Origin of the sequence: Planotetraspora thailandica, from assembly GCF_016863335.1 — a bacterium.
Taxonomy (GTDB): Bacteria; Actinomycetota; Actinomycetes; order Streptosporangiales; family Streptosporangiaceae; genus Planotetraspora; species Planotetraspora thailandica.
In genome coordinates, this window is the sequence record NZ_BOOR01000007.1 from 344,518 (window position 1) to 402,188 (window position 57,671).

At 70.3% G+C, this 57,671-nt stretch carries 49 protein-coding genes (2 of these 49 only partly in view); 21 read left to right on the forward strand and 28 right to left on the reverse strand.

Features of this window, described 5'->3' with window-relative positions; all coding sequences use genetic code 11:
* From Pth03_RS06560 to Pth03_RS06570, 3 genes are all read right to left on the reverse strand, one after another.
* On the reverse strand, positions 1-700 hold the 5' portion of the coding sequence (locus Pth03_RS06560; protein ID WP_203943211.1) for an acetyl-CoA C-acetyltransferase. Its footprint begins 521 nt before the window's first position; the window shows 700 of its 1,221 coding nt (coding positions 1-700); its start codon is at positions 698-700; its stop codon lies off the left edge, out of view.
* 238 nt (positions 701-938) lie between these two features.
* Positions 939-2,309 carry a PQQ-binding-like beta-propeller repeat protein gene (locus Pth03_RS06565; protein WP_203943212.1) on the reverse strand — a complete coding sequence of 457 codons (1,371 nt, stop codon included), beginning with the start codon at positions 2,307-2,309 and terminating at the stop codon, positions 939-941.
* 47 nt (positions 2,310-2,356) lie between these two features.
* Positions 2,357-3,259, reverse strand: coding sequence for an SGNH/GDSL hydrolase family protein (locus Pth03_RS06570; protein WP_308442338.1), 903 nt, complete (start codon positions 3,257-3,259; stop codon positions 2,357-2,359).
* A gap of 188 nt (positions 3,260-3,447) precedes the next feature.
* Between Pth03_RS06570 and Pth03_RS06575 the strand changes: the two genes are divergently transcribed.
* Together Pth03_RS06575 and Pth03_RS06580 are read left to right on the forward strand one after the other, a co-directional pair.
* On the forward strand, positions 3,448-4,818 hold the full coding sequence (locus tag Pth03_RS06575; protein WP_203943214.1) for a cystathionine beta-synthase: 1,371 nt from the start codon (positions 3,448-3,450) through the stop codon (positions 4,816-4,818).
* A 52-nt stretch (positions 4,819-4,870) separates the two neighbouring features.
* On the forward strand, positions 4,871-6,010 hold the full coding sequence (locus Pth03_RS06580) for a cystathionine gamma-synthase (RefSeq protein WP_203943215.1): 1,140 nt from the start codon (positions 4,871-4,873) through the stop codon (positions 6,008-6,010).
* A 57-nt stretch (positions 6,011-6,067) separates the two neighbouring features.
* On the opposite strand, the gene Pth03_RS06585 is transcribed toward Pth03_RS06580, so the two are convergent.
* The 4 genes from Pth03_RS06585 to Pth03_RS06600 form a co-directional block, all read right to left on the reverse strand.
* Positions 6,068-7,276 (reverse strand): MFS transporter, encoded by a 1,209-nt coding sequence (locus Pth03_RS06585; RefSeq protein WP_203943216.1) that lies wholly within the window; start codon positions 7,274-7,276, stop codon positions 6,068-6,070.
* On the reverse strand, positions 7,273-7,707 hold the full coding sequence (locus Pth03_RS06590; protein WP_203943217.1) for a hypothetical protein: 435 nt from the start codon (positions 7,705-7,707) through the stop codon (positions 7,273-7,275). Before Pth03_RS06590 ends, Pth03_RS06585 begins: the two co-directional genes overlap by 4 nt.
* 255 nt (positions 7,708-7,962) lie before the next feature.
* Complete coding sequence (locus tag Pth03_RS06595) at positions 7,963-9,912, reverse strand: vWA domain-containing protein (protein ID WP_203943218.1); 1,950 nt, start codon at positions 9,910-9,912, stop codon at positions 7,963-7,965.
* Positions 9,913-9,957: 45 nt separating this feature from the next.
* Positions 9,958-11,367 carry a sigma 54-interacting transcriptional regulator gene (locus Pth03_RS06600; protein WP_203943219.1) on the reverse strand — a complete coding sequence of 470 codons (1,410 nt, stop codon included), beginning with the start codon at positions 11,365-11,367 and terminating at the stop codon, positions 9,958-9,960.
* Between the two features lie 157 nt (positions 11,368-11,524).
* Between Pth03_RS06600 and Pth03_RS06605 the strand changes: the two genes are divergently transcribed.
* The 4 genes from Pth03_RS06605 to ilvA are packed head-to-tail and all read left to right on the forward strand — an operon-like array spanning position 11,525 to position 15,641.
* Positions 11,525-12,694, forward strand: a complete 1,170-nt coding sequence (locus Pth03_RS06605) for an FIST signal transduction protein (RefSeq protein WP_203943220.1) — start codon at positions 11,525-11,527, stop codon at positions 12,692-12,694.
* A gap of 20 nt (positions 12,695-12,714) precedes the next feature.
* Positions 12,715-13,722 carry an ROK family protein gene (locus tag Pth03_RS06610; protein ID WP_239118799.1) on the forward strand — a complete coding sequence of 336 codons (1,008 nt, stop codon included), beginning with the start codon at positions 12,715-12,717 and terminating at the stop codon, positions 13,720-13,722.
* A gap of 36 nt (positions 13,723-13,758) precedes the next feature.
* Positions 13,759-14,406, forward strand: coding sequence for a LysE family translocator (locus tag Pth03_RS06615; RefSeq protein ID WP_203943221.1), 648 nt, complete (start codon positions 13,759-13,761; stop codon positions 14,404-14,406).
* Between the two features lie 20 nt (positions 14,407-14,426).
* Positions 14,427-15,641: a threonine ammonia-lyase gene (ilvA, locus tag Pth03_RS06620; RefSeq protein ID WP_203943222.1), complete on the forward strand. Its 1,215-nt coding sequence runs from the start codon at positions 14,427-14,429 to the stop codon at positions 15,639-15,641.
* Between the two features lie 24 nt (positions 15,642-15,665).
* Here ilvA and Pth03_RS06625 read toward each other — a convergent pair whose 3' ends face one another.
* A complete protein-coding gene (locus tag Pth03_RS06625) occupies positions 15,666-17,123 on the reverse strand; it encodes a M1 family metallopeptidase (RefSeq protein WP_203943223.1) in 1,458 nt (485 codons plus the stop codon).
* 94 nt (positions 17,124-17,217) lie between these two features.
* Positions 17,218-18,321, reverse strand: coding sequence for a 4-hydroxyphenylpyruvate dioxygenase (gene hppD / locus Pth03_RS06630; RefSeq protein WP_203943224.1), 1,104 nt, complete (start codon positions 18,319-18,321; stop codon positions 17,218-17,220).
* Positions 18,322-18,420: 99 nt separating this feature from the next.
* On the opposite strand from hppD, the gene Pth03_RS06635 reads away from it, so the two are divergent.
* Positions 18,421-18,885 (forward strand): Lrp/AsnC family transcriptional regulator, encoded by a 465-nt coding sequence (locus tag Pth03_RS06635; RefSeq protein WP_239118800.1) that lies wholly within the window; start codon positions 18,421-18,423, stop codon positions 18,883-18,885.
* 138 nt (positions 18,886-19,023) lie between these two features.
* Positions 19,024-21,345 carry a transglycosylase domain-containing protein gene (locus Pth03_RS06640; protein WP_239118801.1) on the forward strand — a complete coding sequence of 774 codons (2,322 nt, stop codon included), beginning with the start codon at positions 19,024-19,026 and terminating at the stop codon, positions 21,343-21,345.
* Positions 21,346-21,361: 16 nt separating this feature from the next.
* Here the strand turns inward: Pth03_RS06640 and Pth03_RS06645 are convergent, their stop codons facing one another.
* Complete coding sequence (locus tag Pth03_RS06645) at positions 21,362-23,350, reverse strand: thioredoxin domain-containing protein (RefSeq protein WP_203943226.1); 1,989 nt, start codon at positions 23,348-23,350, stop codon at positions 21,362-21,364.
* A gap of 129 nt (positions 23,351-23,479) precedes the next feature.
* On the opposite strand from Pth03_RS06645, the gene Pth03_RS06650 reads away from it, so the two are divergent.
* Positions 23,480-24,628: a hypothetical protein gene (locus Pth03_RS06650; RefSeq protein ID WP_239118802.1), complete on the forward strand. Its 1,149-nt coding sequence runs from the start codon at positions 23,480-23,482 to the stop codon at positions 24,626-24,628.
* Positions 24,629-24,634: 6 nt separating this feature from the next.
* On the opposite strand, the gene Pth03_RS06655 is transcribed toward Pth03_RS06650, so the two are convergent.
* Genes Pth03_RS06655 through mca form a run of 3 tightly spaced genes read right to left on the reverse strand, consistent with a single transcriptional unit; the run spans position 24,635 to position 26,023 of the window.
* Entirely contained in the window at positions 24,635-24,943 is a 309-nt protein-coding gene (locus Pth03_RS06655) for a GNAT family N-acetyltransferase (RefSeq protein WP_203943227.1), read from the reverse strand.
* Positions 24,940-25,131, reverse strand: coding sequence for a hypothetical protein (locus Pth03_RS06660; protein WP_203943228.1), 192 nt, complete (start codon positions 25,129-25,131; stop codon positions 24,940-24,942). Before Pth03_RS06660 ends, Pth03_RS06655 begins: the two co-directional genes overlap by 4 nt.
* Before the next feature lie 10 nt (positions 25,132-25,141).
* On the reverse strand, positions 25,142-26,023 hold the full coding sequence (gene mca / locus Pth03_RS06665; protein WP_239118803.1) for a mycothiol conjugate amidase Mca: 882 nt from the start codon (positions 26,021-26,023) through the stop codon (positions 25,142-25,144).
* A 149-nt stretch (positions 26,024-26,172) separates the two neighbouring features.
* Between mca and Pth03_RS06670 the strand changes: the two genes are divergently transcribed.
* From Pth03_RS06670 to Pth03_RS06680, 3 genes are all read left to right on the forward strand, one after another.
* On the forward strand, positions 26,173-26,610 hold the full coding sequence (locus Pth03_RS06670) for a DUF4307 domain-containing protein (RefSeq protein WP_203943229.1): 438 nt from the start codon (positions 26,173-26,175) through the stop codon (positions 26,608-26,610).
* A gap of 75 nt (positions 26,611-26,685) precedes the next feature.
* Positions 26,686-27,186, forward strand: a complete 501-nt coding sequence (gene greA / locus Pth03_RS06675) for a transcription elongation factor GreA (RefSeq protein ID WP_203943230.1) — start codon at positions 26,686-26,688, stop codon at positions 27,184-27,186.
* Between the two features lie 109 nt (positions 27,187-27,295).
* The gene (locus Pth03_RS06680; protein ID WP_239118804.1) at positions 27,296-28,603 is read left to right on the forward strand and encodes a C40 family peptidase; all 1,308 of its coding nucleotides are present in this window, start codon (positions 27,296-27,298) and stop codon (positions 28,601-28,603) included.
* Between the two features lie 18 nt (positions 28,604-28,621).
* Here the strand turns inward: Pth03_RS06680 and Pth03_RS06685 are convergent, their stop codons facing one another.
* Together Pth03_RS06685 and Pth03_RS06690 are read right to left on the reverse strand one after the other, a co-directional pair.
* Positions 28,622-29,254, reverse strand: a complete 633-nt coding sequence (locus Pth03_RS06685; protein WP_239118805.1) for an acyl-CoA-like ligand-binding transcription factor — start codon at positions 29,252-29,254, stop codon at positions 28,622-28,624.
* On the reverse strand, positions 29,232-30,731 hold the full coding sequence (locus Pth03_RS06690; protein WP_203943231.1) for an MFS transporter: 1,500 nt from the start codon (positions 30,729-30,731) through the stop codon (positions 29,232-29,234). The genes Pth03_RS06685 and Pth03_RS06690 overlap by 23 nt, the downstream gene beginning before the upstream one ends.
* Before the next feature lie 77 nt (positions 30,732-30,808).
* Between Pth03_RS06690 and abmR the strand changes: the two genes are divergently transcribed.
* The 7 genes from abmR to phoH2 all read left to right on the forward strand — a co-directional run bounded on the left by abmR (position 30,809) and on the right by phoH2 (position 38,312).
* A complete protein-coding gene (gene abmR, locus Pth03_RS06695; RefSeq protein ID WP_203943232.1) occupies positions 30,809-31,327 on the forward strand; it encodes an ATP-binding transcription factor AbmR in 519 nt (172 codons plus the stop codon).
* A gap of 280 nt (positions 31,328-31,607) precedes the next feature.
* Positions 31,608-33,593, forward strand: coding sequence for a phosphoenolpyruvate carboxykinase (GTP) (locus Pth03_RS06705; protein ID WP_239118806.1), 1,986 nt, complete (start codon positions 31,608-31,610; stop codon positions 33,591-33,593).
* 110 nt (positions 33,594-33,703) lie between these two features.
* Complete coding sequence (locus Pth03_RS06710; RefSeq protein ID WP_203943233.1) at positions 33,704-34,699, forward strand: TIGR04222 domain-containing membrane protein; 996 nt, start codon at positions 33,704-33,706, stop codon at positions 34,697-34,699.
* Complete coding sequence (locus Pth03_RS06715; RefSeq protein WP_239118807.1) at positions 34,671-35,516, forward strand: MbnB/TglH/ChrH family RiPP precursor modification enzyme; 846 nt, start codon at positions 34,671-34,673, stop codon at positions 35,514-35,516. Before Pth03_RS06710 ends, Pth03_RS06715 begins: the two co-directional genes overlap by 29 nt.
* On the forward strand, positions 35,509-35,934 hold the full coding sequence (locus tag Pth03_RS06720; protein WP_203943235.1) for an SCO6045 C-terminal-like domain-containing protein: 426 nt from the start codon (positions 35,509-35,511) through the stop codon (positions 35,932-35,934). The genes Pth03_RS06715 and Pth03_RS06720 overlap by 8 nt, the downstream gene beginning before the upstream one ends.
* A gap of 42 nt (positions 35,935-35,976) precedes the next feature.
* Positions 35,977-36,738: an isoprenyl transferase gene (locus tag Pth03_RS06725; RefSeq protein ID WP_203943236.1), complete on the forward strand. Its 762-nt coding sequence runs from the start codon at positions 35,977-35,979 to the stop codon at positions 36,736-36,738.
* Between the two features lie 263 nt (positions 36,739-37,001).
* Positions 37,002-38,312, forward strand: coding sequence for an RNA 5'-3' helicase PhoH2 (gene phoH2 / locus Pth03_RS06730; protein ID WP_275413040.1), 1,311 nt, complete (start codon positions 37,002-37,004; stop codon positions 38,310-38,312).
* Between the two features lie 6 nt (positions 38,313-38,318).
* Here phoH2 and Pth03_RS06735 read toward each other — a convergent pair whose 3' ends face one another.
* Genes Pth03_RS06735 through Pth03_RS06745 form a run of 3 tightly spaced genes read right to left on the reverse strand, consistent with a single transcriptional unit; the run spans position 38,319 to position 41,013 of the window.
* Positions 38,319-38,903, reverse strand: a complete 585-nt coding sequence (locus Pth03_RS06735; RefSeq protein ID WP_203943237.1) for a hypothetical protein — start codon at positions 38,901-38,903, stop codon at positions 38,319-38,321.
* Between the two features lie 8 nt (positions 38,904-38,911).
* Entirely contained in the window at positions 38,912-40,342 is a 1,431-nt protein-coding gene (locus Pth03_RS06740; protein ID WP_203943238.1) for an ATP-binding protein, read from the reverse strand.
* Complete coding sequence (locus Pth03_RS06745) at positions 40,339-41,013, reverse strand: response regulator (RefSeq protein WP_203943239.1); 675 nt, start codon at positions 41,011-41,013, stop codon at positions 40,339-40,341. Before Pth03_RS06745 ends, Pth03_RS06740 begins: the two co-directional genes overlap by 4 nt.
* A gap of 247 nt (positions 41,014-41,260) precedes the next feature.
* Here Pth03_RS06745 and Pth03_RS06750 point away from each other — a divergent pair, with 247 nt between their 5' ends.
* Both Pth03_RS06750 and Pth03_RS06755 read left to right on the forward strand, forming a co-directional pair.
* Positions 41,261-42,022, forward strand: coding sequence for an aggregation-promoting factor C-terminal-like domain-containing protein (locus Pth03_RS06750; protein WP_239118808.1), 762 nt, complete (start codon positions 41,261-41,263; stop codon positions 42,020-42,022).
* A gap of 118 nt (positions 42,023-42,140) precedes the next feature.
* Positions 42,141-44,066 (forward strand): glycosyltransferase family 2 protein, encoded by a 1,926-nt coding sequence (locus Pth03_RS06755; RefSeq protein WP_203943240.1) that lies wholly within the window; start codon positions 42,141-42,143, stop codon positions 44,064-44,066.
* On the opposite strand, the gene Pth03_RS06760 is transcribed toward Pth03_RS06755, so the two are convergent.
* The 10 genes from Pth03_RS06760 to Pth03_RS06805 form a co-directional block, all read right to left on the reverse strand.
* The gene (locus Pth03_RS06760; RefSeq protein WP_203943241.1) at positions 44,048-45,067 is read right to left on the reverse strand and encodes an alpha/beta fold hydrolase; all 1,020 of its coding nucleotides are present in this window, start codon (positions 45,065-45,067) and stop codon (positions 44,048-44,050) included. The genes Pth03_RS06755 and Pth03_RS06760 overlap by 19 nt on opposite strands.
* On the reverse strand, positions 45,064-46,401 hold the full coding sequence (locus Pth03_RS06765) for a 3-hydroxybutyrate oligomer hydrolase family protein (RefSeq protein ID WP_239118809.1): 1,338 nt from the start codon (positions 46,399-46,401) through the stop codon (positions 45,064-45,066). Before Pth03_RS06765 ends, Pth03_RS06760 begins: the two co-directional genes overlap by 4 nt.
* Positions 46,401-47,756, reverse strand: coding sequence for an MFS transporter (locus Pth03_RS06770; protein WP_203943243.1), 1,356 nt, complete (start codon positions 47,754-47,756; stop codon positions 46,401-46,403). The genes Pth03_RS06765 and Pth03_RS06770 overlap by 1 nt, the downstream gene beginning before the upstream one ends.
* Positions 47,757-47,834: 78 nt before the next feature.
* Positions 47,835-49,688 carry a helix-turn-helix domain-containing protein gene (locus Pth03_RS06775; protein WP_239118810.1) on the reverse strand — a complete coding sequence of 618 codons (1,854 nt, stop codon included), beginning with the start codon at positions 49,686-49,688 and terminating at the stop codon, positions 47,835-47,837.
* Between the two features lies 1 nt (position 49,689).
* On the reverse strand, positions 49,690-50,451 hold the full coding sequence (locus Pth03_RS06780) for a 3-hydroxybutyrate dehydrogenase (protein ID WP_203943244.1): 762 nt from the start codon (positions 50,449-50,451) through the stop codon (positions 49,690-49,692).
* Positions 50,452-50,518: 67 nt separating this feature from the next.
* Positions 50,519-51,910 carry a class II fumarate hydratase gene (locus tag Pth03_RS06785; RefSeq protein ID WP_203943245.1) on the reverse strand — a complete coding sequence of 464 codons (1,392 nt, stop codon included), beginning with the start codon at positions 51,908-51,910 and terminating at the stop codon, positions 50,519-50,521.
* Positions 51,911-51,922: 12 nt separating this feature from the next.
* Entirely contained in the window at positions 51,923-53,530 is a 1,608-nt protein-coding gene (locus Pth03_RS06790; protein ID WP_203943246.1) for a serine/threonine-protein kinase, read from the reverse strand.
* A 42-nt stretch (positions 53,531-53,572) separates the two neighbouring features.
* Positions 53,573-54,961 (reverse strand): serine/threonine-protein kinase, encoded by a 1,389-nt coding sequence (locus Pth03_RS41305; protein ID WP_239118811.1) that lies wholly within the window; start codon positions 54,959-54,961, stop codon positions 53,573-53,575.
* Between the two features lie 99 nt (positions 54,962-55,060).
* Entirely contained in the window at positions 55,061-56,713 is a 1,653-nt protein-coding gene (locus tag Pth03_RS06800) for a fumarate hydratase (protein WP_203943247.1), read from the reverse strand.
* A gap of 179 nt (positions 56,714-56,892) precedes the next feature.
* Positions 56,893-57,671, reverse strand: partial view of a DMT family transporter gene (locus Pth03_RS06805; protein WP_239118812.1) — the 3' portion only. It continues 181 nt past the right edge of the window; the window shows 779 of its 960 coding nt (coding positions 182-960); the start codon falls outside the window, past its right edge; it ends in the stop codon at positions 56,893-56,895.

Below are 57,671 nucleotides of genomic sequence, written 5' to 3' on the forward strand. Positions count from 1 at the left end.
CGCGCGGGCCGTCGTCCTTGTTCACCACGGTGCCGTCGGGCAGCGTGACGGGCGTGATGTCGCTCTCCCAGAAGCCGTTGGCGATGGCCTTCTCCGCCAGGTTCTGCGACCGCACGCCGAACTCGTCCTGCTCGCGCCGGGAGACGCCTTTCAGGGCCGCGACGTTCTCCGCGGTCTGGCCCATGGCGATGTAGACGTCGGGGATCCCGCCGTCCTCGCGCGGGTCGTGCCAGACGGGGGCCCCGCCGGCCGCGGCCTTGTCGGTGCGGGCCTTGCCGTCCAGGAAGAGGGGGTTCATGGTGTCGGGGAGGGAGTCGGAGCTGCCCTTGACGAACCGGGAGACCGTCTCCACACCGGCCGAGATGAAGACGTCACCCTCACCCGCCCTGATGGCGTGGAAGGCCATCCGGGTCGTCTGCAGCGACGACGAGCAGTAGCGCGTGACGGTCGTGCCGGGCACGCCGTCGAGCCCGAGGAGCACCGAGACGACCCGGGCCATGTTGAACCCCTGCTCGCCTCCGGGCAGGCCGCAGCCGAGCATGAGGTCGTCCACGTCGTTCGGGTCGAGTTGCGGCACCTTGGCGAGAGCGGCACGGACGATCTGAACGGTCAGGTCGTCGGGACGGATGTCCTTCAAAGATCCTTTGAAGGCGCGGCCGATCGGTGACCGCGCGGTTGCCACGATGACTGCCTCAGGCATGTCACTCTCCCTGCTCTCTCCGGCCACCGCACTCAGGGTCGGGCGGCCCTCCTTCGCAGGAGGTTACCCTCCGGTACGGCTTCCGCCACGCCCAGGGCGGGATGAAACAGAACTTTGTACCAGAGCACTCCCGCCCGGGGCGCGGCGTTGCCTGGACTGAGGAGCGCGCGGGGAGCGACCAAGTGTGACGAGGGAAGGGGACGCCTGAGGGCGCCCCAGGCCCGCCATGGAGACGCCTCTACCCGTACATGCCGGGGGTGGTGGCGCTGCCGTCGTTGACGGCGTGCAGGGCGCCCTTCTCGTCGCGCCAGAGCCGCCAGCCGTTCTGGCTGCCGGTGAACCACGCGGGCGGCGCGGACGCCGAACTGGTCCGTTTGCCCGTGGCGAGGTCGAACTCGCAGAGCGCGGCGATGGCGTAGAACCCGGGGGTCGCTCCGGAAAGCGGCAGCGGGCGGGGATCGGTGACGCAGAACGACCACCCGGTCGTGCCCTTCACCGAGGCCGGCTCGCCGGTCTTCAGGTCGAAGGCGGACCCGGCGGCGTCGTGCTTGAGGAACCCCAGTTTGTCCATCGCCGAGGGGAACGCGAGCCACCAGCCGGAGCCGGGCACCTGGGTCGGGGTGATCTGCCCGAGCACGCGTCCCGTCTCCCCGTCGAGCCGGGCGAAGCCGCCGTACTGCCCCTGCTCGTCGACCGGCCTGACGACGGGCGCGAACGCGGGGTTGCCGCTGGGGTAGACCCGCACCACCGAGGGGCGCATCCAGTCGACGACGCCGTCGTCGAGCCGTACGGAGAACAGGCCGAAGGTGGAGGTCTTCTTCGTCTGGGGATTGGTGTACGGCGCGACGTAGCCGACCAGCTTGTCCCCTGTGGCCCCGAACGCCCACCCGCCGGACAGGTCGACGCCCGCGCCGAGCGCCTGCTCGATGGGCACCTGCCAGACCACCTTGCCCGTCTTCAGCGAGTGCGCCTCCAGCACGGGGTGGGAGGCGAGCCGCAACAAGACCACCTGTGTGGCGTTCGACCATTCCACCTCGGCGATGCCGGCCAACTGCCACAGGGTCTTGCCGGTCTGCGGGTCCAGCACCACCATCTTGGCCGACGACAACGCGGTGTTCTCCGACAGGCAGACGTACGGCCCGCAGCGCTGGGGGCCGAAGGTCGACTCGATGGGCCGGGCCCACTTCTGCCGGCCGGTCTTGGCGTCCCTGGCGACCACCGTGGCCTTCCACCGCGAGCTCTTCGAGGCGTCCTTCGCGGGGTCGACCGCCACGACGACCGCCTGCCCGGGACCGGTCTCCACCGTGGCGGGCGCCTGCACTCCCATTCCGGGCAGCCGCCCGGCCATCGTCGCGGGGGTGGCCCACAGCCGCTTGCCCGTGGCCAGGTCGAGCGTGACGGTCTCAAGGGAGCCGTCGGATCTCATGGACGTGGCCGCCGCCACGCCGGCGCCCATGGTGGCGCGGCTGACGGCGTTCATCTGCGTGTTCTGCCACGACTTCACCGTGGGGCCGGCGGGCTCGTCACTGGAACACGAGGTCAGGGCCCCGCCGGCAAGCAGTGCGGCTGCGGCGAGTACAAGGGGAGGTTTCGCGTGAGGCCGGGTCATGTCACTCCTACAGGGGGTGATGCACTGGCCGCGCAGGGTGACCGGCCCTAGCCGCTCGTCATCGGCCCAGGTCTCCGGCGAAGCAGTGCCGCCCATCGTCCGTGGGGGCCGACCGCCCTGCCGGCGACATGGGTCGCGATGACCTCGGTGCCGGGTTCCTCCACGGCCATTGCCGCCAGAAGGTATTGCGATCCTTCGACGCGCACGGGTTCTGGTCCGGGCCACAACCCCAACGCGGCGCATACAGACGGTAGCACTGCGTACGCGGCTTGTAGGTAGCCTCGGGCAGATGGGTGGAAACGATCGGGTCCGAACATTTCTGCCGGATTTGTGGCGAATTCCGGGCCGAGAAGGTCGGCGAACGCGACCGTGCGCCCGCCCGCCTCGACCACGGCGACGGTCTGGGCCGCCGCCAGTTGACGCGACCACCTCCGGGTCACCCAGCGCAGCGGCTGCGCGATCGGCCGGACGGTCCCCAGGTCGGGGCAGGTGCCCACGACCACCTCGGCGCCCGCGTCCCTGAGCCGCCGCACAGTCTTCTGCAGATGCCGTACGGCACGGGCCGGCAGGGTGGCCGTCGTCACGTCGTTGGCCCCGACGAAGATGACGGCGACCTCCACCCTGGCCTCGATCGCCCGGTCCACCTGAACATCGAGGTCGGCGGAGGCGGCCCCGGAAAGGCCGACCACGTCCAGCCGTACGGGCCGCTCGGCGACGGCGGACAACCCACGCGCGATCACGACGGCCGGGGTGTCGTCGGGGTCGGTCATGCCGAGGCCCACAGAGGTGGAGTCCCCGAGCACGACCATGCGGATCGGCTCGCCGGGGTAATCGCCGTAGACGCCGTCGGACTTGGGCCCGTTGAGGCCATGCGGCTGGCCCACGATTCGGCGGGCCACCGCCGCCTCGGCGATGAGCAGGCCGTACGTAATTGCTCCCAATGCGGTCAAACCACCACCACCCAGTGCTGCGGCTGTGGCAATGCGTCGCGCGGCACGCGCCGCGCCGGACGTCCAGATCACCCGCTCTCCCTACGTCACGGTACGGTTTAAGAAATTAGCCGACTCCCGGCCACCCCCTCGGGACCCCGGCTGCTGGCAAGCTGACAAAGCTTCGGTAAACCAAGGTGGTCTACGCGGTGCGGGTAAACGACTCCCTGGTCGAGCTCATGGGGAACACCCCGCTCGTCCGGTTGCGCAAGGTGACGGCGGGCATCCAGGCTCAGGTCCTCGCCAAGGTGGAGTACTTCAACCCGGGCGGCTCGGTGAAGGACCGGATCGCTCTGCGCATGATCGAGGCCGCCGAGCGGAGCGGCGCGCTCAAGCCGGGAGGCACGATCGTCGAGCCCACGTCGGGGAACACGGGCGTCGGGCTGGCCATCGTGGCCCAGGAGAAGGGCTACCGCTGCCTGTTCGTCTGCCCGGACAAGGTGGCCCAGGACAAGATCGCCGTGCTCCGGGCGTACGGCGCGGAGGTCGTGGTGTGCCCGACCGCCGTGTCGCCCGACCACCCGGACTCCTACTACTCGGTCTCCGACCGGCTCGCGCGGGAGACGCCGAACGCGTGGAAGCCCGACCAGTACACCAACCCGGACAACCCGGCGAGCCACTACCACTCGACCGGCCCGGAGCTCTGGGAGCAGACCGAGGGCCGCATCACCCACTTCGTGGCCGGCGTCGGCACCGGCGGCACCATCAGCGGCACGGGCAGGTACCTCAAGGAGGTCTCCGGCGGCCGCGTGAAGATCATCGGAGCAGATCCCGAGGGTTCGGTCTACTCCGGCGGCAGCGGCCGGCCGTACCTGGTCGAGGGGGTCGGCGAGGACATCTGGCCCGCCACCTATGACACGACGATCTGCGACGAGGTCATCGCGGTCTCCGACAAGGACTCCTTCACCATGACCCGCAGGCTCGCCCGCGAGGAGGCCCTGCTCGTCGGCGGATCCTGCGGCATGGCCGTCGTGGCGGCGCTGCGCGTGGCCCGGCAGGCGGGGCCGGACGACGTGGTCGTGGTGCTGTTGCCCGACGGCGGGCGCGGATATCTTTCGAAGATCTTCAATGACGAGTGGATGGCCGACTACGGCTTCCTCACGAGCCCGAGCGACGAGGGTCTGGTCGGCGACGTGCTCGGCCGCAAGACGACGGGGCTGCCCGAGTTCGTGCACGTCCACCCGCACGAGACGGTCGGCACCGCCATCTCGATCATGCGCGAGTACAACGTCTCCCAGCTGCCGGTCATGAAGGAGGAGCCGCCCGTCATGGCGGCCGAGGTCGTCGGCTCGATCGTCGAGCGCGACCTGCTCGAGGGCCTCTACCGCGGCAAGGTCCGCTCCGAGGACCCGCTGGAGGGGCACATGTCGGCGGCGCTGCCGATGATCGGCTCGGGAGAGCCGGTGGCGCGCGCGGTCGAGGCGCTGGAGAAGGCCGACGCCGCCGTCGTCCTCGGGGACGGCAAGCCGGTCGGCCTGCTCACCCGGCAGGACCTGCTGGCCTTCCTCGCAAGCAGGTAACGGCCCGGGCGCGACGCCAGAGGCAGGCGGGACCAGCGACTACGCTCGACACATGAACGAAGGCTTCGAGACCCTGGCCATCCATGCAGGCCAGGAACCCGACCCGCACACGGGCGCGGTCGTGCCGCCCATTTACGCGGTGTCCACCTACAAGCAGGACGGCGTGGGCGGGTTGCGCGCCGGATACGAGTACAGCCGGTCGGCCAACCCGACCAGGTCGGCGCTGGAGGAGGCCCTCGCCGCGGTAGAAGGAGGCGCGCGGGGCCTGGCGTTCGCGTCGGGCCTGGCCGCCGAGGACACGCTGATCCGGACCGTGTGCGAGCCCGGCGACCACGTGCTGATCCCCGGCGACGCCTACGGCGGCACCTACCGGCTCTTCTCGCGGGTCCTGTCGCGGTGGGGCCTGAGCTTCGACCCGGTGCCGCTCGGCGACCTCGACGCCGTACGGGCGGCCATGCGGCCCGAGACCAAGGCGATCTGGGTGGAGACGCCCACCAACCCGCTGCTCGGCATCGCCGACATCGTGGCCCTGGCCCAGATCGCCCACGAGAGCGGCGCCCTGCTCCTGGTGGACAACACGTTCGCCTCGCCGTACCTGCAGCAGCCGCTGGCGCTGGGTGCGGACGTGGTGGTGCACTCGACGACCAAATACGTGGGAGGTCACTCCGACGTCGTGGGCGGCGCGCTGGTCGCCCGCTCCGGTGAGCTGGGCGAGCGGCTCACCTACCACCAGAACGCGATCGGCGCGGTGGCCGGGCCGTTCGACTCGTGGCTGACCCTGCGGGGTCTCAAGACGCTCGGCGTGCGGATGGACCGGCACTGCGACAACGCCGAGCGGGTCGTCGACATGCTGCTGTCGCACAAGAAGGTGACCGAGGTGCTCTACCCCGGCCTGCCCGGCCACCCCGGGCACGAGGTGGCGGCCAAGCAGATGCGCCGCTTCGGCGGGATGGTCTCGTTCCGCGTCGCGGGCGGCGAGGAGGAGGCCGTCGCGATCTGCGGCCGCACCCGCCTGTTCACGCTGGGCGAGTCCCTCGGCGGAGTCGAGTCGCTGATCGAGCACCCCGGCCGGATGACGCACGCCTCGGCCGCGGGCTCGCCGCTGGAGGTGCCCGCCGACCTCGTCCGCCTCTCGGTCGGCATCGAGACGATCGACGACCTGCTCGCCGACCTGAGCGAGGCCCTCGGATAGGTCGGTCGCCCCTGATCAACAGGCGCTGATCAGGAGGCGCTGATCAGGAGGCGCCGTTCAGCAGGCCGTCGCCGGCTCGGCGTCGGCCTGCCGTACGGGCCGGACCAGCCAGGGCTCGCCGAGTAGGGCGACGAGCGCCACGGCGGCCAGGGCGGCGCCGGTGAGCGCCACGCTGTGCGTGCTCACGTGGTCGAGGAGCGCCCCGCCGAGCAGGGAGCCTGCGGCGATGCCGACGTTGAAGGCCGAACTGGTGCCCGCGGAGGCGACGTCGGTGCTTCCCGGCGCGACCTGCAGGGTGCGGTTCTGGATGGCGGTGGCCAGCGCGCTGTACGCCAGCCCGGCCAGGCACAATCCGGCCACGGCGGCGGGCTGGGCGGCGCCCAGCACGTAGAGCACGAGCAGGCCGCCGCTCACCGTCGCCAGCGGCACGATCAGCGCTCCGCGCGGGCGCCGGTCGAGGAAGGCTCCGACCGTGATCGTCCCGATGACGCCGGCGATGCCTGAGACGAACAGCAGCGACCCCAGGGCCTGCGGGGCGAAACCGCTGACCTCCTGCAGATACGGGGTGATGTAGGTGAAGGCGGTGAGGAAGCCGGTGACGCCGATGACGGTGGCGGCCAGCAGGATCCCGTATCTGCGGGCGTCGGGCATGGAACCTCGCATCGCCTCGGCTCCCCGGGCGCCGGCCGGGGGAAGCAGCGTGATCATCGCGATGCAGGTGAGCAGGCCGAGGCCCGACACCACGAGGAAGGAGACCCGCCAGCCCGCCTGCTGGCCGAGCCAGGTGCCGGCGGGGACGCCCAAGACGGGAGCGAGGGAGTTGCCGATCGACAGGCGGGCGACCACCCGGCCCTGCGATCGCGGCGGGAAGAGCCCGATGGCGGTGGTCGCGACCACCGACCAGAACAGTGCCTGGGTCAGCGCGGTGAGCAACCGCGCGGCGAGCAGCACCTCGTAGCTCGGCGCCACCGCGGTCAGCAGCGTGCCGGCCGTGAGCACGCCCAGCGTGAGGGCGAGCAGCGTACGGCGGGGCACCCGCAGGGCGAGCCTGGCCAGCGGCACCGAGGCCAGCACGACCACGGTCGCGTAGCCGGTGACGATCAGGCCCATCTCCGACGCGGACCGGTGCAGGTCGGACCCCATGACCGTGAGCAGCCCGATCGGGAGGAGCTCGACGGTGACGTAGGCGAACGCGGCCACGGCGAGGGCCACCACCGCCCAGACGGCCCGCCGTCGCGAGACCGCCGGGGGCAGATCGGGGATCACGAGGGGTTGAAGAAGACCATCAGGAAGAGGATCACCAGCCAGATCAGCGCGACGAGGCCGGAGAAGGCGGCGATCCGCCCCGTCTGCACCCTGGCGTCGTCGTCGGTGTTCTCGGTCGACAGCGCCTGCAGTGCCGACCGCTGGTCGCGGTCGATGATGACCAGCAACACCGCGGCCACGATGAACAGCGTCATCGAGACCGACAGGTACGGCTTGGCCAGCGCACTGCGGCCGAGCGCCAGTCCGAAGACGAACACGCCGAGCGTCAGCAGCCCGAAGAGCCGGGTGGACCGGTTGAGGTACTTCAGGACGTTGACGTCGCGGGCCCTGATGTAGCGGGGCGTGACGCTCGTCACCGCCGTCAGCGGTCCGATCGCGAAGACGGCGAAGCCTATGTGCAGCCACAGGAGCAGCTTGTCGAGGAACGACATGTCGCCCAAGTTATCGCCTGACTCCGCGATCGGGGAATGAGCGGACGGCAAGATCTGGATCAACGACGGCGGCGGGGACGGTTGTGCACACACATTTCGTACATCAGGCCTGTGGCGATCATGAGGACGACCAGGCCGACGGCGGCGAACATCGGGCTCTCCCTCCACGATCGTGGAACGGTCGGCACCCCCTATGAATATCGTCCGTGGATCGCAGCAGGATCGGCAATCGATTATCGTCCACGCCTTGACAGGTCAGCGGGAGCGCCGGGCCCGCAGGAAGTCGCTGACGACGTATTCGCCGAGACGGTCGGCGCTGGCGGAGAACACGCGGCCGCCGTTGCGCCGGGCGACCTCGTTGACGAAGTCCTTCAGCCGTTCGTCGGCGGCGAGCATGAACACGTTGAGCGTCGCCCGCCGCCGGGTCATCTTGTCGACCTCGGCCAGGGTCAGTTCGAGGGTCTCCGCGGAGGGCGGCCACTCGAAGCGCGGCACCCCGCTGCGGGTGAGATGGGCGGTCGGCTCACCATCGGTGACGACCAGGACCACGGGCTCGAAGTCGGGATGCCGGTCGAGATGGCGGCCCGCGATCAGGAGCGCGTGGTGCAGGTTGGTGCCCTGGACCATGTCCCACTCCAGGCCGGCCAACTCGTCGGGCTGGAGCACCCGGGCGTAGTTGGAGAACCCGATGATCTGGACGGCGTCCTGCGGGAACTTGGAGGCCACCAAGGCCTGGAGCGCCAGCGCCGTCTGCTTGGCCGCCGCCCAGGTGCCCCGAAGTGCCATCGAGTACGACAGGTCGACCAGCAGGCACACCGCCGCGGCGGTGCGCCGTTCGGTTTCGGCCACCTCGAAGTCGTCGACGGTGAGGGCCACCCGGCCTGAGGGGGAGGGTGCCCGGCGCACGCCGTTGACGATGGTCCGCACGACGTCGATCGGCTGCTCGTCGCCGAACCGCCAGGGGCGGCTGGATCCGGTGAGCTCGCCCGCCTTGCCCGCGTCGTGCTGGTCGTGGTCGCCGCGACGACCGGACTCGAGCGAGGAGAAGACGCGGCGCAGCGCCGTCTCCCCGAGGCGGCGGACCGCCTTGGGGGTGAGTTCCAGCTTGCCGCGGTGGCGGCGGAGGTACCCCTGGGCCTCCAGTTCACGCTCCACCTGGCGCAGGGCGTCCAGGTCGTCCACGGCGGAGCGGCCGAGGGCCCTCCTGATCGCGTCCTCGTCGATGTCGTCGAGCCGGGCGCCCGGGTAGTCCTGGCGCAGGGCCGTCTCCAGGTCGCTCAGGTCGGCGAGGTCCTGCAGGGCGGTCACGGCGTCGCCCATGCCCAGGGGTTCGTCGCCGGAGACCCGTTCCGGTGTGTTCCAGGCGAGATCGGGGCGGCGGGAGTACAACGCGTTGCCCAGCCGCCGCATCTGCTCCGCAAGGCCCGCCTGCTGCAGCGCCTGGTCGATCAGACCGGACAGCTCCTCGCGCTGGCCGGGGGTCAGCGAGGCGAGCAGCCGCTGCGTCGCCGCCGCCCGGCGGGCGAGGATGTCGACCAGTTCCTCGAGGTTCCGCGGATTCTCGGGAAACATATCCCGATATTTCTGCATGAACTGGTCGAAATCGTCTTGGGTGTGCTCGCCCCGCGAATCGCGGTCGAGCATGTCGTTGAGGTCGGACATCATCTGGCGGACCCGCTCCATGGCGGCGGGGTCCGGGTTGGCCAGCGCGTCCCGCATGCCGCGGAACTGGCTGTCCAGCACCTCCCTGCGCAGCAGGTCGCGCAGCTCCTCGAACGTCTGGCGGGCCGCCGCCGACCTCCAGTCGTACTCGCCGAGCTCCTGGACGGCCCGCGCCGTGTCGGAGGGCAGCGCGTCGAGCGAGGCCTCCCGGAACCGCGCGTCGTCGGATGGGTCGGGGAACAACTCGGCCCGCTCCTGGCCGATCGCCTTGTCGAGCAGGGCCCGGGCGCGCTCCAGCGTTCCGTCGAGGCGCGTGTTGTCCCTCAGCTCGCGGCGGCGTCGCCGTACCTGCCTGAGGAGGTCCTCGAGGCCGCGCCGGTCGGCCGCCCCCGGCAGGCCGCGCCTGAGCAGGTCGCGCAGCGCGTCGAGGGGCGTCGAGCCGGACAGGATCGCGTCGCCCATCTCGTCGAGCGCCCCGCGCACGTCGTACGGCGGGGCCAGCGGATCGGGCCCCTCGTGAAACTCCCCGTACCGATATGCCACGAGATCACGCTAACCCGCGGACGAGGAAGGTGTGCGGGCGGCCGGTCATGTCCGGTAGACCGATCCGCCCGCGACCTCGTCCTTCGAGAGGCGGCGCATCAGGTAGAGACCTTCCAGGGCGAACTCCAGCGCGGCGGCGGCGTGCCCGGGGGACTCCTCGCCCTCCCCGAGCCCGAGCCGCGACATGATCTTCGCGAGGCCGTCGACCCTGCCGATCCGCTTGAGCAGCTCGTGGGCCGGCACCAGCTCGCCCGACTCGACCTGCACGCCCTCGGAGAACTTGTCGATCAGCGGGGCGAGATCGGTGCCGCCGAGCGAGCCGCGGAACGTCTCGGCCGTGGCCCTGCGCAGCAGGTGGGCCAGCACCTCGATCTCACGGCCCTCCTCGCTGACCTCGAACTCGACCTTGCCGCGCAGGGTGTGCACCACACCGGGCAGGTCGCAGATCCGCGTCACCGGGTGCTCCTCGCCGGTCAGGGCCGCCCGCCGTACGGCTGAGGCCGCCGCGGACTCGGCGGCGGCGATCGAGAAGCGGGCGGAGACGCCGGAGCGGGCGTCGATCGCGGTGGACTCGCGCACCAGCCGGGTGAAGCGGGCGATGACCTCCAGGAGGTGGTCGGGCAGATCGGCGCCGAGCTCGTCCAGCGCGGCCTCCTGGCGGATCAGGACGAGCTCGTTCTCGACCGACAGGGGATAGTGCGTGCGGATCTCCGCGCCGAAGCGGTCCTTGAGCGGGGTGATGATCCGGCCCCGGTTCGTGTAGTCCTCGGGGTTGGCGCTGGCGATGAGCAGGATGTCGAGGGGGAGCCGCAGGTTGTAACCCCTGACCTGGATGTCGCGCTCCTCCAGCACGTTGAGCAGCGACACCTGGATGCGCTCGGCCAGGTCGGGCAGCTCGTTGACGGAGAAGACGCCCCGGTTGGTGCGCGGCACGAGGCCGTAGTGCACGGTCTCCGGGTCGCCCAGGGTGCGCCCCTCGGCGATCTTGATGGGGTCGATGTCTCCGATGAGGTCGCCGACCGAGGTGTCGGGCGTGGCGAGCTTCTCGCCGTACCGGTCGTCGCGGTGGCGCCACGCGACAGGAAGGTCGTCGCCGAGTTCGGCGGCCAGGCGCAGGCAGCGCACGCAGGCGGGCTCGTACGGATGGTCGTTGATCTCGCATCCGGCGACGACGGGCGACCATTCGTCGAGAAGCTCGGTGACCGTGCGGATCAGGCGGGTCTTGCCCTGGCCGCGCTCACCGAGGAGCACCAGGTCGTGCCCCGCGATCAGGGCGCGCTCCAGGTGGGGAAGCACCGAGTCGTCGAAGCCGATGATGCCGGGGAAGCGGGGCTCGCCGGTCCGGAGCCGGGCCAGGAGGTTCTCGCGGATCTCGGCCTTCACGGTCCGGTGGCGGTGTCCACTCTCGCGCAGTTCACGCAGAGTGCTGCTGGCAGGCGCGGGCGATTTGTGCACGCTGCCGAGACTACGTCCCCATCCTGGGAGTCGGCATCCCGGTTCGCCTGATCCGAATTCCGGATCTTGACCATCGCGTGACGCGTTGCGTGCGTTGTTGTCCCTGTAGTGGGGAGAATCGGGCAAGGAGATCCGCTAGCGAACAGGGGGCGGGGCTATGGCGGTACTGACGAGCCGCTTCGCCGATGGTCTCGCCGTGCACGCCGATCTGGGGGAGGCGGCCGAGGTCGCGATCCGCCAGGCACTGTCCGGGCTGTCGGGACCCCCCGACCTGGTGTGCTTCTTCATCTGCGGCGAGGATCCCGACGAGATCGTCCGCGCCGGACGGCGGGCGATGGCCATGGTGCCGAACGCCCATGTGATCGGTTGCAGCGCCACGGGAGTGATCGGGGACGCCAGGGGAGTCGAGCTCACCTCCGCCGTGAGCGCCTGGGCGGCCTCCCTCGGCGACGCCAGAGCCACCACGTTCGCGCTGGAGACCCTCCGTACGAGCGACAGGTTCGTGGTCGTGGGCCTGCCCGACCGCGCCCTCGACGACCAGGTCGCCATTCTGCTGTCTGACCCCTACAGCTTCCCGACCGACGCGTTCATCGAGCACTCCCACGAGGTCCTGGGCACGCTGCCGATCATCGGCGGGCTGGCCAACGGCCTGCAGGGGCGGGGGTCGGTCCGGTTGTTCGCCGACGGCGAGGTCTACCAGGAGGGCGCGATCGGGGTGATCCTCAGCGGCCCGGTCACGATCGGCACCGTCGTCAGCCAGGGGTGCCGCCCCATCGGGCCGTCGATGGCCGTCACCCGGGCCGAGGAGAACCTGCTGCTGGAGCTGGCCGGGCAGCCCGCCCTGGCCCGCCTGGAGGACATCGTCAGCGACCTCGACGAGGAGGACCGCGAGCTGGTCGCCTCGGGGTTACAGATCGGTGTCGCGATGGACGAATACGCCGAGCGGCACGAGCGCGGCGACTTCCTCATCAGGGGAGTGCTGGGCATCGATCCCGAGCGGGAGGCGGTCGCCGTGGGCGACGTCCTGGAGATCGGCAGGACCGTGCGCTTCCAGGTGAGAGACGCGGAGACCGCCGACGAGGACCTCTACGAACTGCTCGACGCCCATCTGGAGCAGGTCGGCCGGGTCGACGGGGCGCTGGTGTTCTCCTGCAACGGCCGGGGCTCCGCGATGTTCGGGTCAGCTGATCATGATGCTCTCGCGATAAGGGACACCCTCGGACCGATCGGTGTTGCGGGGTTCTTCGCCGCGGGCGAGGTGGGTCCCGTCGGCGGGCACAACCACGTGCACGGCTTCACCGCCTCAATCCTGGTGTTCTCGTCATAACCCCCCAGAGGAGCGTGGCCGTGGCCGACAGCGCAGGCACGGGCGGTGTGGTGCTGGCCGTCGACATCGGCGGGACGAAGTTCGCCGCGGGGTTGGTAAGCCAGGACGGCACGCTGATGCGCGTCCGCCGGGTGGCCACTCCTCCGGGCGGCGACGCGGAGACGCTGTGGAAGGCGCTGGAGGGCCTCCTCGACGGCCTCGTCGGCGCCTCCGCCGGGGCCGCCCGGCCCGACGAGGTGACGGGCGTGGGCGTCGGGTCGGGAGGGCCGATGTTCTGGCCGTCCGGCGAGGTCTCGCCGCTCAACATGCCGGGCTGGCGGGCCTTCCCGCTCAGGGACCGGATCGCCGCCCGCTTCCCCGGCGTGCCCGTGCGCGTCCACAACGACGCGATCTGCGTGGCCATCGCCGAGCACTGGCAGGGGTCGGGCCGGGGCAGCGAAAACATGCTCGGGATGGTGGTCTCCACCGGCGTCGGCGGCGGGCTCATCCTCGGTGGCCGGCTGATCGACGGCGGTACGGGCAACGCCGGCCACATCGGCCACGTGGTGGTGGACCCGGTGGGCCCGCCGTGCCGGTGCGGAGGCCGCGGCTGCCTGGAGGCGATCGCCCGCGGCCCGGGGCTCGCCGAATGGGCGGTGGCCCAGGGCTGGCGCCCGGGAGCCCACGCCCAAACGGGCGAGGGCCTCTACAAGGAGGCCGCGGCCGCCAACGCCCGCGCCCTGGCGGCCGACGCGAAGGAGGGCGACCCGATCGCGATGGCCGCCATGACCCGCGCCGGGCGCGCGGTCGGGATCGCCGTCGCCTCCGCCGCGAGCCTGTGCGACTTCGAGGTCGTGACCATCGGCGGAGGGCTCTCCCAGGCCGGCCCGCTGCTGTTCGGCCCGCTCGAGGAGGCGCTTCGCGAGCATGCGCGCATCGAGTTCGCCACGCGGGTGCGCGTCGTGCCGGCCGCGCTCGGCCAGGAGGCCGGGCTCATCGGGGCCGCGGCGCTGATCCTGGCCGCCGACCGCTATTGGGGCCCTCGCTAGTCTGATCACACGTATGTCGCGGGAAAGGCGATTCGCATGACTTTCGGGGCACTAGCCGGGATCGCGCTCGTGGCGTTGGGGATGGTGCTCACCCCGGGGCCCAACATGGCCTACCTGGTCTCACGGTCGATCACCCAGGGGCGGCGGGCGGGCCTGACCTCGCTGACCGGGGTGGCCATGGGCTTCATGGCCTATCTGGGGGCCACCTGTTTCGGGCTCACGGCGGTGTTCGCCCTCGTCCCCGAGGCGTACACGGCGATCAAGCTCATCGGTGCGGGCTACCTCCTCTACCTGGCGTGGAAGACCCTCAAGCCCGGCGGGGTCTCGGTCTTCCAGCCCAAGGCGCTGCGCCCCGACCCGCCTCGCAAGCTGTTCATGATGGGCCTGGTCACCAACCTGCTCAACCCGAAGGCCGCCGTGATGTACATGTCGCTGCTGCCCCAGTTCATCGACCCGGCGGCGGGCCACGTCATGGCCCAGAGCTTCATGCTGGGGTCGGTGCAGATCGTGATCAGCATGGCGATCAACACCGTCATCGTGCTGACCGCGGGAAGCCTGGCCGCCTTCCTCGCCACCCGGCCGACCTGGTTGCGGTTCCAGCGCTACGCCATGGGCACCCTGCTCGGGGCCTTCGCCGTGAAACTGGCGGCCGACCGCTCGCGCGCCGTCGTGGCCACATCGTGAGGCCTGCGAAGATGGGCGGCATGACCGTCCCACAGGTGACGTACGACGACGTCGTTGCCGCACGCGAGGTCCTCGACGGCGTGATCGCGCACACGCCGGTGGTGCATTCGCGCGTGTTGTCGGAGACGGTGGGCGGCCCGGTCTATCTCAAGTGCGAGAACCTCCAGCGGGCCGGGTCGTTCAAGGTCCGCGGGGCCTACGTGCGCATCGCCCGCCTGACCGACGAGGAGCGGGCGCGCGGGGTCGTCGCGGCCAGCGCGGGCAACCACGCCCAGGGCGTGGCCCTCGGCTCCGGCCTGCTCGGTGCCAAGGCGACCGTCTACATGCCGGAGGGCGCGCCCCTGCCCAAGGTCGAGGCCACCCGGGCGTACGGCGCCGACGTGGTCTTCTCCGGGCACATGGTCGACATGGCGCTGCAGGCCGCCCGGGAACACGCGGACAAGACCGGCGCCGTGTTCATCCATCCGTTCGACCACCCCGACGTGGTCGCCGGCCAGGGAACTGTCGGCCTGGAGATCCTCGAGCAGTTGCCCGAGACGGCGACGATCGTGCTGCCCATCGGAGGCGGCGGCCTCGCCGCCGGCGTCGCGCTGGCCGTGAAGTCGCAGCGGCCGGGCATCAAGGTGGTGGGCGTCCAGGCCGAGCGGGCCGCCGCCTACCCGGAGTCGCTCGCGGCCGGGCATCCGGTCATGGTGGAGCCGATGTCCACGATGGCCGACGGCATCGCCGTCGGGCGGCCGGGCGAGCTGCCGTTCGAGCTGATCCACTATCTGGTCGACAGCGTGGTCACGGTCTCCGAGGAGTCGTTGTCACGGGCGTTGCTGCTGTGCCTGGAGCGCTCGAAGCTCGTCGTGGAGCCCGCGGGCGTCGCCGGAGTAGCGGCCCTGCTCGACCAGCCGCACGCCTTCGAGCCGCCGGTGGTCGTGGTGCTGTCCGGGGGCAACATCGACCCGCTGCTCCTCGCCAGGGTGCTCAGGCACGGCCTGGCCGCCGCGGGGCGCTATCTCGCCTTCCGCATCAGGCTGACCGACCGGCCGGGCGCGCTCGCCGCGCTGCTGGGCAGGCTCGCCGACCTCGGGGTCAACGTCCTCGACGTGGTGCACGAACGTATGGGCGCCCGGCTTCACCTGGACGAGGTGGAGGTCCTGCTGCAGCTGGAGACCAGGGGCCCCGCACACTGCGACGAGGTGCTCGGCGCGTTGCGGCGCGACGGCCACAAGCTGATCTTCTCCTGATCCGTACGGCCAGGCCGGCCCGCCTCAGATGGTGGCGGCCGGCCGGCCGGTGCGGAACAGCCAGCCGTCGAAGAAGGCGGTGAGGTTCCTGGCCGATACCTGCTGGGCCATGGCGATGAACTGCTCGGTGGTGGCGTTGCCGTACCGGTGGGTGCTCGCCCACTTCTTGATCAGGGCGAAGAAGAGCGGGTCGCCGATCTCCCTGCGCAGCGCGTGCAGCGTCATGGCGCCCCGGGTGTAGACCGAGTTGTTGAACAGGTCGGCCCGCTGGGCCCGGCCCGGCGGGTAGCTCCACATCGGGTCGAGCGCCTTCTCGTAGTAGGCGCGGAAGACTGAGTCGGCGCTCGCCTTGCCGTCGTGCTCCGACCACAACCATTCGGCGTACGTGGCGAACCCCTCGTTCAGCCACAGGTCCTTCCAGCGCGTGATGCTCACGCTGTTGCCGAACCACTGGTGGGCAAGCTCGTGCGCCATGATCCCGGTGGTGGGGGAGAACCCCCCGTAGATGGGCTTGGTCTGGTTCTCCAGCGCATACCCGGCGGAATAGTCGTCGAGCACGGCGCCCGTCGAGGAGAACGGGTAGGGGCCGAAGACGCCGGCCCAGTAGTCGGTGATCCTTCCGGACTCGGTGTAGAGGCTGTCCAGCGTGCTCCGGAACGCGGGGTCGACGGCCGCGTAGATCGGGATGCCGGCCGGGCTGGTCCCGGTGCGCACGTCGAACTTCCCGGTCATCATCGTCGCCAGGTAGGACGCCATGGGGTGCTTCTCCCGCCAGACGAACTTGGTGGTGGCGCCGCTGGTGACGGGTGGGCCGGCCTGCTCGCCGTTGGCGATGGCGGTGACGCCCGCAGGCACGGTGATCTCGAAGGTGTAGGTCGCCTTGTCGGCCGGGTGGTCGTTCGACGGGAACCACGTCTTGGCGCCGTTGGGCTCGCAGGTCACGAACGAGCCGTCCGCGGTCGCGATGAATCCGTAGGTGCCGAGGTTGGCGTAGTTGCGGATCGGGTCGGGCACCCCGGAGTAGTGAACCGTGACGTCGAACCGGGCGCCGTCGGTGATCGGCGTCGCGGGGGTGACGGTCAGCTCGTCGCCCTGCCTGCCGAATCCGGCCTCGGCGCCGCCGACGGTCACCCGGCTCACCGTGAGCCCGTGCAGGTCGAGGTGGAAGGCGGTCAGGTCCTGTACGGCTTCAGCCTGCACGGTGGCGCTGCCCACCAGGCGCTTGGTGGCGGGGTCGTAGGACAGCTTGAGCGTGTAGTGCTCGACGTCGTAGCCGCCGTTGCCGTCCTCGGGGAAGTCGGCATCGCCGATGCCGGGAGCGCCGGCCGACGATGCGCCCCGCACCGCGCCTTCGGACGGCGAGCACGCCACGGAAATCCCGGCCGTTACCAGGGACAACGCGACGCCCAGCGACAGCGGTCGCACGATCGTGCGGGAGCGGGCGGGGTGGCGCGGCGGAGTCGTCGAACGATGAGCAGCCATATGTCGAGCCACCTTACGTGAGGTGGGTTCCCAGGTCAGGCACCGACGATCCGGCGTTGCACCCCGCCGCCCGCTACCGCGTGGCGTCAGGCGGCTACAGGGTGCCGCGCAGGGCCTGCTCGCGCTCGATCGCCTCGAACAGCGCCTTGAAGTTGCCCTTGCCGAACCCGAGCGAGCCGTGCCGCTCGATCAGCTCGAAGAACACCGTGGGACGGTCGACGACCGGCTTGGTGAAGATCTGCAGCAGGTAGCCGTCCTCGTCCCTGTCGACCAGGATGCTGCGCTTCTTGAGCTCCTCGACCGGCACGCGTACCGTGCCGATCCGCTCCCGCAGCTCCGGGTCGTCGTAGTAGGAGTCGGGCGTGGCCAGGAACTCCACCCCGGACTTCCGCATGTGGTCCACGGTCGCCACGATGTCGTTGGTCGCCAGGGCGATGTGCTGCACGCCGGCCCCGCCGTAGAACTCGAGGTACTCCTCGATCTGCGACTTCTTCTTGCCCTCCGCGGGCTCGTTGAGCGGGAACTTGACCTTCCGGGTGCCGTCGGCGACCACCTTCGACATCAGCGCCGAGTATTCGGTCGCGATGTCGTCGCCGATGAACTCGGCCATCTTGGTGAAGCCCATGATCCGCTCGTAGAAGTCGACCCACTCGTCCATGCGCTCGACGTTGCCCACGCAGTGGTCGATCGCCTGGAACACGCGGCCGTGCTTCGCGTCCGGAGCGTCGACGATCGGCTGGGCGGGGACGTAACCGGGCAGGTAGACGCCCTCGTAGGTGGACCGGTCGACGAAGGTGTGCCGGGTCTCGCCGTACGTGGCGATCGCCGAGATCGTGACCTTGCCGTGGTCGTCCTCCACGACGTGCGGCTCCACAAGGCCGGTGGCCCCCCGCTCGAGGGCGTGCCGGTAGGCCGCCTCCGCGTCGGGAACCTCGATCGCGAGGTCGATGACGCCGTCACCGTGGTCGGCCACGTGCTTGGCGAGCGCCGTGTCCGGCCGTACGGACCCGCGCAGCTCGAACCGCGCGGAACCGGAGACCAGGACGTACGCCACCTCGTCGGGGCTGCCCGTCTCCGGGCCCCGATAGGCCACGAGACGCATGCCGAAGGCGGTCGAGTAGTAGTGCGCGGCCTGCTTCGCGTTGCCTACGGCGAAGACCACCGCGTCCATGCCGTTCACAGGAAAGTTGTCACTCATGAGTCCACTGTCCGATGGGGTAGCCAAATTGTGCAAGGGTGAGCTGTATTGATGGACAATCTGCTCAATTGCTAACCCCGTATGGAGGTAAACGTTGTGATGATTGATCAGCTGGATGCCCGTCTTATTGCGTTATTGGAGGAAGAGCCCCGGATCGGGGTGCTCGAATGCTCCCGCCGGCTCAATGCCGCGCGGGGCACCATCCAGGCCAGGCTCGACCGGCTGGCGGCCAAGGGCGTGATCACCGGCCACGGACCGCAGATCGACCCGGCCGCGCTCGGCTTCGACGTCACGGCGTTCGTGACGCTGCAGATCCGGCAGGTCAGCGGGCATGTTCCGGTCGCGGACCGGCTGGCGCTCGTGCCGGAGGTGCTGGAGGTGCACACCATCACCGGCGGCGGGGACATGCTGTGCCGGGTCGTCGCACGCAGCAACGCCGATCTTCAGCGGGTCATCGACCTCATCGTCGACGTGGAGGGTGTCGTACGGACCTCGTCGGTCATCGCCCTCGACACACCTGTCCCTTATCGCACCCTGCCGCTCGTGAAGGCCGCCGGAACATAGCCCGGAAGACCCGGAATCCCGGGCGGTGACGCCGGGCCGTGCGCCAGTATGGGACCGGGCCAAGCATTGTTATCCATCGTTTACCGTGGATCCATCCGCCCAGCTCAGGGGCGTAATGGCATGTTTTGGGGGTAACGCGTGCACGGCGGCGATGAACGGGATCCTGACGCCCGTACCGATGCCGACACGACAGGGGGAGCCGGGGGTCGGGAGCGGTTCGAGGACACCTCGCCGCTCGACGAGACCGTACCGCTCGCCCGATTCGCGTCCCCGCCTCCCGCAGACGCGGGCAAGGCCGGGCGCCCGCGGAAGAGACGGCGGCCGCTGCGAATCGTCCTGCTCACCCTCGCGGGCTTCGTCGTCGCGGTGTTCGCGGCCGTCGGCGTGTTGTGGTTCATCACCCCCATCCCCGGGACCACCCAGGAACTCGCCACGGCCCAGGGCTCGGTGATCTACTACCGCGACGGCAAGACCGTGCTCGCGACGAAGGGCGTCAACCGTAAGGTCGTGCCGCTCGGCTCGGTGCCGAAGATCGTGCGAGACGCCGTGATCGCCGCGGAGAACCGCACGTTCTACCAGGACGACGGGGTCTCGTTCTCCGGCACCGCCCGCGCGATGTGGTCGACGATCACCGGGAACCAGCTCCAGGGCGGCTCCACGATCACCCAGCAGATGGTGCGTAACTACTACAGCGGCCTCGGCCAGGAACGCTCCATCGGGCGCAAACTCAAAGAGATCATGATCGCCCTCAAGGTGGATCGCTCGAAGCCCAAGGACTGGGTGCTGGAGCAGTACCTCAACACGATCTATTTCGGCAGGGGCGCCTACGGCATCCAGGCCGCCTCCCAGGCCTACTTCGCCAAGGACGTGGGCGGCCTGACGCCGGCCCAGGGGGCCTACCTGGCGGCGGTCATCCAGCAGCCCAGCCGCTTCGCCGATCCCGAGGGCGCCGATCTCGAGGCCGCCCGGGCCCGCTGGCAGGCGGTGATCGACGGCATGGTCGACACGCACGCGATGAGCTCGGGCCTGGCCGCCGCACAGCAGTTCCCCAAGCTGGCCGAACAGAAGGCGCCGTTCTCGCTCGGCGGGCAGAACGGTTACATGCTCGCCCAGGTGCAGGCGGAGCTGAACCGCCTCGGCTACACCAACGAGGACATCAACCAGGGCGGCCTGAAGATCACCACGACGTTCGACAAGAAGCTCATGAGCCTGGCCCAGCAGGCCGTGAAGGAGGTCCTGCCCAGCGGCACGCCCAAGAGCGTGCGCACCGGCCTGGCCGCCGTCGACCCCGCCACCGGAGAGGTGGTCGCCTTCTACGGCGGCGACTACGCGACCACGCAGTACGACAACGCGTTCTCCGCCCGGGTGCAGGCGGGCTCCAGCTTCAAGCCGTACGCGCTGGCCGCCGCGCTGCAGGCGGGTTACGGGCTCGGCACCAGGGTCTACGGCAACTCGCCGCTGCAGGTCGGCAGCGCTGAGATCCCCAACTCCGGGAACACCTCGTACGGCTCGGCCATCAACCTGATCCAGGCCACCCGCAATTCGGTGAACACCGCGTTCGTCGACCTCGGGCAGATGATCGGCCTGGACAAGGTCGCGGCGGCGGCCGAGGCGGCGGGAATCCCGGCCGACCAGCTCGCCAAGCAGAAGGACTTCCCGACGTTCCCGCTCGGCACCTCGTCGGTCAGCGCCGTGCAGCAGGCGTCGGGGTTCGCCACGTTCGCGGCGAAGGGCATCCACCGCCAGGCCCACGTGATCCGCTCGGTCACCGACGCCAACGGGGCGGCCAGGAACAACACGGTGAGCGGGGTGCGGGCCTTCACCGAGGCCACGGCCGCCGACGCCACCTACGCGATGGAGCAGGTCGTCCAGAGCGGCACCGGCACCTCCGCCCGCCTCTACGACCGCCCGGCCGCGGGCAAGACGGGCACCACCGACGAGTCGGCCGCCGTGTGGTTCTCGGGGTATGTGCCCCAGCTGGCCGTGGCCGTGGACATGTTCCGCGACGACAACAAGCCCGTGACCGTGCCCGGGTACGGCGCGCTGTACGGAGGCACGCTGCCCGCCGCCGTGTGGAGGTACTTCGTGAGCGCGGCGATGGAGGGCAAGCCGGTCAAGCAGTTCCCCGACCCCGTCTCCTGGGACCCCTACTACTACTGGGACGGGTACGGCGCGAGCGCGTCGCCTTCACCGTCGCGGCCGTCCGGCGACGACCTCACCCAGGCCCCGAGCCCGTCGAAGGGGGGCGTGGAGGGGCCGGCCACTCCCGGCGACCTCCTGGGCCCGCCCGACGGGGAGGACGAAGGCGTGCCCGGAGACGATCCGGGCGACGTGCTCCCCGATCAGGAACCCGGCCAGGGACCCGACGGGGAACCCGAATGGCAACCCGGTCAGCAGCAAGGGCGGCAACCCGGCCCGGACCAGCAGCCGGGACAGGAGCTCCCTCCCGGCCTCCCCTGAGCCCAGACGCCAGGCCCTACGCCGCGAGCTCTTCGCGCAGTTCCTTCGGGGTGGTGACGGGGGCGCGGCAGGCGAAACGGCGGCACACGTAGGCCGCGGGCTCCCCGCCGACCATGCCCCGCCCTTCGAGCAGGGGGACGTCCGCCGACCCTTCCTGGCCGACCGCGATGACGAGACCGGGAGCGCCCGACATGAGCGCGGCCCGGTGCAGCGCCTGGGTGCGCGGATCGTCCGCGGGCCCGATGATCGCGACCTCGACCGGGCCTTCGAGGGCGCCCTGCGCGACCGCGAGACCCCATCCGGCGAACCTCGCGTACTGCCCGGCCAGCACGGACACCGCACCGAGCGCCGCCTCCGCGGCCTCCCGGTGCCGGGCCGACCCGGTGAGCGCGGCGTACGACAGCAGCGCGCTGGCGGCGGCGAACTGGCCCGACGGGGTGGCGTTGTCGGTGGGGTCCTGCGGCCGCTGGAACAGCCGCTCCCCGTCGTCGGGAGAGTCGAAGAAACCGCCGGAGCCGTCGGGGAACCGCGCGAGCACGGTCTCCAGCAGCGCCTCGGCCCGTTGGAACCACCGCGTGCGGCCGGTCACGCCGTAGAGCGCGATGAAGCCTTCTGCGACGTTCGCGTAGTCCTCCAGCACGCCCGCGTTGGCACCCGCCCGCCCGTCCTTCGACGTGCGCAGCAGGCGGGCCTGGCCGGCCTCATCGGTGGTGTGCAGGTCGTCGAGCAGCCCGGCGGCCGTCTCGGCGGCCTCGATCAGGTCGGGCCGGCCGAACAGGGCGCCCGCCTCCGCCAGGGCCGCGATCGCCAGGCCGTTCCAGGAGGCGACCACCTTGTCGTCGCGCCCCGGCCGTGGCCGCAGTTCCCGTGCCGTGAGCAGTGCCGTACGGACCTGGTCGAACCGGGCGGCGGCGTCGGGGTCGGCGAGCAGTTGGAGCACCGAGGTGCCGTGCTCGAACGTCCCGGTCACCTCGAAGATCTCGGCCGCCCAGTCGCCGTCCTTCTCGCCGAGCACGTCACGAAGCTGCTCGGGCGTCCACACGTAGAACAGGCCCTCGCCGTGGGACCCGTCGGGGCCCTCGCTGTCGGCGTCCAGGGCGGAGGCGAAACCGCCTTCGGGGGTGCGCATCTCACGCAGCAGCCAGTCGGCGGTCTCGAGGGCGACCCGCCGGGCGAGCATCGAGCCCGTGGACCGCCACCAATGGGTGTAGACCCGCAGCAGCAGCGCGTTGTCATAGAGCATCTTCTCGAAGTGGGGGATCACCCAGTCCGCGTCCACCGAGTAGCGCGCGAATCCCCCGCCGATCTGGTCGTACATGCCCCCGCGCGCCATGGCCTCCATGGTCTTGCCGGCCATGGCGAGGGCGTCGGCCGTACCGTGCCTGAGCAGGAACTCCAGGACCATCGACGGAGGGAACTTGGGGGCGCCGCCGAAACCGCCCCTGCGCGGGTCGAAGCTCTCGGCGAGGTTGCGGACCGCCGCCTCCAGCACCGGCGCCCCGGGGAGCGGCCCGGTCGGCAGCCCGGCCCGCTCGTTGAGCGCGCCGACGACGGTGGACCCCTGGGCGACGACCGCCTGCCTGTCCTCGCGCCACGCCTGGGCGATCCCCTGCAGGAGCTGCTGGAACCGGGCGCGGGGGAAATAGGTCCCCGCGTAGAACGGATGCCCGTCGGGGGTGGCGAAGACGGTCATGGGCCAGCCGCCCTGCCCGGTCATGGCCTGGGTGGCGCCCATGTAGACCGCGTCCACGTCCGGCCGTTCCTCGCGGTCCACCTTGACGTTGACGAACAGCTCGTTCATGAGCGCGGCCGTCGCGGGATCCTCGAACGACTCGTGCGCCATGACGTGGCACCAGTGACACGCGGAGTATCCGACGCTGATCAGCAGCGGCACGTCACGCTCGCGGGCGGCCTCGAACGCCTCGTCTCCCCAGGCGAACCAGTCGACCGGGTTGCCGGCGTGCTGCAGCAGGTAGGGGCTCGTCGCGTCCTTCAGCCGGTTCACCTTCCCAGTCTGCCGTGACGCTCCCGAGACCGGCAAACAATGAGCTGATCATTCCGTTACGAGGGCAAGGCACGGCGGGGAACGCGGCGGGGATGTGTTCCGGCCCGGTGCAGCGTAGGCTCACGGGGCGTGAGCTTGGATCTGGACTTCGCGGTCAGGCATTCGGGGCGGCAGGCTGCGGCGCTGACGCGGCGCGACGTGGCGCGCGTGCTGCTGGCCGTCCCATCGGGGCAGGCGCTGGTCTCCCTGTCCGACCTGCGCCGGGAGCTGCTGGCGGCGGGCAATCCGCTGTCGGCCGTGTTCTGGGACTCGGCCAGGGCCATCCTGTCCCAGATCGAGTCCGGGGCGGCCACGGTGGGCGACGTCCAGCGCTGGCTGGAGGCCACGGGGACCGAGCCGATCCTGCTCACCCGCAGTTACTTCGTGTGGCCTGAGGAGAACGAGCGCGGTCCGGTGGCCACCGAGATGTACGAGCGCATGGTGGAGTTCCTGGAGGAGAAGGCGGCCACCGGCGAGATCGACGCCGACGCGCTGGCCGCCGGTGACGTCGGCGCCCGCCGCTCCTACGAGGACCTCCAGGAGCACTGGTTGTCGACGCCGCTGCCGGACGGGCGGGTGCCCAATGTCGTGGTCAGCGACGAGCAGGACCAGGAACTGTACGCGGCCTGGGACGAGGAGGAGGCGTTCGCGCTCAGCGAGCTGCGCCGGGTGCTCGACGACCTGCCCGAGCCGCCGCTGCCCGCCGACGATCTGCGCTCGGCCGCCGGGCGGCTCCGGGTGACGCTGACCCAGCAGGGCTATCCGGGCAACATCCTGCGGGCGTGCGCGGGGCTCGACGACGGCGTGCTCCCCGAGCGCGACGAGGATCTGTGGCTCACCGTGGCGGCCGGCATCGTGGCGCCGATCTCGGATCTGCCCGACGAAGAGGACGCGGCCCGCTTCTTCGACATGGAGGGAGAGCTGAGCCACGAGGACTCGATCCTGGCCTCCCTGTGCGCGATCCATCACGCGGACTGGCTGGCCGTGGTGATCACGCTGGCCCGCTACGGCCCGGGAGTGCTCGCCTCGCCTGAGCGGATCGCCCGGTTCATCGCCGATTCCGAGGACATCGACGTGGAGCCGGACGAGCCCGAGGACCTGGAGGCGACCGAGATGTTGTTCACGGCGGTGACGCCGCTGTGGGCGCACCTCGGCATCGTGGACAAGGCCGAGGTGTTCACGCCGCTGGGCTGGTGGGGCCTGCCCAAGGCGCTCGAGCGGGCCTGGTCGGGCGAGTAGGCCGGGTCAGTCCGCGGCGTCGACGCTCTCGAGGTAGTTCTCGTCGACGAGGTCGCGGTATTCGGGGTGCCGCTCGATGTAACCCGCCACGAAGGGGCACAGGGGGACGACCTTCAGACCCGCGGCGCGGGCCCGGTCGAGGGCGGTGGAGACGAGTTTGCTTCCCAGACCCTTGCCTTCGAACTCGTCGTGGATCACGGTGTGGGTGAAGACGATCTTTCCGGGCCGCAGGCGGTACTGCGCGATGCCGGCGAGTTCGCCGTCGACCCGGATCTCGTAGCGTGCGGCCTCGGTGTTGTCCACGACCTCGGTCACTCTTCGGCTCCGTTCTTGGCGCTCTCGCGGGTCTCCTGCTTCTCACCGTGCTCGTCCTGCGCACGGACCTTGGCGAACTGCCTGTTCATGGACTTGATCAGGAAGAACAGCGCGAGGCCGATGGCGGCGACGACGGCGAAGGCGAGGATCCCCGGACCGATGTTGCTGTAGTCGGGTGTGACGTTCACGGAACTCAGCTTACGAGCAGGCGGGTGAGACCCCCGCGTGGATCCCCGTGAACAGGTCGTCTTCGGGCAGCGTGGTGTCCACGAGGGACCGGGCCAGGTGGTAGTCCTCGGTGGGCCAGATCTCCTGCTGGATCTCCAGCGGGCACACGAACCAGAAGCCGTCGGGGTCCACCTGCGTGGCGTGCGCCATGAGGGCGCGGTCGCGCGTCTCGAAGTAGTCCGCGCACGGCACCCGGGTGGTGACCTCCCACTTCTGCGGCCTGTCCTCCCAGCGGGCGATCCAGTCGCTGTACGGCGAGCCCATGCCGCGCTCGGTCATGGCCGCGTGGAGGGCCTCGAAACGCTCCTTGGAGAAACCCATGTGGTAGTAGAGCTTCAAGGGCTGCCAGGGCTCTCCGGTGCCCACGTAGCGGTCCGGGTCGCCCGCCGCCTCGAACGCCTCCACCGACACCCGGTTCGTCATGATGTGGTCGGGGTGCGGATAGCCGCCGTTGTCGTCGTACGTCAAGATCACGTGAGGCTGGAACTCGCGGATCGCGGCCACCAGCGGGCGGGACGCCACGTCGAGGGGCTGAAGGGCGAAGCAACCCTCGGGAAGGGGCTCGTTCTCGTCCTCGGGGAGCCCGGAGTCGACGAACCCGAGGAAACGCTGGTCGACGCCGAGGATCTCGCGCGCCTTGGCCATCTCCTCGCGGCGCACCTCGCCGATGTTCTCCAGGATCTCGGGGCGTTCCATCTTCGGGTTGAGGATGGAGCCCCGCTCGCCGCCCGTGCACGTGATCACGAGGACCTCGACGCCCTCGGCGACGTAGCGAGCCATCGTGGCCGCGCCCTTGCTGGACTCGTCGTCCGGGTGCGCGTGAACGGCCATCAGCCTCAGCGGTGCACTCACGGTTCTCCTCTAGGTGTCCTGTGCTCCCAAGAGAGGTTAGCTTCTAATCAGCCGTGTGCTTCGGATTCGCCCGCCCGCCCGCGACCCCGACCGGCTCTGAGGGAACAATTGACTCGCACAACGCCGACAGACCCCAGGGAGATTCCGTCATGTCCAGCAACGAGGCCGACGGCGCCCCGGCCGGCCCGGGACCCCGTCCGATCCTCGGCACGCCGGACGAGTTCACGCCGCGCCCCAACGGCCGCAGCCGGTTCGTGATGTACATCGTCGTGGGCCTCGTCGTGGCCCTGGTGGCGGGCGGCTGGGGATACGTCATGGTCGCGTTCAAGGGGAATCCGCAGGTGAGCGGCGAAGTCATCACCTTCGACGTGAGCGAGCCGACCGTCGCGAAGATCACCTTCTCGGTGCACAAGCCCGCCGACCGGGCCGCGACGTGCCGCCTGCAGGCCGTGGACACCGATCATCTGGAGGTCGGCAGTCGCGAAGTCGACGTTCCGAGCGGCAAGGCGGACGTTGCATTCAAGGAGACGCTGAAGACGACGTCGCAGGCCACGGCGGTCAGCGTTCAGTACTGCAATCTCGTATAGTGGATTCTTTGGGAAAGCGTTCGAAGGCGTTAACGTCCTAGCCTTCCGAGTCACTTACAGGAACAAGGAGAACTCGTGGCCGTCTCCCAGAACGAGAACGTCACCTGGCTGACGCAGGAGGCGTACGACCGCCTCAAGGAGGAGTACGAGTACCTTTCTGGCCCGGGTCGCACCGACATCGCCAAGAAGATCGAAGCTGCGCGGGAAGAAGGCGACCTCAAGGAGAACGGCGGCTACCACGCCGCCAAGGACGAGCAGGGCAAGATGGAGGCCCGCATCTTCCACCTCCGCCAGATCCTCGACAGCGCGAAGGTCGGCGAGGCTCCCCGCGCCGAAGGCGTCGTCGGCCCCGGGATGACGGTGACGGTCCGCTTCGGCGGCGACGACGAAGAGGTCACCTTCCTGCTCGCCTCCCGAGAGGAGAGCGGCGCGCCGATCGACGTCTACTCGCCGAAGTCCCCGCTCGGAGCCGCCATCAACGGCAAGAAAATCGGCGACAAGGCCACGTATACGCTGCCCAACGGCCGGCAGAACACCGTGGAAATCCTCGAGGCCGTGCCGTACATCGGCAACTAGGGCGTATCTCACCCCGATCGCCGGGAGTCTCGCCAAAGATTGCGAGATTCCCGGTCATAGGGCAGGCTCGGGGGTGGTCCGGGCGTTGGCTGCCGAAAGGGGTGAGATCGTGCTCGATGAGCGAGCGCGCCTCACCAGGCTTTTATCCGGGTTTTTAGCCGAGGTCCGCCAGGACCTCGCCCACAGCCCCCGAATCTCCCGGCGGCACTTCCCCCGGCCGCTCTCCTGGAACCCCCGCAAGACCGTCCCCGTCGTCTCCGCGCTGATCGTCACGGTGCTCGTCGCCGATGTGCTGGTCATGACCACGATGAACGCGTCCGAGCCGGTCGCCGTCGCGCAGGACAAGGCGGCCTTCCGGGAGCCGCTCCAGCAGCAGCCGCCGCCCCAGCCGCCCCGCGATCCCGGCGGTTTCGTGGCCGCCTCGGAGCCCGCGGCGCCTCCGACGCCGGTGGCCCCGCTCAAGAAGCTGATCTCCCCGCACCTGTTCGTGGTCGCCCCCCACCCCCTGTCCGCAGAGGACGTGGCCAAGGTCCGCAGGCAGAAAGGCGTGACCGGCACCGAGTTGGTCGACGCTGCCGAGGTGCGGATGGACGGCAAGCGGGTGCAGACGCTGGGGGTCGATCCCTCGACGTTCCGGCCGTACGCGCCGTCGCCGACCGCCAAGTCGGACGCCTTGTGGCGCAACATCGAGGCGGGTGACGTGGCCGTCTCGTTCGAGCTCGGCAAGGACGGCGGCGTGAAACTGGGCTCCTCCCTTGACAGCGGCGGGCGTGCGCTCCGGGTCGGCGCCTACGCGACCGTCGGCATGGGGTCCATCTCCGCTGTGGTGTCCAAGCAGACGGCGAGGGCTCTCGGCATCCCCCAGGGCAACGCTCTGGTCGTCAGCGCACCCAGGACCGACTCCCGGACGTTGCGGGCGAAGCTGCTGAAGTCCCTGCCCAAGGGCAGCCAGGTCGCGACGATCAATCCGGTTCTCGTGCAAGGCAAGGGCCGTACGGCATGGCCGGTCACCGCGTTCATGTCGGCCGACCAGATCCAGGTCGCGTTGCAGGCCGCGCAGAGCAAGCTGGGCCGGCCGTACGTGTGGGGGGCGGAGGGGCCGGACAGCTTCGACTGCTCGGGGCTCGTGCAGTGGGCCTTCGGCCAGGCGGGCGTGCGCATGCCGAGGGTCGCCGCACAGCAGTGGGCGACCGGACCGCAGATCCCGCTGTCGCAGGCACGGCCGGGCGATCTGATCTTCTGGCGCAACGACCCCACCAATCCCGGCTACATCTCCCACGTGGCGATCTACGTGGGCGGCGGGAGGATGCTGGTCGCGCCCCACACCGGGGACGTCGTGAAGTTCCAGGCGGTCTACACGAAGAATCTCGCGGGCGTCGTGCGGGTCAGCCCGGCGGCCGCCGCGCGCGTGCGCTGAGCCCCTCGGCCCGGCCGGTCAGACGGGCAGGCCGGCTTCGAGGAAGCCGAGCGCCTCGTCCACCAGTTCGGGGAGTGGCCGGGCGCCGTCATGCTCGACCCAGACCTTGATGCAGGGCAGCACCGCTCCGATCACGGCCCCCACCAGGACCTGTACGGCGAAGCCGCGCGGGTCGCGGCCGGTGCGCTCGGCGACGGCGCGCGTGAGCAGGTCGATCGTCGCGAACATGCCCTCGACGGTCCGCACGCGCAGCGCGGGGACGCTGAGGGTCAGCTTGGTGCGCACGAAGATCTGGGCCAGTTCCTCGTCGGAGATCTCGGTGAAAGCGGCGCGGAAGGCGTTGCGGATGGCCGTCAGGGGCGCGGGGCCGGGCGGCTGACGCCGCAGCGCGGCCTCGAGCATCGGGTCGTAGTCGTCCTGGATGATCACATCTTCCTTGGTCGGGAAGTAGCGGAAGAAGGTGCTGGGGGAGACCTCCGACGCCTCGGCGATCTGCTCGACCGTCGTGGCCTCGTATCCCTGGGCGGCGATCAGGCGCAGTGCCTGCTCCTGGATGGTCCGCCGCGTCTTGGCCTTCTTCCGCTCTCTCAGGCTCATCGCCGGGCGCTCTGGAGAGTGCAGGTGCCGGTCAGTGCTGGACGGTGAGCTCATGCTCCGATTGTGCCGTCCCCGCAGGCCTCGCCGTACGGCCCGGCAGGAAGATCGCCATGAGGATCGCGGCCACCAGGGCGGCGAGTCCGCAGGCGAGCAGGACCTGGTCCATCCCGCCGACGAAGGACTCCATGGCGGTTTGGGCGAGGCTTCCGTCGCCGACTGCCAGCGCGCCGGAGATCGAGTCCTTTGCCATCTCGGGGGCGCCGTCGGGCAGGCCGTTCACGTAGGCCGCCGACAGGAGGCTGCCGAGAGCCGCCACCCCCAGCGTTCCGCCGACCTGGCGCATGGTCTGCAACGTCGCGGACCCAGAGCCCGAGCGCTCCTCCGGCAACACGGCGAGCACGCCGTCCATGGCGGGGACCATCGCGAGCCCGACGCCTGCGCCGACGACCGCCAGCCAGAGGGCGATGTACCCGTAGTCCGTCGCGACGCCGGTCGCCGTGCCCAGCAGGAAACCGGCGGCGAGCACGATCAGGCCTACGGTCATGACCGTGCGCAGTCCGAGGAGCCGCAGCAGGCGTTCGCCGGCGAGGCCCCCCGCCATGAGTCCGGCGACCATGGGGAGCACGCGGATTCCGGTGCCGAACGCGTCGTGGCCGAGCACCGCCTGCAGATGTTGCGGGGCGACGAACAATAGGCCCGTCATTCCGAGGCTCACGAAGGTCGCGCCGATGGCGCCCCAGAGGAAGACGCGGTTGCGGAACAGACCGAGATCGATCATCGGCTGCCGTGCGCGGGTCTCCACGACGACGAACGTCACGAGGAGGACGGCTCCCGCCGCGAGCGCGGCCACCACCCTGGCATCACCCCAGCCGTCCGCGGGCGCCTGGATGACGCCGTACACGAGGGCGGCCAGGCCGGTCACCGACAACAGGGTGCCCGGGATGTCGAGCGCGGGAGCCGAGGGGTCGCGCGACTCGGGGACCAGGACGGCAGCCGCCACGAGGGCGACGACCGCGACCGGGATGTTGATCAGGAAGATCGATCCCCACCAGAAGTGGTCGAGCAGATAGCCCCCCAAGATCGGCCCAAGGGGAAGGCCGAGGGCCATCGCCGCGGTGAAGGCCGCGACCGCCCGGCCGCGCTCCGCCGGCGGGAAGATCACCGGCAGGATCGACGTGGACAGCGGCATGATCACCGCCGCACCGGCGCCCATGAGCGCCCGCGAGGCGATCAGGGTGCCCGTGCCGTCGGTCAGGGTCGCGACGACCGAGGCGACGGCGAAGGCGGCGAGGCCCCCCATGAGCAGGCGCTTGCGGCCGAACCGGTCGCCGAACGCTCCTGCGGGGAGCATCAGGGCCGCGAACAACACCATGTAGGCGTCGACGATCCATTGCAGGTCGCCGGTGCTCGCGCCGAGGTCGGCGGCGAGGGTGGGGAGCGCCACGTTGAGCACGGTCGCGTCGAGGCCGATGACCAGGACGCTGAGCACGAGGGCGCCGAGCGCCCACCAGCGTGAAGTGAGAGTAGCCATATTTTGATAGTAGCTCTCAAAAAGTAGTCACAGTCAATATATGGAGCGTCGCACGAAGCGGGTGTAATCTTTATTACATGGATGCAGAACAACAGCTCACTGGCTGGTTCGCCGGGCGCCTCCCTGAGGCGTGGTTCGCCGGACGGCCCGAGATCGTGCTCGACCGTGAGGAGATCACGGTCATCGGGGAGCTGCCGCCGCTCACGGTGGCCGACGATCTGCCCGACCTGGAGAAAGAGGCGGCGGCGGAGGGATACGTCGAGCGGTTCCGCGAGGAGACCCGCGAGCGCCGCATGGAGATCGCCCGGGAGGCGGAGCTGCGCTTCCGCCGCAAGGTGTCGTGGGGGGTCAAGATCCACGACGAGACGGTGATGTTCACCACACTGTCGGTTCCGGTCATGACGCGGCTCCGACAGGGCGAGCGGCAGGTTCTGGACACTCTCGTCGCCGCGGGAGTGGCGCGCAGTCGCAGCGACGCGCTGGCATGGTGCGTCAGGCTTGTGGGCAGGCATACCGACACCTGGCTCGCTGACCTGCGGGACGCGCTGCGCCACGTGGACCGTGTGCGCTCGGAAGGCCCCGGACTGGTGGACTGAACCAATTCGCCGATAGGTCTGTACCACTGCGATTGGCCTATACCAATGTGTAAGTCGCGATAGGCGGGTAAGGAAAACGGGACGTTTCTTCGGAAGAGGCCGCCGTGGGGTGGTCCCTACGCATCATCGCCGCTTCTGCCTGGGACGATGTGGATCCAGGTGGCGTCTGAGACGAATATCGCGAATTTAACGGCGTGGAAACTCCATGGTCTACGCCAATTGGCTTCCGCGGCTGTTCGTCACTGATGATGATTTGGCCCGCGACAAAAGGAGCCACCCCGTGTCAATTTCAGTGGAGATTTCGAGTCCGACCGATCACGCCGAGCTCGCCGCCTGGGTCCGCGAGATCGCCGAACTCACCAAGCCCGACCGGGTCGAATGGTGTGACGGCTCCGAGGTCGAGTGGACGCGCCTGACCAACCTGCTCGTCGAGCAGGGCACGTTCAAACGGCTGGCCAAGAGGATCAACAGTTTCTACGCCGCCTCCGACCCCAGCGACGTCGCCCGGGTCGAGGACCGCACCTTCATCTGCTCGGAGCGGCGTGAGGACGCGGGGCCGACCAACAACTGGATCGATCCGGGCGAGATGCGCGAGACCTTCGCGGAGCTCTTCGACGGGTGCATGCGCGGGCGGACCATGTACGTCGTCCCCTTCTGCATGGGGCCGTTGGGCGGGAACATCTCCCAGCTCGGCGTCGAGATCACCGACTCTCCGTACGTCGTCGTGTCGATGCGGATCATGACGCGGATGGGGACGGAGGCGCTGCGGCTGATCGAGGAGCGCGGAGCGGCGCGACAGGCCGGAGGGAGCGAGGGACGAGCCAGCGAGGGCCTGAGCAAGCGCGACCATGAGTACGGAGCGGCGCGACAGGCCGGAGGGAGCGAGGGACGAGCCAGCGACGGCCTGAGCAAGCGCGACCATGAGCACGGAGCGGCGCGCAAGGCCCGCGGCGAGAGGCACAGCGACGGGCAGGGCGACTTCGTCAAGGCCGTGCATTCCGTGGGCGCGCCGCTGGAGCCCGGCCAGGCCGACGTGCCGTGGCCGTGCAACCAGACCAAATACATCAGCCACTTCCCCGAGACCAGGGAGATCTGGTCCTACGGCTCCGGGTACGGCGGCAACGCGCTGCTGGGGAAGAAGTGCTACGCGCTGCGCATCGCCAGCGTGATGGCCAGGGATGAGGGCTGGCTGGCGGAGCACATGCTCATCCTCAAGCTCACGCCGCCCAAGGGGGAGGCCCGCTATGTGGCGGCGGCGTTCCCGTCCGCGTGCGGCAAGACCAACCTCGCCATGCTGAGGCCGACGATCCCCGGCTGGAAGGTCGAGACGATCGGCGACGACATCGCCTGGATGCGCTTCGGCCCGGACGGCCGGCTGTACGCGATCAATCCGGAGGCCGGCTTCTTCGGCGTCGCCCCCGGCACCGGCGAGACGACGAACGCGAACGCGGTCGCGACTCTCTGGGGCAACAGCATCTTCACCAACGTCGCCCTCACCGACGACGGGGACGTGTGGTGGGAGGGCCTCACCGACGAGCCGCCCGCCCACCTCACCGACTGGAAGGGCCGGTCGTGGACGCCCGAGTCGGGCGAGCCCGCCGCGCACCCGAACGCCCGCTTCACCACGCCCGCCGCCCAGTGCCCGACGATTGCGCCCGAATGGCAGGACCCGGCAGGTGTGCCGATCTCCGCCATCCTGTTCGGCGGGCGCAGGGCCACCGCCGTGCCCCTCGTCACCGAGTCGCTGAGCTGGCAGCACGGGATCTTCCTCGGCGCCAACGTGGCCTCGGAGAAGACCGCGGCGGCCGAGGGCAGGGTCGGCGAACTGCGCCGCGACCCCTTCGCGATGCTGCCGTTCTGCGGCTACAACATGGGCGACTACTTCGGGCACTGGATCGAGATCGGCCAGAGCGCCGACCCGGCGAAGCTGCCGCGCATCTACTACGTCAACTGGTTCCGCAAGGACGCCTCGGGCCGGTTCGTGTGGCCGGGCTTCGGTGAGAACAGCCGCGTGCTCAAGTGGATCGTCGAGCGGCTGAACGGCGAGGCCGACGCCGTGGCGTCCCCGATCGGCAACCTGCCGGCGCGGCTAGACACCGACGGCCTCGACCTCTCCGAGCAGGATCTGGAGCTCCTGCTCAGCGTCGACCCCGAGGTGTGGCGCGAGGAGGCGGCGCTGATCCCGGGCCACTTCGAGACGTTCGGCGACCACATGCCGAAGGAGCTGTGGGACGAATACCACGCGCTGGTGAAGCGACTCGCCTGACTCTGTACGGCTTGCGCCCCGGATGCGAAACTTCTGGGGATGCCCGGGCGTCTACTGAGTAGGCGGGGCGCGAGCCGTATCGTGCCCCCTCCTCCCCCCAGGAGGCGGACATGGAGTTCGTGCTTGCAGTGGCGGCGCTCATCGCCGCGTGGCTGGTCGCGTCCACGGCGGTGAAGGCGCTGGCCATGGTCGCCGAGGTCGGCACCCCGCCGCCCGAGGGCGCGGACCGGCTCGGCCGCTATCACCTGGCCTACCTGGCCGGGGGCCCGCGCCGCGTCGTCAACGCGGCCATCTCCGAGCTGGTGGCGCGAGAGTTCGTCCGCGTGTCGCGTGGCGGCCGCGTCAGCCGTGTCTCGGGATCCGGTGCCCCGGGTCTCGAACCCCCGGATCTTGAAGCAGTGGATCTCGAAGCAGTGGAGCAGGCCGTCCTCGACCGGGCCGGCACACCCGGCGGCGAAGGGGCAGCGGAGATCAGGCACGCCGTCGGGCAGAGCTCCGAGATGGCGGAGATCAAGCTGCGCCTGATCGCGGGCGGCGCGCTGGCGCCCGACGGTGCGTTGAGCCGGCCGCGCCGGCTCAACACCCAGCTCGCGTCCTATGCGGTGACCGCGTTCTCGGTGATGGTGGTCACGCTCCTGGTGGCGTTCGCAGATCTGGTGCCCTGGAGCGTTCCGACCGTCGCCGTGGTGGCCGTCGCCGGTGCCACGGGCCTCTTCGGGTTCGCCGTCTACCTGCGGAACACACGTGTCCTTTCCAGCCCGGTCACCCCGGCGGGCCGGGCGGCGCTCAGGAAGGCGATGGCGCGCACGCCCCGCGCGCCTCGGGCGATCGCGGCGAGCGGCGCGTACGCGGGCTTCGCCGTCGCGCTCTACGGCCTCGGCTCCATGAGCGACCAAGCCGTCGCCGCGGAGATCGACCAAGTGGGCGTCCTGCGGGAGAAGCCCGACTACAACAGCTGCGCCGCGGGCAGTTGCGGCAGCGGAGCCTTCTACTCCGGCGACGGTGGCCATGTCGGTGGCCATGCCATCGGCAATGTCGGCGGTTGCGGAGGCGGATCGAGTTGCGGAGGAGGATGCGGTGGTGGGGGCTGCGGAGGCGGGAACTGAGCGGGCCGGGCTGGGCGTCGGCATCGGATGGCGCCCCGAGATCGACCTGACCGTCGAACGGCTCGGCGTCGACTTCGTCGAGGTGATCGCGGAGAGCGTCGATCCCGCGGACATCCCCGAGTCGCTGGCCGTGTTGCGCGGCCGCGGCGTGCCCGTCATCCCGCACGGCGTCGGCCTGGGAATCGGCGGGGCCGACCGGCCCGACGCGAGCCGGCTCGCCCACCTGGCCGCCTGCGCCCAGGCACTGGACGCGCCGCTGGTGAGCGAGCACCTGGCGTTCGTCCGCGGGGGAGAGCTGGAGGCGGGCCACCTCCTGCCCGTTCCGCGCACCCGCGAGGCGCTGTCGGTCATCGCGGAGAACGTACGGCTCGCGCAGGCCGAGCTTCCGGTGCCTCTCGCGCTGGAGAACGTCGCCGCGCTGTTCGGCTGGCCGGACGACGAGCTGACCGAGGCCGAGTTCCTCGGCGAGCTGGTCGAGCGGACCGGGGTGGGTCTCCTGATCGACGTGGCCAACCTGTACACCAACCAGGTCAACCTGGGCCTGGACGCGCGGGAGGCGCTCGACGGGCTACCCCTCGGCAGGCTCGCGTACGTGCACGTGGCCGGGGGCCACCTCCACGGGGGCGTCTGGCACGACACGCACACGGCGGCCGCGCCGGACGCCGTGCTCGACCTCCTCGCGGAGTTGTGCGTCCGGGTCCGGCCGCCGGGCGTGTTGCTCGAATGGGACGACGACTACCCGAGCGACTCAGTGCTCGCCGCCGAGCTGGACCGGATCAGGGCGGCCATGTCGCGCGGCGGGGCCGTACGTGGCTGACGGGCGGCCCGCGCACGCCGCGGCGGGGGAGCCTCGTGGCGGCGCGGCGAGGCCCCCCGGGGGCGGAGAGGCGGGGCAGGCCCGCGAGGCGCTCAGAGTCGCGCAGGGGGCGCTCCTGGCGGCTCTCGTGGCGGGCGGCGGCGTGCCCGAGGGGTTCGACGCCGAACGTGTCGGGATCCAGGCCCGCAGCCTGATCGCCAAGCGGAGGGGCCTGGTCGCCCGGCTGCGCCCCGAACTGGTCAGGGGGCTCGGCCCCGGCTTCGCCGCCGCGTTCGCCGACTATGCGACCGGCCGGCCCAGGCCGCCGGGGGGTTCGCGAGCCGACGCCCGGGCATTCGCGGAGTGGCTCAGTTCACAGGGCCGATACCCGTCCGGTGATGAGGGCCATGGCGCGTCTACCCTGCAGGGGCCGCGATAATTGCCTCACCGAGGCTCCCAGGTCGCAAGGGAAGAGGACTTCATGGGCGTGCGCGATCTCGTGTACAAGCTGTACGAGCGCAGGCTCGAGCGCAAGCTCTCCCCCGACCAGATCCCCCGGCACGTCGGCGTCATCGTGGACGGCAACCGGCGGTGGGCCAGGGCCATGGGGCTGCGCGACGTCAGCCACGGCCACCAGAAGGGCGCCGACAAGATCTCCGAGCTCCTGGTGTGGTGCCGGGAGGCGGGTGTCGAATACGTGACGCTGTGGTTGCTCTCGACCGACAACCTTTCCAGGGACAAGGCCGAACTCGAGCCGTTGTTGCAGGTCATCGAGGGCCTCGTGCAGGACATCGTCGAGCAGGGCTGGCACGTCAAGCCCATGGGTTCCCTTGACCTGCTGCCCGATCACACGGCTCGTGTCCTCAAAGAGGCAAAAGAAACCACATCGCATCGTCCCGGGCTGATTGTGAACGTTGCGGTTGGGTATGGAGGAAGGCGTGAGATCGCTGATGCGGTGCGCTCCCTCCTCCAGGAGCACGCCAGCAAGGGCGCGAGCATCGAAGACCTCGTCGAGGTCCTCGATGTGGAGCACATCGCCGAGCATCTCTACACGCGCGGACTCCCCGACCCGGACCTCGTCATCCGGACCTCGGGAGAGCAGCGACTGTCCGGATTCCTGCTCTGGCAGAGCGCCCACTCCGAGTTCTACTTCTGCGAGGCCTACTGGCCCGATTTCCGCAGGGTCGACTTCCTGCGGGCGCTCCGTTCGTACGCCGCGCGCAACCGGCGGTACGGCTTCTAGGCCGCCGAGATCATTTAAAACGGTATGTGAACTGCCTCTTTCGGACAACGCCCACCTATTGGGCTGCGGGGCTTCATTACGTACCGTGGTAGGTAAGCCGCCATCGACCAGGTCGATGGCTCTTACCTGGGGAGAGGGCCCGTCCTTGCGTCACGACCTTGCGAGGAAGGCCGGAGTCCCGGTCTGCTTCGGCAGGTCACGGGCCCGGTCCGTTCACCACCAGTCAAGGCAGGGCGCCGTCTCCGGTGCCCGGGGGAGAACGCGTGGCAGTGTCCTCGAACAACCCGTCCGCATCCCGCACCTACGTTCTGGACACCTCGGTCCTGCTCGCTGACCCGGCGGCGATGAACCGCTTCGACGAGCACGAGGTCGTCCTCCCGATCGTTGTCGTCACCGAGCTGGAGGCCAAGCGGCACCACCCCGAACTGGGGTACTTCGCCCGCGAGGCCCTCCGCTTCCTGGACGACCTTCGGGTGCGGCACGGGCGGTTGGATGAGCCGATGCCGATCGGCGACGGCACCATCCGGGTCGAGCTCAACCATAGTGATCCATCCGTCCTCCCGGCCGGGTTCCGTCTCGGGGACAACGACACGCGGATCCTCACGGTCGCGCAGAACCTCGCGGCCGAGGGACGCGACGTGGTCCTCGTGTCGAAGGACCTGCCGATGCGCGTCAAGGCGGCCTCCATCGGCCTGGCCGCCGAGGAGTACCGCGCGGGAATGGTGGTCGAGTCGGGCTGGACTGGCATGGCCGAGCTCCAGGTCACGACCGAAGAGGTGGAGGCGCTCTTCGAGGCCGGCTCCGCCGACCTGGAGGAGGCCCGCGAGCTTCCCTGCCACACCGGCCTGCGCCTGCTGTCGAGCCGCGGCTCCGCGCTGGGCCGCGTCATGCCGGACAAGTCCGTACGGGTGGTCCGGGGCGAGCGGGAGGTGTTCGGGCTGCGCGGCAGGTCGGCCGAGCAGCGGATCGCCCTCGACCTGCTCATGGACCCCGAGGTCGGCATCGTCTCCATGGGCGGCCGCGCCGGCACCGGCAAGTCGGCCCTGGCCCTGTGCGCGGGCCTGGAGGCGGTGCTGGAGCGCCGCCAGCACCGCAAGGTCATCGTCTTCCGCCCCCTGTACGCCGTGGGCGGCCAGGAGCTCGGCTACCTGCCCGGCTCGGAGAACGAGAAGATGGGGCCCTGGGCGCAGGCCGTCTTCGACACCCTGGGAGCCGTGACGACCCCCGAGGTGATCGAGGAGGTTCTCGACCGGGGGATGCTCGAGGTCCTGCCCCTGACCCACATCCGCGGGCGCTCGCTGCACGACGCGTTCGTCATCGTGGACGAGGCGCAGTCGCTGGAGCGCGGGGTGCTGCTGACCGTGCTGTCGCGCATCGGCGCCAACTCCCGCGTGATCCTCACCCACGACATCGCCCAGCGCGACAACCTGCGCGTCGGCCGGCACGACGGCGTCGTGGCGGTGGTCGAGAAGCTCAAGGGCCACCCGTTGTTCGCGCACATCACGCTGACCAGGTCGGAGCGTTCTCCGATCGCCGCCCTGGTGACGGAGATGCTGGAGAACATCGCCGTCTGACGACGGTCACGGGGGGAGACGGCCGTCCCTGGGCGCCAGATCCCAATACTCCCGGCACGTGTGGATCTGCAATGACCGCGCGCTGCCGGGAGCCCCGTGCGCGATCTCCACGCCCCACACCTCCGAGCGCAGCCGTGCCGTACAGGTGATCTGCGCCATGGCCGGCGTGGGGATCTTCCCTCCGCTGACGAAGACGCGCACGAGCAGGCTCGGCGAGACGCCTGGGTCGTTGCGGCTGCTGGGGTCGCGTACCAGCTGCACCTGCGTGAGTTCGAGCCCGTCCAGTTCGGTGGTCAGGCCTTCCGCGGGCATGTCGCGCGCCTCGAACAGGGCGGTTATCAGGTCGTTGACGTACTGCGAGCCGATGGGCACGGTCGTCAGGTGCAACCGCCCCTCGCGCACGAGGTAGATGCGGGAGACCGCGGAGGCCCCGCGCGCGACGGGGGCGGGACCGGCGTCCATGACCCCGGTGGGGGCCACCCCGCAGGCCGCGCACACGGCGGTGCAGATCGCGGTGAAGAGCGCCGCCGCGAATCGGGCGGCACGCCGGGGGCCGGGGCTTCGCGTGGCGGCCCAGATGTCCGCGCTCATGACCGCGCTCATGACCGGGGGATCCGCAACCGGAAGAGGGTGCCCGGCGTACACCGTTCCACGGTGAGGGTGCCGTCGTGCAGCTCCGCGTTGGCCTTGGCGATCGCCAGCCCCAGTCCGCTGCCCCCGCTCCGCGCCCGGCCGGATCCGGCCTTGAAGAACCTGTCGAAGACGTGGGGCAGCGCGTGCTCGGGGATGCCCTCCCCGTGGTCGCGGACGCTGATCACCAGCTCACCCTTGATCACCTCTGCGCGGACCTCCACGGGCGGGAGGCCGTGGTTCAGGGCGTTGCCCACGAGGTTGGCGACGATCACGTCGAACCGGCGTGAATCGACTGAGAACCTCAGGCCCACCGGGGTCGTGAGCTTCACCTGACCCGCCCAGCCGCGCACCTCCAGTGCGTCGGCCAGCGCGACGCCCACGTCGACCCTCTCCTTGCGGAGCACCACCGCGCCCGCGTCGAAACGGCTGATCTCGATCAGGTGCTCCACCAGCACGCGCAGCCGTTCGATCTCGCGGATCACGATGAGTATCGCCTCCCCGGCGTCTCCGGGCAGCCGGGAGGCGTCCTCGGCGAGCATGTCCGTCACCGCCGTCATGGCGGTCAGCGGCGTGCGCAGCTCGTGGGAGACGTCAGCGACGAAGCGGCGCGACATCGACTCGAGTGTGCGCAGCTCCGAGACCGTCTGCTCCAGCGCCGCCGCGGTCTCGTTGAACGTCGCGGTCAGCTCGGCCAGCTCGTCGCGTCCCCGTACGGGAAGCCGGACGCGAAGATCACCGGAGCCGAGCGCGCGGGCGGCGACGCCGAGCCTGCGCACGGGAAGCAGTACCCGCCGGGCCGAGAGCAGGGCCCCGGTCAGGGCGATCGTCAGGGTGATGCCCCCGGCCTGGGCCAGGGCGTTGCGCAGGCGGACCAGGACGCCTTCCTCGTCGGCGAGGGAGAAGAACACATAGGCGGTGAGACCGGTCGCCTCCTGCGTGCCGCTCCGGTTGACCCGCTGGATCTGGGACCCCACGAGCAGGAGCGGCTCGTGGCGGATGCTCAGGTGCTGGTAGGCGAGCCGCCTGCCGGCCAGCTCGCGGAACGGGCCGGGCACGTCGGTCAAGGTGTACCGGCTCCCCGGGCTCACGTACCGGCTCCCGCCATAGGTCATGATCACCGTACGGCCGGGGCCGCTCAGGGACCTGGCGAGGGCCGCCAGGTCGTCGTCGGTGACGGCGGGACCGTTCGGCCACACGACGTCGCCGAGACCGATCGGCAGGACCGCCGACGACAGCGTGTCGCGCACGTCGGCGACGTCGGTGCGCTCGGCCCTGCCGAGCAGTTCCCTGCGCACGAGGTGGTATCCCAGCCCGGCCACCATGGCTGACGCGGTGATCGCGACGAGGGTGAAGGTGATCACCAGCCGCCCCCGCAGGCCGGTGGGCAGCCAGCTCATGGGGGACTGAAGCGGTACCCGAAACCGCGGACCGTGTGGATGAATACCGGGTCGGCGGGCACCGGTTCGATCTTGGCCCGGATGCGCTGCACGCACGCGTCGACCAGCCGGGAGTCCGCCAGATGCGTGTGGTCCCAGACGGCGCGCAGCAGGTAGCGGCGGTTGAGCACCTGGCCTGGGTGGCGCACGAGCTCGAGCAGCAGCCGCAGCTCGGTCGGCGTGAGGTGGATCTCGCGACCCTGGAGGCTGATCTTGAGCGCACCGCGGTCGATGACCAGGTCGCCGAAGGTGACGCGGTCGGCGGAGGCGAACTCCAGCCGCCGCAATATCGCCCGGATGCGGGCGTCGAGCACGCGCGGCTCGACCGGCTTGACCACGTAGTCGTCCGCGCCGGCCTCCAGGCCGACGACCACGTCCAGGTCGTCGCCGCGGGCGGTGAGCAGGATGACGGGCAGCGAGTCGAGCTTGCGGATGCGGCGGCACACCTCGACCCCGTCGATGCCCGGGAGCATCACGTCCAGGATGACGATCTCGGGCCGCCGGCCGCGGATGTGCTCGAGGGCGTCCTCACCGGTCGCGTACGAGGTCACCGCGTGGCCCTGGCGTGCGAGTGCGAGCTCCAGACCGGCGCGGACCGAGGGGTCGTCTTCGACGAGGAGGATGCCTGCCACGCGGTCATTATGGACGCGGCATGTCGATCTCCCTTCTGATACATGAAAATGTGACATCTGGTGCAACGGGTACCGAAGGGGGATCGCATGTCGATGGGGCCGGCGCGACCACGTTGACGGATGATGTGAGCAAAATCACATTTCAAAGGAAAGTCCATGTGGGTGGGGGATTAGGTCAAGGCAACACCAACCGTCTTCCACGATTGGGTTGCGCAACACCCCCCAAGACAGGGCAAGCTCATTTGCCGTGAGCTCTGGTCAGCAGCTGAAGGATGCCCCGTCCTCGTCGCGTTCTCGCTCGCGGTCGAAAAAGCAGGATGCCCGCCCGAAGCGGCAGGACGTCCGGCCGGACCTGCCTGAGGCCCCCTCCGGTCCCCGATGGCTGACCCCCAAGCGGGTCGCCGGCATCGGCCTCACCGTCGCCGTCCTCGCCGGCGGCACGGCCTACGTGGTCCGCACGGCCATCGACAACGCGAACGCCCCGAAGAACGTGCTCACCCTCGAGGACATCGCGAAGGCCGATCCGTACGCGCCCAACCCGGAGAACGACGCCCTCAAGGCGCAGGCCGCGCAGGCCCTGAAAGAGGCCGAGCTCAAGGCGGTCACCGACGGCCGCAAGGCCGACCTCGACCCGGTGAAGATCGTCAAGAAGGCGCCGGCCGGCGGCGGCTTCAACTCGGTCGCCTTCCCGGCGGGATCCAACCCCGACCCCGGCAGCAACAAGGCCCTCGGAAAGCAGATGGCCGAGGCTAAGGGCTGGGCCGCCGACTGGGGCTGCCTGGAGAAGCTCTGGGACAAGGAAAGCCACTGGAACGAGCGGGCGATGAACAGCTACAGCGGTGCCTACGGCATCCCGCAGTCGCTGCCCGGCAGCAAGATGGCCAGCGCCGGCTCCGACTGGCAGACCAACCCCGCCACGCAGATCAAGTGGGGCCTGGGATACATCGCCGGCCGGTACGGCACTCCCTGCAGCGCCTGGGCGCACTCGCAGTCCACCGGCTGGTACTAGACGCCGAGGGCGGGCGGTGAAAGCCACCCGCCCGCGCCATCTATTGTCTGGTCAGGTTTGGTCGACCTTTCGGCAAGCCTGAGCGGATCGCGATGGCTCGCATTGCACCCTTGGCCTCATGGGTGTGAAGGTCAGCGTGGTCGTGCCCGTGTTCAATCCCGGGTTGGCGGACGACGCCTTCGGCGCGTGCGTGCGCTCACTGCTCGAGCAGTCGCTTCCGCCGGAAGAGTACGAGGTCGTCTTCGCCGACGACGGGTCTGCCGACGAGACGCGCAGGCGGCTCGACGCGATCGCCGTCAACAGGCCCAACGTCCGCGTTCTGCGTCTCGACTCCGGCGGGTCGCCTGCCCGGGCCCGCAACCTGGGGCTTTCGGTCGCCCGCGGCGACTACGTCTACCTGATGAACCAGTACGACCGGCTGGAGAGCTCCGCCCTGGAGCACATGTACGGCATGGCCGTGGAGACCGACGCGGACGTGCTGGTCGGCAGGCTGGTGGACGGCGGGCCGCCCTTGTCGGCCTTCACGAAGAACGAGCCGCGCGCCGACGTCGTGCGTGACCACCTCCTGGCGTTGCCGACGGCGCACAAGCTGTTCAACCGCGAGTTCCTGGAGGCCCGGCAACTCCGCTTCCCGGACCGGCCGTTGTCGGAGCAGTCGTTCGTGACCCGCGCCTACCTCGCGGCGAAAGTGGTCGCGATCCTGGCCGGGGAGGTCTGCTGCCACCTCGGGCCGGCGGAGGAGGAGACGCCCGGCGCGGAGCAACTGTTCGACGGCCTGCACGCGATTCTCGACGTCGTCGACGCCTACACCGCGCCCGGACGCCAGCGCGACCGCATCTACGCGCACTGGTACCGCGTGCTCGGGCTGCGCCGGCTGGGAGGCAACCGGTTCCTGGCCGCCTCCACCGAGGAGCGCGCCGCGCTTTTCGCCTTCCTCCGCCGCCTGACCATCGAGAGGTTCCCGCCCGCCCTGGACGGCCACCTGCCGGTCCATCAGCGGGCCAGGGTGGCGCTGCTGCGCCACGGCAGGTACGGGTCTCTGGTCGAGCTCGCCGAGGCCTATCAGGGCACCAGGTTGCGCGCCGAACTGCGCGACGTGCGCTGGGAGCAGAGCGTGCTCGCCCTCGACCTCGGCGTCGAGATCGTGCGGGCCGACGGCACTCCGCTGTGGTTCCGCGACGACGGCGGACGGTTGCTGTGGACTCCCCTGGTGCCGATGGACGGGCTGCTCGACCGGGAGGCGGCCGACGTCACCGACGCCGCGCGTAAGGCCCGCATGGAGGTCTACATTCGCGACGCGGAAAGCGGCGTCATGTACTTCCTCCCGGTGACCTGCTCGGTCGGCCGGGCGTCCGTGGGCGACCAGGTGCGCGTGTGGGCGTGCGGCGAGGCCCGGCTCGACGTGGGGTCGGCGGCGCTCGGCCGGCCGCTGCGCCCGGGGCTCTGGGAGGTCCATGTGCGGATGCGCGGCGTGCATCCCGGCCGCACCAGGGTCGCGCGGCCCGGCATGACGATGAACTGCGCGGGCGTGCTCGCCGAGCACCCCCGGCGGCTGGTGATGCCGTGCTGGTCCAAGCGCGGCGAGCTGAGCGTCTGCGTCGAGCCGAAGTCATTTCCCGAGTCGATCGCCCTCGTTTCTTCGAAGGCGTCGGTCGCCCGCCAGGAAGGGCACGTGTTCGTCGTCGTGCCCGTGCCGTACGTGCCGCCCAGCGGCGGGCCCGCGGCGGAGCTGGTGCTGCGGGAGCGCGACGGGCGCGGGCGCAGCATGGCGGTGCCCGCCCTCGTCGAGCCGGGCATCCCGGGACGGGTGGCCGGCCAGCTGATCGCCAAGGTGCCGGTGAGCCGGATGGGCGGAGACGACACGCTCGGGCCGGGGTCGTGGCGGCCGAGCCTGCGGATCGGGGAGAGGGACGTCGACCTGCTGTTCGGCCTCGCGGTGGGCCGCGGCGGGCAGGTGCGCGTCCTGCCCGCCGGGACGCGGCCGGCTCCGCCTCTGCTGAGGAGGCTCGCCGGCCGGATCCGCCGCTACCGGCCGAGCAGGTGAGCGAGGAGCGCCTCGCGGAACTCGGCCGGCCTGTCGAGGTGCGGGCCGTGCCCGGCGCCCTCGACGGCCACCTCACGGTAGGCGCCGTACAGGTCGAGCGCCGCCCGCGTCTGGGTCACCATCGGCTGGGCCGGCGTGCCGTCCCAGCCCGGGACCGCACCGATCGCGCCCAGGTGGGCGAGGTCGAACAGTGACGTGTCGGAGACGATGACGTCCTGCGTGCCGCGGATCCACAGGATGGGCGGCTTTGGGTCGATCGTGTGCAGGTCGTCGATGCGGAAGTTGGTGGGGGCCAGCGTGTTGAGCACGCCCCGCTTGCCCGGTGCGATGCCCGGCCACGCGTCGGTCGCCACCGTGTCGCCCGGGTAGTGGTCCTCGCCGAGGCGGGTGGACAACATCGACTCGACGAAGGCGTCCTCCTCCTCGCTGATGTCCGTGCCGGGCGCCACGTAGGCCGCGCGCAGCACCGAACGCGGGGAGACGGGCGAGTCCGCCGTCAGGTCGCGTGCCTTGATCGCCGCCACGAAGTCGGGGTTCGCCGCCCCGCCGCCCGATCCCGCGCCGTCGGCGTAGGTGAGCACGCCGTCCGGGCCCTGCGTGCCGCCGAAGCCGTACGGCGAGCAGGGGTTGACCAGGACGAGGCTCTTGACCGCCTCGGGCCGGTCGCGCAGGGCCTGCATGACGACGGCTCCGCCCAGGCTCCAGCCGACCAGGTGGGCGGGGCCGATGACGTCGAGCAGCGCCAGTACGTCGTCGGAGTAGTCGCGCACTCCGCGGGAGGCGTCGACGGGCTCGGGGTCGGTGTCGCCGAACCCGCGCAGGTCGACGGCGAAGGGCTGGACGTCACCGGCGATCGCCAGCATCGTCGACCGCCAGAACGTGCTGGAGGAGACGTTGCCGTGGACGAACAGGACGGGCTCGCCCGCCGACTCCGGCACTGACAGGAGGTTGAGCGTCAGACGCGGAGTGGTGACGCGCTCGGCCTTGATGGAAGGACTCATGTGGTGGCTCCGAGAGAGCAGGTGTTTTCCAGGTCGCCCGTGGCGGGGCGGGGAACGGTGGTGCTGGCGGGGGGTTGCGCGCCGGTGCCGATCCACTGCTCGAGAGCGGTGAACGCGCTGCGGAAGCAGGGCAGCAGCGGGCGCAGCTGGTCGGGGAAGCTCGGGTACAGCCCGTCCACGTGGTTGCCGTCCTCGATCCGGTAGTACCGGAACAGGCGGTCGCGGTGCTGGTCGGCGACCATCGTGGCGTAGACGTCCGAATCCTGGCTGATCGGGAGCAACGTGTCCAGAGTGCCGTGCACGGTGATCAGCGGACGCTTGATCTTGCCGGTGAGGGAGACCCGCTCCACGGCCTTGTGCACGCTCTTCGGACGGGACGCGTAGTCGTAGTCGGTGTCGCACGCGGGGGTTCCGGAGGCGCAGAACGGCGTGCCCGCCTGGGTGGCGCCGTCGAAGTCCGGATCGAACTCCTCACGGTAGATCCGCTGGGTGAGGTCCCAGTAGATCTGGTAGTGGAACGGCCACAGGAACGTGGAGCCGGGCGCGAATCCCGCGGCGAGCATGCCCGCGGTGTTCCCCGCCGGGTAGGCCCGCAGCGCGGGCGGCAGGAACGTCAGCAGGTTGGGACCGTCGGCCGTCCACAGGACGCCCTCCCAGTCGACGCCGCCGTCCCACAGGTCGGGCCGGTTCTCCAGCTGCCACCGCACGAGGTAGCCGCCGTTGGACTGGCCGGCCACGATGGAGGTCTTCGGGGCCTTGCCGTACCGCTTCTTGACGACCTTCTTGGCGGCGACGGCGAGCTGGCTGACCCGGTCGTTCCATTCGGCGACCGCGTCGCCTGGGCGCTTGCCGTCGAGGAAGAAGTTGGTGCCGGTGTTGCCCTTGTCGGTCGCGGCGTAGGCGTAGCCCTTGGCGAGCGCCCAGTCGGAGATGGTGAAGTCGTTGGCGTAGGTCTCCCGGTTGCCGGGCGAGCCGGCGACGACCAGGCCGCCGTTCCAGTGCTCGGGCAGCCGGATGACGAACTGCGAGTCGTGGTTCCACCCGTGATTGGTGTCGGTGGTGGAGGTGTCGGGGAAGTACCCGTCGATCTGCATGCCGGGCACCCCGGTCGGGTTGACTGCGCCGGGCGAGCTGAGCCCCGACCAGTCGCTCACATCGGTGTGCCCGGAGGCCACGGTGCCCGCCGTGGTGAGGTCGTCGAGGCACGCGCCGATCTGGTGCTCGGCGCCCGGTACGGCGATGCTGCGGCAGGTGGACGCGGACGCGGGTGCGGCGGACAGGCCGGCGGCGGCGACCACCGCGGCGACGAGCAGTCCCTTGACGCGGCGGGACATCATGCCTCCTTGACGATGTGAACGGCGGCCGGCTGGCCGGGGGTGGAGCTCGGCTCGACCGCGGTGAGGTCGCGCTCGCGGGTCTCCTTGGTCACCAGGACCGAGATGAGGGTGAGCACGGCCGCGATCGCCACGTAGACGGAGACGGGAAGGCCGGAATCGAAGGTGCCGAGCAGCCAGACGGCGATGATCGGGGCGAGCGCGCCCGCCACGATCGAGGCGAGCTGGTAGCCGATCGACACGCCCGAGTAGCGCATGCGGGTGCCGAACATCTCCGAGAAGAACGCCGCCTGCGGGCCGTACATGGCGCCGTGGAAGATCAGGCCGACGGTCACGGCGAGGGTGAGCAGGAAGAACGACTTGGTGTCGATCAGAGGGAAGAACGCGAACGCCCACAGGCCGGTCCCGGCGGCGCCGAACAGGTAGACGGGCCGGCGGCCGACCCGGTCGGACAGTGCGCCCCACAGGGGGATGGTGGCGAAGTGGATCGCCGAGGCGATCAGCACCGCGTTGAGGGCGGTCTGCTTGGGCAGCCCGGACGCCTCCGTCGCGTAGACCAGGATGAAGGCCGTGATCACGTAGTAGGAGATGTTCTCGGCGAGCCGGGCGCCGATCGCGAGGACGACGTCTCGCCAGTGGTAGCGCAGCACGTCGAGGATCGGCATCGACGGCGTCTTGTCCTCCTGCTGCTTGGCCAGCGCCTGCTGGAACACCGGGGACTCGGTCACGGTGAGCCGGATCCACAGGCCGATCAGCACGAGCACGCCGGACAGCAGGAACGGGATGCGCCAGCCCCACGAGAGGAAGGCGTCCTCGGGCTGGACCGCCGTGAGCAGCGCGAGCACGCCGGTGGCGATGAGGTTTCCGCCGGGGGCGCCCGCCTGCGGCCAGGACGCCCAGAAACCGCGGTTGCGCGGGTTGCCGTGTTCGGAGACCAGCAGCACCGCGCCGCCCCATTCACCGCCGAGGGCGAATCCCTGAATGAGCCGGAGCAGGGTCAGGAGCAGCGCCGCCCCGGTGCCGAGCGTGGCGTAGGTCGGCAGGAGGCCGATCAGGAAGGTGGCGCCGCCCATCATCAGGAGGCTGATGACCAGCAGGCGCTTACGGCCGAGCCGGTCGCCGTAGTGGCCGAACACCAGGCCGCCGAGCGGGCGGGCCACGAAGCCGACGGCGTACGTGAGGAAGGAGAGGAGCGTGCCCGTGAGCGCGTCCTCGTTCGGGAAGAAGAGCTTGTTGAAGACGAGGGCAGCCGCGGAGCCGTACAGGAAGAAGTCGTACCACTCGATCGTGGTGCCGATCAGGCTGGCTCCGACGATCTTGCCGATTCTGGTGCGGGGTTGGGGGGTGCTGACCATGTCGAACTCCTCGCATGGGGGGTTCCGGCCAACGTACGCAGTGACCCCGGTCACTCCTATGGGGCCTTCACACACACCTCAGGCGTCATGCATGTGGGTTCGGAGGCGGTACAGCCTCAGGGCGAGCTGGATCTCCAGTGCGCGCTCGGGCTCCTGCCAGTCGGAGCCGAGGAGCTGCCCGACCCGGTCGAGCCGCTGGGTCACCGTGTTGACGTGGATGTGCAGCGTGTCGGCCGTGCGCGACAGCGAGCCGCCGGTGCCGAAATAGGCGGTCAGCGTCTTGATCAGGTTGGTGCCGCGCCGGCTGTCGTAGTCGATGACCGGGCCGAGCGCCGAGACGAGGAAGCCGGACACGTCGCGTCCCTCGCCGATCAGCAGACCGACGAACCCGAGCTCCTCCGCGCTGGCGCCGTCCCCCGTACGGCCCAGCGAGACGAGCGCGTCGGCGCAGCGCTGCGCCTCCCGGTAGGCGCCGGCGACGTCGATGGAACCACCCCCGGCGGCGCCCGCCGTGGCGGGACGCCCGAGGGAGGCGCTGAGGTCGGCGGCGGCGCGCCGGGCCATGAGGCCGGGTTTGTCCCCAGGTAGGAGGAGCACGACCTCGTCGCCGCGTGCGGCGGCCAGACCATGCGCGAGGGACGCCTGCGACGACGCCCAGAAGGCGGCGCGTTCCCGCTGCCCTCCGTGCCGCGCCACGATCACGACGTGCGGGGCGGCGAGGTCCACGCCGAGCCGGCGGGCCCGGTCGCGCAGGCCGGCGAGGTCGGGCCGCGAGATGAGGTCGTCGAGCAGTTCGCCGCGCACCCTGCCTTCGGCCTCGGCGACGCTGCGGCGGAACAGCAGGAGCAGCGCGGTGACGATGGCGGCCCGCTCCAGGATGCGCTGGTCGGTGTCGGCGACGGGCCGTTCGGTCCGCAGCACCAGCGTGCACAGCGGCGCGGCGCCCACGTCGACCGAGGCCACGAACATGTCGCCCCTCTTGACCGTACGGCCGAGCGCGCGCGAGGACTGGGCGGCGTCGAAGACCCCGGAGTCGAGGTCGCTCGCCTGGCCCACGAGCGGCCTGCCCTCGTCGTCGAGGACGGTCAGGCTGCCGCCGAGCACCTCGGTCACGACCGCCGCCACGTCTTCCACGCCGCCGCCGCGCAGCACGAGCCCGGTCATGCGGTCGTGGGCGTCGGCGGCGCGCTCGATGGCCTCGCTGTGCGCCCGGATGAGGCCGTTGGCCTGGCTCAGCTCGGCGAGCGCGGCGCGGGTCTCCTGCAGCAGGCGCGCGTTGTCGATGGCGACCGCGGCGTGCGCCGCCAGCGACACCAGCAGTGCCACCTCCTCCTGGAGGAACGGCCTGGCGCTGCGGTTGGCGGCGAACAGCACGCCGATGACCTGCGTGCCGATGCGCAGCGGCACACCGAGGATGGCCACCAGGCCCTCCTCCTGCACCGCCTCGTCGATGGTGCTCGTGTGCCGGAAGCGCGGGTCGGCGAAGTAGTCCGCCGTGTTGTACGGCATGCCCGTCTGCGCGACGAGCCCGCCGAGGCCGGCGCCCATGCCGAGCCGTACCCGCCGGAAGTGCGCGGAGATGGAACCGTCGGTCACCCGCATGTACGTGTCGCCGTGCTCGGGATCGTTCAGCGTCATGTAGGCGATGTCGGTGCCGAGCAGCAGCCTGGCTCGGTGCACGATCGCCTCGAGTACGGCGTCGAGATCGGTCAGGCCCGCCAGGTCGCTCGCGGTGTCGAACAGGGCGGACAGCTCGGCCTCCCGCTTGGCCCTCCTGCGCAACATCGCGCGTACCTTGAGCGCGGCGACCTTGGCCTGCTCCAGCTCCTCCAGAGTCGCGGGGTCGGCTCCGGAGGCGCGGGCCTGCAGGACGGGCCCCTCGAACTCCACGGCGGAGGCCTCTCTGACCAGGAGTTCGAGGTAGACGTTCACGTCAGCGGGCGCTCCATCCTCCGTCGAGCGGGATCGAGACTCCGGTGATGAACGATCCCTGCGGACCGCAAAGATAAGCCACCATCTCGGCCACCTCGTCCGGCTCGATCAGGCGCTTGACCGCGGCGGGCTGGAGCATGATCTGCTCCACGACCTCGTCCTCGCTGATCCCGTGGGCGCGCGCCTGATCGGCGATCTGGTTCTCCACCAGGGGAGTACGCACGTAGGCCGGATTGATGCAGTTGGAGGTCACGCCGTGGGCCGCCCCTTCGAGGGCGATGACCTTGGACAGCCCCTCCAGGCCATGCTTGGCCGTGACATACGCCGACTTGTACGGCGAGGCCCGCAGGCCGTGGACCGACGAGATGTTGACGATCCGCCCCCAGCCGCGTTCGTACATGCCGGGCAGGACCGCGCGGACCAGCAGGAACGGCGCCTCGACCATCACGCGGAGAATCTTGGAGAAGACCTCGGGAGGGAACTCCTCGATCGGCGCGACGTGCTGGAACCCCGCGTTGTTGACCACGATGTCGGCGGAGATCTCCCCGCCGACCTGGTCACGCCACGCGGCAAGGAATCCCGGATCCGACAGGTCGACGACCACCGGCGTGCCGCCGACCTCCGAGGCCGCTTTGGCCGCGGCGTCGCCGTTGACGTCGGCGACGAACACTCGCGCGCCCGCGGCGGCCAGCCGGTGGGCGCATGCCCGGCCGATACCGCTGCCCGCGCCCGTCACCAGAGCGGTACGCCCTTCAAGGCTCATGACGATTCACCCTAGGAATCGGGACGGGAGCGGCCCATGGTGGGCGGAGACATAGATCTTCATCGTCTTATGTGGGCCGGGTCATCGAAAGCACGTCGAGGATCTCGTCGAGCTGTTCCTCCGTCAGGGTGCCGTCGGCGACGTGGCCGCGCTCGACGACGACCTGCCTGATCGTCTTGCGTTCCGCCAGCGCCTGTTTGGCGATCTTGGCCGCCTCCTCGTACCCCAGGTAGCGGTTCAGCGGGGTCACGATCGACGGAGACGACTCGGCGTACTCCCGCAGCCGGTCGGCGTTGGCGGTGATCCCGCTGACGCACCGGTCGGCGAGCAGCCGCGAGACATTGGCCAGCAGCCTGATCGACTCCAGCGCGTTGCGCGCCATGACGGGCAGCATCACGTTGAGCTCGAAGGCGCCCGCCGCCCCCGCCATGCCGATCGTCGCGTCGTTGCCGACCACCTGCGCGGCCACCATCGTGACCGCTTCGGGGATCACCGGGTTCACCTTGCCCGGCATGATCGACGACCCCGGCTGGAGGTCGGGCAGGTTGATCTCCCCGAGGCCGGCGCGCGGCCCCGAGCCCATCCACCGGAGGTCGTTGGCGATCTTGTTGAGGGAGACGGCGATCACCCGCAGCACGCCCGACAGCTCGACCAGCCCGTCCCTGGCGCCCTGCGCCTCGAAGTGGTTCCTGGCCTCGGTGAACGGCAACCCGGTCGTACGGCTCAGCTCCGCGATGACGGAGGCGGCCCAGCCGGGGGCGGGCACGTTGATGCCGGTGCCGACGGCGGTGCCGCCCAGAGGCAGCTCGGCGAGGCGGGGGAGCACGCTCTGGAGCCGCTCGATCCCCAGCTCGATCTGCGCCGAATAGCCACCGAACTCCTGGCCGAGCGTGACCGGGGTGGCGTCCATGAGGTGGGTCCTGCCCGACTTGACCACGTCGGCGAACTCGACCGCCTTCTCCTCCAGCGCCGACGACAGGTGTTCGAGCGCGGGGGTCAGTTCGTGCACGACCGCGTACGTCGCGGCGACATGGATCGACGACGGGAACACGTCGTTGGACGACTGCGCCGCGTTGACGTGGTCGTTGGGGTGGACGGGGCGGCCCAGCCGCTCTTCGGCGAGCGTCGCGATCACCTCGTTGGCGTTCATGTTCGACGAGGTGCCCGAGCCGGTCTGGAACACGTCCACCGGGAACTGGTTGTTCCAGCGCCCTTCCGCGACCTCGTTCGCGGCGTCCCGTACGGCCTCGGCCAGGTCTTTGTCGACGACTCCGTACTCGGCGTTGACCACGGCGCAGGCCGCCTTGATGCGGCCGAGGGCGGAGATGTGCGCCGGTTCGAGGCCGCGGCCGGAGACGGGGAAGTTCTCCACGGCCCGCTGTGTCTGGGCCCGCCATTTCGCGTGGGCGGGCACCCGCACCTCACCCATGGAGTCGTGCTCGATTCGGAAATCGTCCATGGACCAGTCCTATCAACCGTGGACGTCGGCGGCGAAGGCCGCCATCGCCAGGACGGTGAGCAGGATGAAGGCGATGATCACGCCCGCGGCCACCACGAGCGCGCGGGTTCTGTGGTCGGTCTCCGGGCGTGAGGGGTTGCCCTGCATGGAGAACAGGTCGGTGCCGAGGCCGCGCTGAGGGCCGCCGTCACCGGGAGCGCCCGGAGCGCCTGGAACGCTGGGAGCGCCCGGAACACCGGGTGCGCCGGGAACGGCGGGGGCTCCGGGAGCGACAGGGGGCGTGGCGTGACCCTGAGGGGTTCCGAACGGCGTGCGGGGGCGGGCCCGTCCGGGCGCCGCGGCCTCGTCGCCCGGCTCACCCGGCACCGCGGAGCCCGGCACTGCGGACCCCGGTACTGGGGGCCTCGGTACAGGTGACCCCGGCACTGATGATCCCGGCACTGGGGGCCTCGGCGCCGGAGTCGGCGGCGGTCCGGGGGTGCGCCGAAGGCCGGGAGGAGGGCCGGTCGGCAGGCGCCTGATCACCCTCGTCCCCTCGTCGTCGCCGACGGCGGGCCCGCGCGGCTCGCCCGCAGGCCGGCTCGGCGCGGGCTGTGCGGGCCGCTCAGCCGGGGGCCGACCCGATGTGGGCTGAACCGTCGCGGGCCGCGGTTCGCCCGGCTGCGGCCGGCTGGGCTCCTGCCGGCTGGGTCCGGGCTGGACGGCCCCCGGCTGACTGGGCCCCGGTTTACTGGACCCTGGTTTGCTGGGCCCCGGTTTGCTGGGCTCGGGTTGGCCCGCTTCTGGGGCCCGCGTGGACGGCGTGGCGGCCGCCGCGCGCAACATCGTGGCCGCCCGTTCCGGCGAGAGCCGTACGGTGTGGTCCTTGTTCAGCAGGCCGTCCAGCACGGGACGCAACGGCCCCGCCTGGGTGGGCGGGTCGGCGGCCTCGCTCATGAGGGCGGCGAGCGTCTCCTGGAGCGACGCGCGTTCGTAGGCGGGCCGCCCCTCGACGGCGAAGTAGAGCGTCGCGCCGAGGGACCACATGTCGGACTCGGGGCCGGTGTAGTCGCCTCTGGCCCGCTCCGGCGCGGTGTAGCCGGGTGACCCGATCACCATGCCGGTCTGCGTGAGGGGGCTGTCGCCCGCGGCCTTGGCGATGCCGAAGTCGGTCAGCACGACCCTTCCGGAGTCGGTCAGCAGCACGTTTCCCGGCTTGACGTCACGGTGGAGGATGCCCTGGGCGTGCGCGGTCCGCAGCGCGCCGAGCAGGTCGTATCCGATCTGCGCGACCATCCTCGGGGGCAGCGGACCCTCCTCTTCGATGACCTGCTCCAGCGAGCGGCCCTCGACGAGTTCCATGATGATCCACGGGTTGCCTTCGGCCTCGATCGCGTCATGGATGGTGGCGACGGAGGGGTGGATCACCCGGGCCGCGCTGCGGCCTTCGCGGAGCAGGCGCTCCCGCAGTTCCTCGCGTTGCGCCCGGCTGAGCGCCGGGTCCTGGCGGATCTGCTTGATCGCCACGACGCGGGTCAGTGATCGGTCGAAGGCCCGCCAGACGGTCCCCATCGTGCCCCGGCCGATGGGCGCGATCAGTTCGTACCGACCGGCGATCAGCCGCGGTTGCTGTTCCGGCATGAGAAAAAAGATAAGCGATTTCCGAAGGGAAACGCTTTGCGGTCACTTGCGCTTCTTGGGCCGGTAGCGGCGTGGAAGGACCAGTGCGATCACCTGGATCAGCCGCCGGATCACGGGTTCACGCACGACATGGTGCAGCGGCGAGCCGTTGGGCTTGCGGTGCACGCCCTCGGCCTGCCGCCGCGACGGCTGCGTGCGCGAGGACTGGACACGCGAGGGCGCGCCACTCGACGTCCGCGACGACTGCGCACGTGCACCGTCGGCCCGCGACGCCTGCTGCCCAGACGCCTGCTGTCCAACGGGTTGCGGCCCGGGAGCCTGGGCGCGCGTACCCGATCCGCCCGGGCCCTGCGGCAGCGTCCGGTGCGGGCCGGAGTCTCGCGGGTCGCGCTGGCGCCCCTGCGGCGCCACCCGCGGCTGCGGCCGGGCGTCCGCGCGGTGCTGCCCGCGATGGGACGGCTTACGCAGCGCGGCGGACGCCATGGGCGCCTCCGGCGTGGCGACCGGGGGAGCGGGCGACGCGGGAGCGCCGCCCGGGGCGAGCGCAGCGGGTACGGCCGACGGAGGCGTGGGCCGCGCCGGCGTGTAATGCGGGCTGACGTCCTCGATCGTGCCTCCGGCGGCGATCCTGCCGAGGAGGTAGGCCGCGTGGACTCCGTCGAGACGGGCGGCCGGGTCGATCTGGAGCAGCCCGCGAAGGATGGGCGCGAGCGGGCCCGCCCGCTCCATCGGGATGGGCGCCCCGCTGGTCAGCGCGGCCAGGGCGGCGGCTGCCGTACGGCGGCCGTGCAGGCCGCGTCCCTCCACGGCGGTGTAGAGCGTCGCGCCGAGCGACCACAGGTCGGCGGCGGAGCTCGCCTTGTCGCCGAGGACGCGCTCCGGCGCGATGTATCCGGCCGAGCCGAGCACGATGCCCGCCTGCGTGAGGGGAATGTCGCCTTCGAGGGCGGCCAGCCCGAAGTCGGTCAGCACGGCCCGGTCCTGGGTGACCAGCACGTTGCTGGGCTTGACGTCGCGGTGGAGGATGCCCTTGGCGTGCACGGCGCGCAGCGCGCCCAGCACCTGCCTGCCGATGTCGGCCACGAGGCGCGGGTGCAGCGGGCCGTCCCGCTTGATGATCTCTTCGAGCGACTGGGCCTTCAGGAGCTCCATGACGATCCACGGGCGGTCGTCCTCGGTGACCACGTCGAAGACGGTGATGACCGAGGGATGGGCCACCATGGCGGTGGCCCGCCCCTCCCGTTCGGTGCGCGCGCACAACTCGGCCCGCAACTCCTCGTCGAGCACGAGGGGCAGCCGGACCTCTTTGACAGCGACGTCGCGGTCGAGAAGTTCGTCCCGGGCGCGCCAAACGGTTCCCATGCCGCCGCGGCCTACCGGTTCTATGAGCCGGTAGCGCGCGGCTAACTGGTATCCGGATGGCGCACGCATGGGTGGCAGCTTACCGATTCGTGCCACATGACCTGTAGAGACCATGCCGGGAAATTGTTGAGATCTTCTGTCAAATGTTCTGACTTTATGTTCGAGAAGTCAGCGGCGGCCGATGGTGAGCACCGGTCCCGTGGTGTCGGCGAAGAAATCCTCTCCCTTGTCGTCGACCACGATGAAGGCCGGGAAATCGACGACCTCGATCTTCCAGACGGCCTCCATGCCCAGCTCGGGGTATTCGAGGACCTCCACCTTCTTGATGCAGTCCTGCGCCAGGCGGGCGGCGGGGCCGCCGATCGACCCGAGGTAGAAGCCCCCGTGCTCGCGGCACGCGTCGGTGACCTGCTTGGACCGGTTGCCCTTGGCCAGCATCACCATGGACCCGCCCGCGGCCTGGAACCGCTCCACGTAGGAGTCCATGCGCCCGGCCGTGGTCGGGCCGAACGACCCGGAGGCGTACCCTTCCGGCGTCTTGGCCGGTCCCGCGTAGTAGACCGCGTGATCCTTCATGTACTGAGGCATCTCACCGCCGTCGTCGAGCAGTTCGGCGATCTTCGCGTGGGCGATGTCGCGGGCGACGACAAGGGGGCCGGTGAGGGAGAGGCGCGTCTTGACGGGATATTTCGTGAGCTCGGCGAGGACCTCGCTCATCGGGCGGTTGAGGTCGACGGCGACGACGTCGTCCGAGAGGTGCTCGTCGGTCGTGTCGGGAAGGAACCGGGCCGGGTCGGTCTCCAGTTGCTCCAGGAAGACGCCCTCGGGGGTGATCTTCGCCAGGGCCTGCCGGTCGGCGCTGCAGCTGACCGCGATCGCGACAGGGCAGGACGCGCCGTGCCGGGGCAGGCGGATCACCCGGACGTCGTGGCAGAAGTACTTGCCGCCGAACTGCGCGCCGATGCCGAGCTTCTGGGTGAGCTCGAAGACCTTCTTCTCCAGCTCCAGGTCGCGGAAGCCGTGGCCGCTCGTGGACCCCTCGGTCGGGATGGAGTCCAGGTAACGCGCCGAGGCGTACTTGGCCGTCTTGAGCGCGAACTCGGCGCTGGTGCCGCCCACCACGATCGCCAGATGGTACGGCGGGCAGGCGGCGGTGCCGAGCGAGCGGATCTTCTCCTCGAGGAACTGCAGCATGCGCTTCTCGTTGAGGACGGCCTTGGTTTCCTGGTAGAGGAACGACTTGTTGGCCGAGCCGCCGCCCTTGGCCATGAACAGCAGCTTGTACTCGTCCGCGTGGCCCCCGGGGTCCTCGGCGTACAGCTCGATCTGGGCGGGCAGGTTGTTGCCGGTGTTCTTCTCGTCCCACATGGTCAGCGGGGCCATCTGCGAGTAGCGCAGGTTCAGCTTGGTGTACGCGTCGTACACGCCGCGGCTGACGTGCTCGGCGTCGCGCCCGTCGGTGAGGACGTGCCTGCCCCGCTTGCCCATGACGATCGCGGTGCCGGTGTCCTGGCACATCGGGAGCACCCCGCCCGCCGAGATGCTCGCGTTCTTCAGCAGGTCGAGCGCCACGAAACGGTCGTTGCCGCTCGACTCGGGGTCGTCGACGATCTTCCGGAGCTGTGCGAGGTGGGATGAGCGGAGGTAGTGGGAGATGTCATGAACGGCGGTCTCCGTGAGCAGGCGCAGGGCCTCCGGGTCGACCTCCAGGAACCTCCGCCCGGCGGCCTCGGTGACGCGCACCCCCTCGGTGGTGATCAGGCGGTATTCGGTTTCGTCCGGGCCCAGTGGCAACAGGTCGGTGTAGTCGAACTCCGGCATTTCCTCGGTCCCTTGCCTCTCAGCGGTTTCCTCCAAAGCGTACGGCCTTCGCTGCGCTCCAAGTTTTGAGCGGATTTATAGGTCTATATGTGTATAAAACGGGATAAATTTCACGTGAGAAGACAAGGAGGCGGCCATGAGCGGCGGAGTCCTGATAATGATCTTCTTTGGTGCGGGAATCATGGTCGCGCTGGCGTTCTCGCTGCTCGCTCTCGTGCTGCACGAACTCCACGACGAACGCTCGAACCGGTCGTCCGCAGTCCGAACACGATCCCGGCGATGACGATCACGGCCCCGGCGAGGTCGGCGGCCGACGGCACACCCAGGCCGATCACCACCGAGGCTGTGATCGCCCCGATGGGGATCATTCCGGCGAACAGTCCGGCCCGGTCGGGTCCGAGCCGGGGCAGCGCGGTGTACCAGAGGACGAACGGCACCGTCGTCACGATCACCGCCAGATAACCCAGTCCGGCCGCCTCCGCGGCCGTGGGCATCCTGAACATCGTGTCCCCGTCCACGACCAGCCCGATGACCAGGAGGAACGGCACGGCCAGCGCCGTCGAGTAGGCCGATGTCCTGACCGCTCCCAGCGTGGGCAGCAGCGGCAGCGAGAGCAGGGAGAAGCACAGTTCGCAGGTGACGGCGCCGAGCGACCACAACAGGCCCGCGAGGTTGCCGCTGCCGAGCCCCACCACGAGGACGGCTCCCGACACCACGATCAGCGCCGCGACGACCGTCCGGAGCGACGGGCGGGACGGCCCCGACCCCTCGGCGAGCGGGCCGAGCAGCGCCAGCGCCAGCGGCACGGTCGCCAGCACCGTCCCGACCAGGGCGGGCCCCGACGCCCGGGTCGCCTCGATCACGCACACGTTGAAGATCACCAGGCCGGTCAGCGACAGGGCGCACAGCAGCCCCCACGCGGCCGGCCCCAGCCGTGCCGGCCGTATGGGCCTACCGA

Excerpts from the sequence above, each read along its gene's own strand:
- Pth03_RS06790 (WP_203943246.1), bottom strand. The coding sequence starts at position 53,530 with ATGCCGGAACAGCAACCGCGGCTGATCGCCGGTCGGTACGAACTGATC.
- Pth03_RS06770 (WP_203943243.1), bottom strand. The coding sequence starts at position 47,756 with ATGGTCAGCACCCCCCAACCCCGCACCAGAATCGGCAAGATCGTCGGA.
- Pth03_RS06635 (WP_239118800.1), top strand. The coding sequence starts at position 18,421 with ATGATTGATCAGCTGGATGCCCGTCTTATTGCGTTATTGGAGGAAGAG.
- Pth03_RS06590 (WP_203943217.1), bottom strand. The coding sequence starts at position 7,707 with ATGTCGTTCCTCGACAAGCTGCTCCTGTGGCTGCACATAGGCTTCGCC.
- Pth03_RS06625 (WP_203943223.1), bottom strand. The coding sequence starts at position 17,123 with ATGGCTGCTCATCGTTCGACGACTCCGCCGCGCCACCCCGCCCGCTCC.
- Pth03_RS06725 (WP_203943236.1), top strand. The coding sequence starts at position 35,977 with ATGGGCGTGCGCGATCTCGTGTACAAGCTGTACGAGCGCAGGCTCGAG.
- Pth03_RS06605 (WP_203943220.1), top strand. The coding sequence starts at position 11,525 with ATGGCGGTACTGACGAGCCGCTTCGCCGATGGTCTCGCCGTGCACGCC.
- Pth03_RS06740 (WP_203943238.1), bottom strand. The coding sequence starts at position 40,342 with ATGAGCTGGCTGCCCACCGGCCTGCGGGGGCGGCTGGTGATCACCTTC.
- Pth03_RS06670 (WP_203943229.1), top strand. The coding sequence starts at position 26,173 with ATGTCCAGCAACGAGGCCGACGGCGCCCCGGCCGGCCCGGGACCCCGT.
- Pth03_RS06615 (WP_203943221.1), top strand. The coding sequence starts at position 13,759 with ATGACTTTCGGGGCACTAGCCGGGATCGCGCTCGTGGCGTTGGGGATG.
- Pth03_RS06580 (WP_203943215.1), top strand. The coding sequence starts at position 4,871 with ATGAACGAAGGCTTCGAGACCCTGGCCATCCATGCAGGCCAGGAACCC.
- hppD (WP_203943224.1), bottom strand. The coding sequence starts at position 18,321 with ATGAGTGACAACTTTCCTGTGAACGGCATGGACGCGGTGGTCTTCGCC.
- Pth03_RS41305 (WP_239118811.1), bottom strand. The coding sequence starts at position 54,961 with ATGCGTGCGCCATCCGGATACCAGTTAGCCGCGCGCTACCGGCTCATA.
- Pth03_RS06760 (WP_203943241.1), bottom strand. The coding sequence starts at position 45,067 with ATGAGTCCTTCCATCAAGGCCGAGCGCGTCACCACTCCGCGTCTGACG.
- Pth03_RS06780 (WP_203943244.1), bottom strand. The coding sequence starts at position 50,451 with ATGAGCCTTGAAGGGCGTACCGCTCTGGTGACGGGCGCGGGCAGCGGT.
- Pth03_RS06735 (WP_203943237.1), bottom strand. The coding sequence starts at position 38,903 with ATGAGCGCGGACATCTGGGCCGCCACGCGAAGCCCCGGCCCCCGGCGT.
- Pth03_RS06755 (WP_203943240.1), top strand. The coding sequence starts at position 42,141 with ATGGGTGTGAAGGTCAGCGTGGTCGTGCCCGTGTTCAATCCCGGGTTG.
- Pth03_RS06710 (WP_203943233.1), top strand. The coding sequence starts at position 33,704 with ATGGAGTTCGTGCTTGCAGTGGCGGCGCTCATCGCCGCGTGGCTGGTC.
- Pth03_RS06690 (WP_203943231.1), bottom strand. The coding sequence starts at position 30,731 with ATGGCTACTCTCACTTCACGCTGGTGGGCGCTCGGCGCCCTCGTGCTC.
- Pth03_RS06765 (WP_239118809.1), bottom strand. The coding sequence starts at position 46,401 with ATGTCCCGCCGCGTCAAGGGACTGCTCGTCGCCGCGGTGGTCGCCGCC.
- ilvA (WP_203943222.1), top strand. The coding sequence starts at position 14,427 with ATGACCGTCCCACAGGTGACGTACGACGACGTCGTTGCCGCACGCGAG.
- Pth03_RS06800 (WP_203943247.1), bottom strand. The coding sequence starts at position 56,713 with ATGCCGGAGTTCGACTACACCGACCTGTTGCCACTGGGCCCGGACGAA.
- abmR (WP_203943232.1), top strand. The coding sequence starts at position 30,809 with ATGGATGCAGAACAACAGCTCACTGGCTGGTTCGCCGGGCGCCTCCCT.
- Pth03_RS06565 (WP_203943212.1), bottom strand. The coding sequence starts at position 2,309 with ATGACCCGGCCTCACGCGAAACCTCCCCTTGTACTCGCCGCAGCCGCA.
- Pth03_RS06785 (WP_203943245.1), bottom strand. The coding sequence starts at position 51,910 with ATGGACGATTTCCGAATCGAGCACGACTCCATGGGTGAGGTGCGGGTG.
- Pth03_RS06685 (WP_239118805.1), bottom strand. The coding sequence starts at position 29,254 with ATGAGCTCACCGTCCAGCACTGACCGGCACCTGCACTCTCCAGAGCGC.